At 64.5% G+C, this 54,073-nt stretch carries 52 protein-coding genes and 1 tRNA gene; 23 read left to right on the plus strand and 30 right to left on the minus strand.

From position 1 onward, the window contains the following. The 3 genes from VGG47_RS10200 to VGG47_RS10210 all read right to left on the minus strand — a co-directional run. The coding region (locus VGG47_RS10200) for a large ribosomal subunit protein bL28 (protein ID WP_331538200.1) at positions 1 to 78 on the minus strand (78 nt) is incomplete at its 3' end. A gap of 93 nt (positions 79 to 171) precedes the next feature. After that, on the minus strand, positions 172 to 429 hold the full coding sequence (locus VGG47_RS10205; RefSeq protein WP_331538103.1) for a hypothetical protein: 258 nt from the start codon (positions 427 to 429) through the stop codon (positions 172 to 174). Between the two features lie 71 nt (positions 430 to 500). Beyond that, positions 501 to 2,393, minus strand: coding sequence for an ABCB family ABC transporter ATP-binding protein/permease (locus tag VGG47_RS10210; protein WP_331538105.1), 1,893 nt, complete (start codon positions 2,391 to 2,393; stop codon positions 501 to 503). 9 nt (positions 2,394 to 2,402) lie between these two features. Between VGG47_RS10210 and VGG47_RS10215 the strand changes: the two genes are divergently transcribed. Beyond that, positions 2,403 to 3,233 (plus strand): NUDIX hydrolase, encoded by an 831-nt coding sequence (locus VGG47_RS10215; RefSeq protein WP_331538106.1) that lies wholly within the window; start codon positions 2,403 to 2,405, stop codon positions 3,231 to 3,233. A gap of 147 nt (positions 3,234 to 3,380) precedes the next feature. Here the strand turns inward: VGG47_RS10215 and rlmN are convergent, their stop codons facing one another. Then, positions 3,381 to 4,538 carry a 23S rRNA (adenine(2503)-C(2))-methyltransferase RlmN gene (gene rlmN / locus VGG47_RS10220; RefSeq protein WP_331538108.1) on the minus strand — a complete coding sequence of 386 codons (1,158 nt, stop codon included), beginning with the start codon at positions 4,536 to 4,538 and terminating at the stop codon, positions 3,381 to 3,383. Further along, the gene (locus tag VGG47_RS10225) at positions 4,529 to 5,032 is read right to left on the minus strand and encodes a hypothetical protein (protein ID WP_331538110.1); all 504 of its coding nucleotides are present in this window, start codon (positions 5,030 to 5,032) and stop codon (positions 4,529 to 4,531) included. Before VGG47_RS10225 ends, rlmN begins: the two co-directional genes overlap by 10 nt. 118 nt (positions 5,033 to 5,150) lie before the next feature. Between VGG47_RS10225 and VGG47_RS10230 the strand changes: the two genes are divergently transcribed. Beyond that, a complete protein-coding gene (locus VGG47_RS10230; RefSeq protein WP_331538112.1) occupies positions 5,151 to 6,164 on the plus strand; it encodes an aldo/keto reductase in 1,014 nt (337 codons plus the stop codon). Positions 6,165 to 6,315: 151 nt separating this feature from the next. Here the strand turns inward: VGG47_RS10230 and VGG47_RS10235 are convergent, their stop codons facing one another. Together VGG47_RS10235 and VGG47_RS10240 are read right to left on the minus strand one after the other, a co-directional pair. Further along, positions 6,316 to 7,278: a D-2-hydroxyacid dehydrogenase gene (locus tag VGG47_RS10235; RefSeq protein WP_331538114.1), complete on the minus strand. Its 963-nt coding sequence runs from the start codon at positions 7,276 to 7,278 to the stop codon at positions 6,316 to 6,318. Between the two features lie 167 nt (positions 7,279 to 7,445). Further along, on the minus strand, positions 7,446 to 8,711 hold the full coding sequence (locus VGG47_RS10240) for a DUF445 domain-containing protein (protein WP_331538116.1): 1,266 nt from the start codon (positions 8,709 to 8,711) through the stop codon (positions 7,446 to 7,448). A gap of 87 nt (positions 8,712 to 8,798) precedes the next feature. Between VGG47_RS10240 and VGG47_RS10245 the strand changes: the two genes are divergently transcribed. From VGG47_RS10245 to VGG47_RS10255, 3 genes are read left to right on the plus strand one after another with little or no spacing between them, the layout of a single operon-like run. Further along, on the plus strand, positions 8,799 to 9,089 hold the full coding sequence (locus VGG47_RS10245) for a hypothetical protein (RefSeq protein WP_331538118.1): 291 nt from the start codon (positions 8,799 to 8,801) through the stop codon (positions 9,087 to 9,089). Then, a complete protein-coding gene (locus VGG47_RS10250; protein ID WP_331538120.1) occupies positions 9,086 to 9,247 on the plus strand; it encodes a hypothetical protein in 162 nt (53 codons plus the stop codon). The genes VGG47_RS10245 and VGG47_RS10250 overlap by 4 nt, the downstream gene beginning before the upstream one ends. 45 nt (positions 9,248 to 9,292) lie before the next feature. After that, positions 9,293 to 10,234 carry an MBL fold metallo-hydrolase gene (locus VGG47_RS10255; protein ID WP_331538122.1) on the plus strand — a complete coding sequence of 314 codons (942 nt, stop codon included), beginning with the start codon at positions 9,293 to 9,295 and terminating at the stop codon, positions 10,232 to 10,234. 135 nt (positions 10,235 to 10,369) lie between these two features. Here the strand turns inward: VGG47_RS10255 and VGG47_RS10260 are convergent, their stop codons facing one another. From VGG47_RS10260 to secD, 3 genes are all read right to left on the minus strand, one after another. Then, positions 10,370 to 11,137, minus strand: coding sequence for an EAL domain-containing protein (locus VGG47_RS10260; RefSeq protein WP_331538124.1), 768 nt, complete (start codon positions 11,135 to 11,137; stop codon positions 10,370 to 10,372). Positions 11,138 to 11,248: 111 nt separating this feature from the next. Beyond that, complete coding sequence (gene secF, locus VGG47_RS10265) at positions 11,249 to 12,196, minus strand: protein translocase subunit SecF (RefSeq protein ID WP_331538126.1); 948 nt, start codon at positions 12,194 to 12,196, stop codon at positions 11,249 to 11,251. Between the two features lie 10 nt (positions 12,197 to 12,206). Further along, positions 12,207 to 13,748, minus strand: coding sequence for a protein translocase subunit SecD (secD, locus tag VGG47_RS10270; RefSeq protein WP_331538203.1), 1,542 nt, complete (start codon positions 13,746 to 13,748; stop codon positions 12,207 to 12,209). A 120-nt stretch (positions 13,749 to 13,868) separates the two neighbouring features. Between secD and VGG47_RS10275 the strand changes: the two genes are divergently transcribed. Then, positions 13,869 to 14,855 (plus strand): Gfo/Idh/MocA family protein, encoded by a 987-nt coding sequence (locus VGG47_RS10275; protein ID WP_331538205.1) that lies wholly within the window; start codon positions 13,869 to 13,871, stop codon positions 14,853 to 14,855. A gap of 145 nt (positions 14,856 to 15,000) precedes the next feature. On the opposite strand, the gene VGG47_RS10280 is transcribed toward VGG47_RS10275, so the two are convergent. Then, positions 15,001 to 15,726 (minus strand): GntR family transcriptional regulator, encoded by a 726-nt coding sequence (locus tag VGG47_RS10280; protein ID WP_331538128.1) that lies wholly within the window; start codon positions 15,724 to 15,726, stop codon positions 15,001 to 15,003. A 91-nt stretch (positions 15,727 to 15,817) separates the two neighbouring features. Then, the gene (locus VGG47_RS15655; RefSeq protein WP_408841879.1) at positions 15,818 to 15,868 is read right to left on the minus strand and encodes a prepilin-type N-terminal cleavage/methylation domain-containing protein; all 51 of its coding nucleotides are present in this window, start codon (positions 15,866 to 15,868) and stop codon (positions 15,818 to 15,820) included. Here VGG47_RS15655 and VGG47_RS10285 point away from each other — a divergent pair. Together VGG47_RS10285 and VGG47_RS10290 are read left to right on the plus strand one after the other, a co-directional pair. Next, positions 15,860 to 17,056 carry a pyridoxal-phosphate-dependent aminotransferase family protein gene (locus VGG47_RS10285; RefSeq protein ID WP_331538130.1) on the plus strand — a complete coding sequence of 399 codons (1,197 nt, stop codon included), beginning with the start codon at positions 15,860 to 15,862 and terminating at the stop codon, positions 17,054 to 17,056. The genes VGG47_RS15655 and VGG47_RS10285 overlap by 9 nt on opposite strands. Positions 17,057 to 17,319: 263 nt before the next feature. Continuing rightward, positions 17,320 to 18,612 (plus strand): MFS transporter, encoded by a 1,293-nt coding sequence (locus tag VGG47_RS10290; RefSeq protein ID WP_331538132.1) that lies wholly within the window; start codon positions 17,320 to 17,322, stop codon positions 18,610 to 18,612. A gap of 140 nt (positions 18,613 to 18,752) precedes the next feature. Here the strand turns inward: VGG47_RS10290 and gatB are convergent, their stop codons facing one another. The 3 genes from gatB to gatC are packed head-to-tail and all read right to left on the minus strand — an operon-like array spanning position 18,753 to position 21,972. Further along, positions 18,753 to 20,207: an Asp-tRNA(Asn)/Glu-tRNA(Gln) amidotransferase subunit GatB gene (gene gatB, locus VGG47_RS10295; protein WP_331538134.1), complete on the minus strand. Its 1,455-nt coding sequence runs from the start codon at positions 20,205 to 20,207 to the stop codon at positions 18,753 to 18,755. Further along, the gene (gene gatA, locus VGG47_RS10300; RefSeq protein ID WP_331538137.1) at positions 20,204 to 21,688 is read right to left on the minus strand and encodes an Asp-tRNA(Asn)/Glu-tRNA(Gln) amidotransferase subunit GatA; all 1,485 of its coding nucleotides are present in this window, start codon (positions 21,686 to 21,688) and stop codon (positions 20,204 to 20,206) included. Before gatA ends, gatB begins: the two co-directional genes overlap by 4 nt. Next, entirely contained in the window at positions 21,685 to 21,972 is a 288-nt protein-coding gene (gatC, locus tag VGG47_RS10305) for an Asp-tRNA(Asn)/Glu-tRNA(Gln) amidotransferase subunit GatC (protein WP_331538139.1), read from the minus strand. Before gatC ends, gatA begins: the two co-directional genes overlap by 4 nt. Positions 21,973 to 22,018: 46 nt before the next feature. On the opposite strand from gatC, the gene ruvX reads away from it, so the two are divergent. After that, positions 22,019 to 22,480 carry a Holliday junction resolvase RuvX gene (gene ruvX, locus VGG47_RS10310; protein WP_331538141.1) on the plus strand — a complete coding sequence of 154 codons (462 nt, stop codon included), beginning with the start codon at positions 22,019 to 22,021 and terminating at the stop codon, positions 22,478 to 22,480. A gap of 139 nt (positions 22,481 to 22,619) precedes the next feature. Here the strand turns inward: ruvX and galE are convergent, their stop codons facing one another. From galE to VGG47_RS10345, 7 genes are all read right to left on the minus strand, one after another. After that, positions 22,620 to 23,636: a UDP-glucose 4-epimerase GalE gene (galE, locus tag VGG47_RS10315; RefSeq protein ID WP_331538143.1), complete on the minus strand. Its 1,017-nt coding sequence runs from the start codon at positions 23,634 to 23,636 to the stop codon at positions 22,620 to 22,622. A gap of 167 nt (positions 23,637 to 23,803) precedes the next feature. Beyond that, positions 23,804 to 25,396, minus strand: coding sequence for a heparinase II/III family protein (locus tag VGG47_RS10320; protein ID WP_331538145.1), 1,593 nt, complete (start codon positions 25,394 to 25,396; stop codon positions 23,804 to 23,806). Beyond that, a complete protein-coding gene (gene rpe, locus VGG47_RS10325) occupies positions 25,393 to 26,100 on the minus strand; it encodes a ribulose-phosphate 3-epimerase (protein WP_331538147.1) in 708 nt (235 codons plus the stop codon). Before rpe ends, VGG47_RS10320 begins: the two co-directional genes overlap by 4 nt. Before the next feature lie 190 nt (positions 26,101 to 26,290). Then, complete coding sequence (locus VGG47_RS10330; protein ID WP_331538149.1) at positions 26,291 to 27,817, minus strand: glycosyltransferase family 39 protein; 1,527 nt, start codon at positions 27,815 to 27,817, stop codon at positions 26,291 to 26,293. Positions 27,818 to 28,146: 329 nt separating this feature from the next. After that, complete coding sequence (locus tag VGG47_RS10335) at positions 28,147 to 29,211, minus strand: SDR family oxidoreductase (RefSeq protein ID WP_331538151.1); 1,065 nt, start codon at positions 29,209 to 29,211, stop codon at positions 28,147 to 28,149. 187 nt (positions 29,212 to 29,398) lie between these two features. Continuing rightward, on the minus strand, positions 29,399 to 30,622 hold the full coding sequence (locus VGG47_RS10340) for an RsmB/NOP family class I SAM-dependent RNA methyltransferase (protein WP_331538153.1): 1,224 nt from the start codon (positions 30,620 to 30,622) through the stop codon (positions 29,399 to 29,401). Between the two features lie 23 nt (positions 30,623 to 30,645). Beyond that, positions 30,646 to 30,721 (minus strand) — tRNA-Ala (locus VGG47_RS10345). Between the two features lie 138 nt (positions 30,722 to 30,859). Between VGG47_RS10345 and VGG47_RS10350 the strand changes: the two genes are divergently transcribed. The 3 genes from VGG47_RS10350 to VGG47_RS10360 all read left to right on the plus strand — a co-directional run bounded on the left by VGG47_RS10350 (position 30,860) and on the right by VGG47_RS10360 (position 34,288). After that, entirely contained in the window at positions 30,860 to 31,168 is a 309-nt protein-coding gene (locus VGG47_RS10350) for a YggT family protein (protein WP_331538155.1), read from the plus strand. A 296-nt stretch (positions 31,169 to 31,464) separates the two neighbouring features. Further along, positions 31,465 to 34,101, plus strand: coding sequence for an MMPL family transporter (locus VGG47_RS10355; protein ID WP_331538157.1), 2,637 nt, complete (start codon positions 31,465 to 31,467; stop codon positions 34,099 to 34,101). Beyond that, positions 34,085 to 34,288 carry a ribbon-helix-helix domain-containing protein gene (locus VGG47_RS10360; RefSeq protein ID WP_331538159.1) on the plus strand — a complete coding sequence of 68 codons (204 nt, stop codon included), beginning with the start codon at positions 34,085 to 34,087 and terminating at the stop codon, positions 34,286 to 34,288. Before VGG47_RS10355 ends, VGG47_RS10360 begins: the two co-directional genes overlap by 17 nt. Before the next feature lie 157 nt (positions 34,289 to 34,445). Here the strand turns inward: VGG47_RS10360 and pheT are convergent, their stop codons facing one another. Next, positions 34,446 to 36,899: a phenylalanine--tRNA ligase subunit beta gene (gene pheT, locus VGG47_RS10365; RefSeq protein ID WP_331538161.1), complete on the minus strand. Its 2,454-nt coding sequence runs from the start codon at positions 36,897 to 36,899 to the stop codon at positions 34,446 to 34,448. A 5-nt stretch (positions 36,900 to 36,904) separates the two neighbouring features. Beyond that, complete coding sequence (gene pheS / locus VGG47_RS10370) at positions 36,905 to 37,969, minus strand: phenylalanine--tRNA ligase subunit alpha (protein ID WP_331538163.1); 1,065 nt, start codon at positions 37,967 to 37,969, stop codon at positions 36,905 to 36,907. A gap of 410 nt (positions 37,970 to 38,379) precedes the next feature. On the opposite strand from pheS, the gene VGG47_RS10375 reads away from it, so the two are divergent. From VGG47_RS10375 to ftsH, 4 genes are all read left to right on the plus strand, one after another. After that, a complete protein-coding gene (locus VGG47_RS10375) occupies positions 38,380 to 38,877 on the plus strand; it encodes an OmpA family protein (protein ID WP_331538165.1) in 498 nt (165 codons plus the stop codon). A 139-nt stretch (positions 38,878 to 39,016) separates the two neighbouring features. Then, positions 39,017 to 39,913 (plus strand): tetratricopeptide repeat protein, encoded by an 897-nt coding sequence (locus tag VGG47_RS10380; protein ID WP_331538167.1) that lies wholly within the window; start codon positions 39,017 to 39,019, stop codon positions 39,911 to 39,913. Positions 39,914 to 40,060: 147 nt separating this feature from the next. Continuing rightward, on the plus strand, positions 40,061 to 41,227 hold the full coding sequence (tilS, locus tag VGG47_RS10385) for a tRNA lysidine(34) synthetase TilS (protein WP_331538169.1): 1,167 nt from the start codon (positions 40,061 to 40,063) through the stop codon (positions 41,225 to 41,227). A gap of 112 nt (positions 41,228 to 41,339) precedes the next feature. Then, positions 41,340 to 43,253, plus strand: a complete 1,914-nt coding sequence (gene ftsH / locus VGG47_RS10390) for an ATP-dependent zinc metalloprotease FtsH (protein WP_331538171.1) — start codon at positions 41,340 to 41,342, stop codon at positions 43,251 to 43,253. A gap of 195 nt (positions 43,254 to 43,448) precedes the next feature. Here ftsH and panB read toward each other — a convergent pair whose 3' ends face one another. Genes panB through VGG47_RS10410 form a run of 4 tightly spaced genes read right to left on the minus strand, consistent with a single transcriptional unit; the run spans position 43,449 to position 46,742 of the window. Beyond that, on the minus strand, positions 43,449 to 44,228 hold the full coding sequence (gene panB, locus VGG47_RS10395) for a 3-methyl-2-oxobutanoate hydroxymethyltransferase (RefSeq protein ID WP_331538173.1): 780 nt from the start codon (positions 44,226 to 44,228) through the stop codon (positions 43,449 to 43,451). Further along, the gene (locus VGG47_RS10400) at positions 44,225 to 44,707 is read right to left on the minus strand and encodes a CinA family protein (RefSeq protein ID WP_331538175.1); all 483 of its coding nucleotides are present in this window, start codon (positions 44,705 to 44,707) and stop codon (positions 44,225 to 44,227) included. The genes panB and VGG47_RS10400 overlap by 4 nt, the downstream gene beginning before the upstream one ends. Next, positions 44,704 to 45,153 (minus strand): phosphatidylglycerophosphatase A family protein, encoded by a 450-nt coding sequence (locus VGG47_RS10405; RefSeq protein ID WP_331538178.1) that lies wholly within the window; start codon positions 45,151 to 45,153, stop codon positions 44,704 to 44,706. The genes VGG47_RS10400 and VGG47_RS10405 overlap by 4 nt, the downstream gene beginning before the upstream one ends. Then, a complete protein-coding gene (locus VGG47_RS10410; RefSeq protein ID WP_331538180.1) occupies positions 45,150 to 46,742 on the minus strand; it encodes a lytic transglycosylase domain-containing protein in 1,593 nt (530 codons plus the stop codon). Before VGG47_RS10410 ends, VGG47_RS10405 begins: the two co-directional genes overlap by 4 nt. Positions 46,743 to 46,850: 108 nt before the next feature. Between VGG47_RS10410 and dapA the strand changes: the two genes are divergently transcribed. Genes dapA through VGG47_RS10425 form a run of 3 tightly spaced genes read left to right on the plus strand, consistent with a single transcriptional unit; the run spans position 46,851 to position 48,693 of the window. After that, a complete protein-coding gene (gene dapA, locus VGG47_RS10415) occupies positions 46,851 to 47,729 on the plus strand; it encodes a 4-hydroxy-tetrahydrodipicolinate synthase (protein ID WP_331538182.1) in 879 nt (292 codons plus the stop codon). Beyond that, entirely contained in the window at positions 47,726 to 48,211 is a 486-nt protein-coding gene (gene smpB / locus VGG47_RS10420; protein ID WP_331538184.1) for an SsrA-binding protein SmpB, read from the plus strand. The genes dapA and smpB overlap by 4 nt, the downstream gene beginning before the upstream one ends. A gap of 14 nt (positions 48,212 to 48,225) precedes the next feature. Then, the gene (locus VGG47_RS10425) at positions 48,226 to 48,693 is read left to right on the plus strand and encodes a cupin domain-containing protein (protein ID WP_331538186.1); all 468 of its coding nucleotides are present in this window, start codon (positions 48,226 to 48,228) and stop codon (positions 48,691 to 48,693) included. Between the two features lie 135 nt (positions 48,694 to 48,828). Here VGG47_RS10425 and VGG47_RS10430 read toward each other — a convergent pair whose 3' ends face one another. After that, positions 48,829 to 49,506 carry a uracil-DNA glycosylase gene (locus VGG47_RS10430; protein WP_331538188.1) on the minus strand — a complete coding sequence of 226 codons (678 nt, stop codon included), beginning with the start codon at positions 49,504 to 49,506 and terminating at the stop codon, positions 48,829 to 48,831. Positions 49,507 to 49,535: 29 nt separating this feature from the next. Then, positions 49,536 to 50,108: an NYN domain-containing protein gene (locus VGG47_RS10435; RefSeq protein WP_331538190.1), complete on the minus strand. Its 573-nt coding sequence runs from the start codon at positions 50,106 to 50,108 to the stop codon at positions 49,536 to 49,538. A 124-nt stretch (positions 50,109 to 50,232) separates the two neighbouring features. Between VGG47_RS10435 and folK the strand changes: the two genes are divergently transcribed. From folK to acpS, 4 genes are all read left to right on the plus strand, one after another. Then, positions 50,233 to 50,733: a 2-amino-4-hydroxy-6-hydroxymethyldihydropteridine diphosphokinase gene (gene folK, locus VGG47_RS10440; protein ID WP_331538192.1), complete on the plus strand. Its 501-nt coding sequence runs from the start codon at positions 50,233 to 50,235 to the stop codon at positions 50,731 to 50,733. A gap of 216 nt (positions 50,734 to 50,949) precedes the next feature. Further along, positions 50,950 to 51,357, plus strand: a complete 408-nt coding sequence (rpoZ, locus tag VGG47_RS10445) for a DNA-directed RNA polymerase subunit omega (protein WP_331538194.1) — start codon at positions 50,950 to 50,952, stop codon at positions 51,355 to 51,357. An 8-nt stretch (positions 51,358 to 51,365) separates the two neighbouring features. Beyond that, the gene (locus VGG47_RS10450; RefSeq protein ID WP_331538196.1) at positions 51,366 to 53,618 is read left to right on the plus strand and encodes a RelA/SpoT family protein; all 2,253 of its coding nucleotides are present in this window, start codon (positions 51,366 to 51,368) and stop codon (positions 53,616 to 53,618) included. Further along, positions 53,615 to 54,043, plus strand: a complete 429-nt coding sequence (gene acpS / locus VGG47_RS10455) for a holo-ACP synthase (RefSeq protein ID WP_331538198.1) — start codon at positions 53,615 to 53,617, stop codon at positions 54,041 to 54,043. The genes VGG47_RS10450 and acpS overlap by 4 nt, the downstream gene beginning before the upstream one ends. Positions 54,044 to 54,073: the final 30 nt, after the last annotated feature.

The raw sequence follows: 54,073 nt of genomic DNA on the forward strand, positions 1-54,073 counted from the left end.
GCGGGTCTTGTTGTTCGCATGGCTGACATTATTGCCAGCTTGCACGGTCTTTCCGGTCAGGTCACAACGGCGGGCCATAGCTCTATCCTCAAACGACGCAATAAACGCAAAGCGGGCTGGCAGGGGCCAGCCCGAAATTTCAGGCCTTATGGGCCAGAACGCCCCGGCTGGTCAAGCCTCGCCGGCGTGATCCTTGCCGGCTTTGTCGTGCATTTCGCCTGATTCGACGCTTTCGATCGCGTTGTTCAGGATCTGCACGATCACGTCGTCCGGGAGCGTGCGGCTGAGCAGGCCCATCGCACCGCCCAGCAACGCCGAGGCGATCGCCAGCGCGCTGACATTCTGCCCCATCATATATTCAATCGCCTTGTCCACCACCGATCCGGCAAGGTTCAGGTCCCGTTCCGGCGGCGCTTGTCTGTCTTCCATAGTCGATTCCACTAAAGCCTCTTTATCTATCTATCTGGTTGTTCTTCCGGCCCTTACCACCCGTGGCAAGATTATTCCGTGACCTCGGAGACGGATTTTAGCAGCGCCACGGCATCGGCCCCGGCAATATCCGCCGCCTCGTCCAGCTCGACCTGCGCCGCCCACATGCCGGCATAGACCCCACCTGCCTCCAGCAGCGCCGCATGGCTGCCGCGCTCGGCGATCTCGCCGCCCTTCAGCACCAGGATTTCATCCGCATCGGTGACGGTGGAGAGCCGGTGCGCGATCACCAGAGTCGTACGGTCGAAAGCCACCCGGCGCAGCGCCGAGCCGATCTCCTGCTCGGTGGCGGTGTCCAGCGCGCTGGTCGCCTCGTCCAGGATCAGGATTCGCGGGTTCTTCAGGATGGTGCGGGCGATCGCCACGCGCTGCTTCTCGCCGCCTGAAAGCTTCAAGCCGCGTTCGCCCACCTTGGTCTGGTAGCCCTGCGGCAGCGAGACGATGAAATCGTGGATCTGCGCAAAGCGCGCCGCCCGCTCGATCTCTTCCACACTCGCCCCGGGGCGGCCGTAGGAAATGTTGTAAAGGATCGTGTCGTTGAACAGCACGGTATCCTGCGGCACCACGCCGATGGCGCCGCGCAGGGAATGCTGCGTGTAGTCGTGCACATCCACGCCATCCACCAGGACCTGGCCCGACACCGTGTCATAGAAACGGAACAGCAGCCGGCTGATCGTGGATTTGCCCGAGCCGGTCGGCCCGACGATCGCCACCTTATGCCCAGCCGGCACGCTGAAGCTGACCCCTTTGAGGATCTCGCGATCGGGATTGTAGCCGAAATGCACGTTCTCGAAGCGCACTTCCGACGGCGCCCCCTGTGGTGCGAGAGTTTTCGCGCCCGGCTGATCGGTGACTTCCCGGTTGACGCGCAGCAGCGAAAACATCTGCTCCATGTCGATCAGCCCTTGATTCACCTGCAGGTAGACGAAGCCCAGGAAGTTGAGCGGCACGTAGAGCTGCATGAGATAGGTATTCACCAGCACGAACTGGCCGACCGTCATGGTGTGATGCACCACCCCGCGCGCCGCCATCAGCATCATCACCGCCAGCGCGAGCGAAATGATCGTCGCCTGGCCGATGTTGAGCATGTTCAAGGACACCTGGGATTTCACCGAGGCTTTCTCAAACCGTGCCAGGCTCTCGTCATAACGCCGGGACTCGTGAGCTTCATTCCCGAAATATTTGACCGTTTCGAAATTCAGCAGGCTGTCGATCGCCTTGGTCTGCGCCTCGTTATCGGTCTCGTTCATGGTCCGGCGGAATTTCGTGCGCCAGGCGGTGAAGGTGAAGGTGAACACCATATACATGCCAACCGCGGCAAAGGTGATGATCGCGTACCAGGCGTTGAACAGATGCCAGAGCACGCCGACGGTCAGCAGGAGCTCGATGATGGTGGGCAGAATGTTGAACGTCGCCATGCGCAGCACGTTCTGGATGCCCAGCGTCCCGCGCAGGATGATGTTGGAGAGCCCGCCGGTCTGCCGGTCCAGATGGAACCGCATCGCCAAGCCATGCAGATGTTCAAAGGTCTGGCGGGCGACGACGCGCGAGGCGCGCATCTGCACCGCGGCGAAAATCGCGTCGCGCAGTTCGCCGAACCCGGCCGCGGCGATGCGCACCAGCGCGTAAGCCACGATGATCGCCGCCGGCACCATCAGCGGCCCGACTTTCGGGGTCAGATGATCGATCGAGTGGGAATACAGGATCGGCACATAGACCGTCGCCACCTTGGCCAGCAGCATGGCGAGGCTGGCCAGCACCAGCCGTGCCCGCAGCCCCGGCTCGTTTTTCGGCCATAGATAGGGGGCCAGCGACAAGATGGTGGCCCAGGAGCCGCGCGATGGTTTGGCGGCAGCGGTTTTCGGCCCCGCATGGGGGTTGGCAGAGGCGGCGGAACGGGTCATGTCTGCGACATGGCACTAGACTCGCCGCTTGCAAAGCTCCTTCACCACATCGCAGCTGTTCACAGCGCCGATCTACCCGGCGACCGGCTCGTTTTCCGCGCTGGCCCGCACCAGATCGGTTTTCTGCATCCCGAACTGGCGGCCAGACTGGCGGCGCTCGAGCCCGGCATCACCGTAACGGCGGACACGGTGACGATGCCGCTGGCGCTGCTGCCGAAACTCAACCAGCTGGCCGCCTCGCTGGGCATTCCGCCGCGTCACGAAAATTTCGACATCCGGGAGGCCGCCGACAGCGCCGTGCTCGGCCTGCTGGACCGCGGCGCCCTGCCCAGCTTCGGGGTGATCGGCGTCGGCGTGCACCTCAACGGCCTGCTCCGCCGCGCCGATGGCTGGCATGTCTGGATCGGCAAGCGCGCCGCCGACAAGAAACTCGACCCGGGCAAGCTCGACAATCTGGTAGCGGGCGGCGTGCCGGCCGGGCTCTCGCCGTTCGAGACCCTGCTCAAGGAAGGCGAAGAGGAAGCCTCCCTGCCCGAGGCCGTGACCCGCAACGCCCGGCAGGTCGCCCGCTTCTCCTATAACATGGAACGCGAGGAAGGGCTGCGGCGGGACGTGGTCTATGTCTACGACCTGGAACTGCCGGAAGATTTCCATCCGCATCCGGCCGACGGCGAGGTCGAGCATTTCGAGCTCTGGTCCCTACCCCGCGTGCTGGAAGTCCTCGCCACCACCGATGATTTCAAATTCAACGTCGCCCTGGTGCTGATCGACCTGCTGATCCGTTTCGGCGTGATCGAAGGCGAGGCCGCCGCGACGCTACGGGCCGCACTCGCCAGCTAAAAAAGAAAGTGGCCGCTTTTTAAAAAAAGCGACGCAAAAATTTTTGTTATGCTGGGCCGTGGGCGTTGTCGGGGACACCGCCCATGGCCCAGCATAACAAAGTTTTTTTGCTACTTTTTGTTCACAAAAAGTAGGCCTTCCCTTGCCTTAAGCCTGCGGCTGAACGGCGGATTTGAGCTGCCCGCAAGCCGCCAGAATATCCTGGCCGCGCGGGGTGCGCACCGGCGCGGCGTAGCCGGCGTCCATCACGATGTCGGCGAATTTGCGGATCGCCGCTGGCGTGCTCGTCTCGTAGGTGCTGCCGGGCCAGGGGTTGAACGGGATCAGGTTCACCTTCGCCGGCAGCCCGGCGATGAGCTTCACCAGCGCCCGCGCATCGGCCTCGGAATCGTTCAGGTCCTTCAGCATCACATATTCGAAGGTGATGCGCCGCGCGTTCGAGGCGGCGGGGTAGCGGCGGCAGGCGGCGATCAGCTCGGCGATCGGGTATTTGCGGTTGAGCGGCACAAGTTCGTCGCGCAGCTCGTCGCGCACGGCATGCAGCGAGACCGCGAGGTTCACGCCCAGCTCCTCACCGGCCTTGTCCATCATCGGCACCACGCCGGAGGTGGACAGAGTGATGCGCCGCCGCGACAGCGCGATGCCTTCACCGTCCATGATGATTTTCATCGCTTTCGCGACGTTTTCATAATTGTACAGCGGCTCGCCCATGCCCATCAGCACGATGGTGGAGAGCAAACGCGGGGTCTCGCCCTTGGGGCTAGGCCATTCGCTATAGGCGTCGCGCGCGGCCATGAACTGGCCGACGATCTCCGCCGCCGAGAGGTTACGCGCCAGGCGTTGCGTGCCGGTATGGCAGAAGCGGCAGGAGAGGGTGCAGCCAACCTGCGAGGAGATGCAGACGGCGCCGCGATCTTCCACCGGGTCGGGGATGTAGACGGTTTCCACTGCCTCGTGATCACGGAAGCGGAACAGGAATTTGCGGGTCTCGTCCTGCGACAGCTGGTCCGCGGCCACCTCCGGCCGGCTGATGACGAATTTTTCCGCAAGCTTTTCCTGCAGCGGCCGGGCGATGGTGCTCATCGCCGAAAATTCGCGCACGCCCTGGTGATAGATCCAATGCCAGAGCTGCTTGGCGCGGAAGGGTTTTTCGCCCGCCTTTGCCATTTCGTCCGCGAGTTCTTCGCGTGACAGCCCCACCAGGTCGCGTCGCCCGTCCGGCAGCACATTGGCCGGCGGCGCGAACAAGGCCGCCTTGGCGAGGATCCGTTCGCGTTCGGTGGCGGTGAGCTCGGTTACGAGCATGCGCTGCTGATCGCGCTATAGGCGCCCGAAAAACCGGCCAGCGAGAAATCGTCGGTCACCATATGGCCGTGCGGCGTGGAGCCTTGGGCCTGCGCGGAAGCGCCGTTGCGGAAGGCAGCGACCGCGCCGGGGCCGTCAGCGGTGAAGGCGGTGTCGCCCTGGGTGTAGAAATCCATCGCGTGGCCGTTCACGCTGATGCTTACCTTGGCATCCTTGGGATAGGGGTAGCCGGCGGTCAGCGTCACCTCGTCATGCACGCCGCGGCGCTCGGTCACGGTCAGCATTACCGCGCCGCGTTTGGCGATCGCCGGATCGGAGTGCATGGCGTTGGTGAAGGCGTAGCAGGCCTTGTCCGCGCCGCTGCCATAGGTGGCGGCCGTCCAGTCGCCGAACTTGCCGCCATTCGGCCCCAGAGCGGTCGGCCCGCCTGCGGCAAGAGCCAAGCTGGGGGCGAGGAAAAACAGCGTGGAGAGGATCGATTTCGTGCGCGTCATGGGCCATCCCATACTCCAAAGCCGAGGCCGCTCACAAGCAGCGCATGGCTGCGTTTTGCGGGTTGGAAATATCGCTGTAATGCCTAAATAACGCGAACCTTAGTTCAAGGAGAGATTAATGAGCATGAAGACGAGCCTGCCGACTGTGCCGTTCGGCAAGACCGGTATGAACATCACCCGGGTGGGCTTCGGCTCTTGGGCCATTGGCGGCGGCGATTGGGCGGTTGGCTGGGGCGACCAGGAGGATAAGGATTCCATCCAGGCGATCCAGCATGCCGTCGCACGCGGCGTGAACTGGATCGACACCGCGGCGATCTACGGCCTCGGCCGGTCGGAAGAGGTCGTGGCGGCAGCGATGCGCGACATTCCCAAATCGGAGCGCCCGTTCATTTTCACCAAATGCGGCCTGATCGGCGACAAGGCCAACCCGAACGAGCTGCCCAAGCGCATCGGCGCCCCCGCCAGCATCCGCCGGGAAGTCGAAGAGTCGCTGAAGCGCCTGGAGGTTGAGCAGATCGACCTGTACCAGATGCACTGGCCGACCAATGACGGCACCACGATCGAGGAATACTGGCAGGTGCTGCTGGACCTTAAGAAGGAAGGCAAGATCCGCGCCGCCGGCCTCTCCAATCACAATGTCGAGCAGCTCACGGCGGCCGAGAAGCTCGGCCATGTCGACACGCTGCAGCCGCCTTTCTCCGCCATCAAGCGCGAAGTCGGCGACAAGGAGCTGGCCTGGTGCCACAAGCACGACACCGGCGTGATCGTGTACAGCCCGATGCAGGCCGGCCTGCTGACCGGCGCCTTCAGCAAGGAACGCGTCGCCGCTCTGCCGAAGAACGACTGGCGCTCGCGCAATGCCGAGTTCACCGAGAATCTCGACAAGAACCTCGCCGTCGCCGTGGCGATGGCGAAGGTGGCGGCGCGCTACGACGTCTCCACCGCGTCCGTGGCCGTGGCCTGGACGCTGGCTTGGCCGGGTGTGACCGCCGCGATCGTGGGCGCGCGCAGCCCCAAGCAGGTGGATGGCTGGCTCGCCGCCGCTTCGCTGACCCTCACCACAGCCGACATGGCAGAAATCGGCGCGGTGATTTCGTCGTCCGGCGCTGGTACGGGCCCGGCTAAGCCGTAAGCGTAGGAAGTGAAGGCTACTTTTTGTGAACAAAAAGTAGCAAAAAAACTTTGCTAACCTGGGCCAGGGGCGTTGTCGGGGACAACGCCCCTGGCCCAGCATAAAAGAAGTTTTTGCGCCGCTTTTTTCAAAAAGCGGCTGCTTTCCTTTTCTAGTACCCCAACGCGCGGTCGATCGCGGTCGGCGCTTTTTCGCCCGCCGCCAGCGCGGCCAGGTTTTTCTTGAAGAGTTGCAGCGTTAGCGTGTTGTAGGTGGCGGGATCGTCCGACGACATATGCGGCGTGATGATCAGGTTTTTCGTGGTCCAGGCGCGGTGGCCCGGCGGCAGCGGCTCGGTGTGAAACACGTCGAGGATCGCCCCGCCGAGTGTTTCGGCCTCGAGCGCGTCGAGCAGCGCCTCCTCGTCCACCAGTCGCCCCCGGCCGATATTGATGACGCCCGCCCCCTTAGGCAGTTTTGTGATCCGTTCGGCGGACAGCAGGTTGCGCGTATCGGGCGTCAGCGGGCAGGCCAGGAGCAGAATATCGGTTTCGGGGAGAACCGCGTCGAGGTCCGCCGTGGTCAGGGTGCGGGCGCAATGCGGGTGCGGCGCGCCGGAGCGGCTTACGCCGGTGACCTGCATGCCAAGGCGGCTGGCCTGCATTGCCGCGGCGCCGCCCAGGCTGCCCAGGCCCACCACGGTCAGCCGGTGGTTTTTGGCGACGCCGCACAGCTCGTGGTGCCAATGCTGTTCGCGCTGTGCCTTGGCCATGCGCGGCATGGCGTTCACCAGCATCAGGATCGCCATCAGCGCGTATTCGCCGGCTTTGTCGCTATGTGCGCCGCGATTGTTCATGATCACCACTTCGGGCGGGATGCGGTCGAAGGGCTGCAGGCTGTCCATCCCGGCGGAGGTGAGCTGCAGCAGGCGCAATTTCGGCGCCGCGAACAGATCGAGCTTCTTCATCCCCCGCGTCGGCGCGATGAGCGCCTCGACGGTCTCCGCCTGGGCGAGAAAGTCCGCACCCGTGCTGCCGATGGTGACGCGGTGCCCGGAAATGCCGGCGGCGTCCCACTCGGCGTGGTCCATCGGCTTGTCGAATTTGTCCAGCTCGTTGTGGATATGAATGTGCATCTTGTCGGCGAATCCTTGGTGGTTAAAAGAGGCCGCTTTTTGAAAAAAGCGGCGCAAAAACTTTTGTTATGCTGGGTCATGGGCGTTGTCGCCGACAACGCCCATGACCCAGCATAACAAAGTTTTTTTGCTACTTTTTGTTCACAAAAAGTAGCCTTCCCTTCGCTTTAATGGCCATGCCCCGGCAGCGCCAGGAGCAAAAGACTGATCAGCGCGCCGAGCAGGAAGCCGACCAGCGTGCCGTTGACGCGGATATATTGCAGGTCTTTGCCGACGCGCAGCTCCAGTTTCTCGGTGATGGTCGCGGCGTCCCAGGCGCCGATCACCTGGCCGATGAAGTCCGCCACCTGGGTCTGCGCCGCAGGCAGCAAATTGACGACCAGCCGCTCCACCGTGCCGTTGACCCGGGCACGCGCCATCTCGTCGCGCCCCAAAACCTCGCCGAGGCTGGCCAGCGCCGATTCGATCACCGCGACGGTGCGGCCATGCGGCCTCATGGCATCCTCCTCCAGCGCGCGGCGCAGCCGGGCCCACACATCCCAGGCCCAGGCCTTGACCGTGTCATGCGCGAGAATGCCCTGGAGCGAGTGGCCGAGCTCGGTGGCGCGCGCCGGGTCGGTCTCGAGTTTTGCGATCTCCCGGCGGGCCCATTCGTCGAACGCGTCGCGCATCTCGGAACTGTCCGGGCTGACGCGGTCCAGCTCCTGGTTGACCGCGCTCAGCACGCGGGAGGCGACGTTGGCGCCGATCGCCCAGCCGACCAGACGGCCGCCCTGTTCACGCACACGCTCCTTGATCGCCTCGCGCAGGGGTTCCTCCTGCGCTGAAAGAGTGTCTTTCAACTGATTGAGAATGAATGAGAAAACCTCCTGGTGCCGGCCGCCTTCGACGAGCCCGGCCAAGACCCGTGCCACCACCACCCCGCCGGCGCGACCGCCGATCAGGCGCGGCAGCAGGCGCGCCAGCAGACGTCGGGCACGGCCATCCTCGATGGTCGCCAGCAGTTTCGGCAGCATCCCCGCCAGAGCTTCGGCGGCCGGATGCGTCGCCGCCGGATCGGCCAGGAAGCGCTGCAGGATGCCCGGCGAATCGAGGGTCGTCAGAAACTTGCGGATATCCGCCTCGGTGAACACATGGTTGGCGACGAAACGGCCGAGCGCATTGCCCAGGCGTTCCTTCTGCGCCGGCAGGATCGCGGTGTGCGGGATCGGCAGGCCGAGCGGATGGCGGAACAAAGCGGTGACCGCGAACCAGTCCGCCACGCCGCCGATGAACCCGGCTTTCGCCGCGTCGCGCAGCAGGCCGGACCAGAAGCCGTCGGGCAGCGCGTAGCCGATCGCCGTCAGCGCCGCCATCAGCACGAGCAGGCCGGAGGCGAACAGCCTGTGCCGGTTAAAGGAGGCGCGCAGGCTGGCATCCGGATCCGTCGTCATGCGGCCAAACTACAGGCTTGTGTCAGAGGCGCAAACTCGGCGCTACGGGGGGAAGCAGGAGGCGAGCGAAGGAGAAGGCTTCTTTTTGTGAACAAAAAGAAGCAAAAAAACTTTATTTATGCTGGGCCATGGGCGTTGTCGCCGACACCGCCCATGGCCCAGCATAACCAAAAGTTTTTGCGCCGCTTTTTTCAAAAAGCGGCTTCTTTCTTGTCTAAAGCGTGGTTGATCTCACTCCCCATGGTCGAGTCGCATTTTTCTTGCGCTCTCGGCGGGTTCGGGCGCATTCTTGCGGTGAAGAAACAAGGCGAAACTGCCGGAAAACCGGCGGACTTCGCAGTTTTGAAGTGCAGGTCGTTTCGAGGTGCAGGGTCATGAATACAAACGATTATCAGACCAGCCATAGGCCGATGCCCCGGGCGCCACACAAGCCGCGCCGCCGCTCCGATCGGCCGGGCCTGGCCGCCGCCGCGCTCGCCATTGTTTGCGTGGCGGGCGTGTTCGGGGTGCTGGGGCTGCTTTATTCCCTGGGGTAAACTCCGGCCGTTTACAGCTTGCGCCGCGCTCCGCATGATGCGCTCATGCCGTTCCTTACCGAAGCCGAGCCGCCGCGCGGCGTGCCCCTCGACGTGCTGCCGGGAATCCGCCGCATCGTCGCCCGCAACCCCAGTGTCATGACCTATCAGGGCACCAACACCTACCTCATCGACGCGGGGGACGGACTGACCGTGCTCGACCCCGGACCGGAAGACGCGCAGCATGTGCAGGAGATTCTCGCCGGGGCGGGGGACGTGCCGATCCGCCGTATTCTGCTCACGCACACGCATCGCGACCATTTTGGCGCGGTGGCGGCGTTGCAGGAGGCGGCCGGTGCGCCGGTCTATGCCTACAAGCACAGTGCCAAGCCCGATTTCACACCGGACATGCCGCTTGGCGACGGCGATAGCGTGGCCGGGCTGACGGCGCTTTTCACGCCCGGCCATGCCGCCGACCATCTATGCTTCGCCTATCGGCCGCATGAGGGGAGCAAAATATTGTTCAGCGGCGATCACGTGATGTCCTGGTCATCCTCGATCGTCAGCCCGCCGGATGGCGACATGCAGGCCTATTACCGTTCGCTGGAGCGGCTGCTGGACCGGGATGACGAGCTGTATTTAAGCGGCCATGGCCCGGCGCTGCCGGAACCGCGCACGCTGGTGCGGGAACTGCTGGGGCACCGGCAGCGGCGCGAGGGGACGATCTTGCGCCAGTTGGAAGAGCAGGATTGGAGCATCGCCGCACTGGCAGCCCGCCTGTACGCGAAAACCGATCCCTTCCTGAAGGTAGCGGCGCAGCGCAATGTGCTGGCGCATCTGCTGAAGCTGACCGCCGAAGGACGCGCGACGGAGCTGGAACCCGATACGCAACTGCCCCCCGATGCGCCGGCGATCCAGGCCCCGCCGGGCGAGGTGCAGCGCGAAAGCGGGGGCGCGATGACGATGATGCAGCGCGACGCGCTGCGGCGGTTTGGGCTGGTTAGATAGAAGAAAGTAGCCGCTTTTTAAAAAAAGCGGCGCAAAAATTTTTTGCGATGCTGGGCCTGGGGCGTTGTCGCTGACAACGCCCCAGGCCCAGCATAATAAAGTTTTTTTGCTACTTTTTGTTCACAAAAAGTAGGCTTACCTTCGCCAAGCGCTCTCCAGCGTCCCGTCGGAATGCTTCAGCAGGAAGGTCTGTAACTCCTCGGCCGCGAGCGGGTGCGAGAACAGGAAGCCCTGGCCATGGGTGACGCCGAGCCGGCGCATGCGCTCGCAGAGTTCCTTGGTTTCGATGCCTTCGGCGATCACCATCTGGCCGTTGGCTGTGGCCTGGGCGACGATGTCGCGGATGAAATCCTCGTCGCCGCCGGCGGTGCTGACGACCACGCTCCGGTCGAGTTTCACGGCGCGGATCGGCATTGCCATCAGCGCCGGCAGGTTCGGGGTTTCCGGCGTGATGTCGTCGAGTGCCAGCCCGTAGCGGGCGCTGCGCAGGGCGGTGATCGCCGCGCCGGCGGCCTGCAGGTCGCGCACCGGCTGCTGTTCGGTCAGCTCGAAACGGATGTTCTGCGCGGCCAGGGCGGACTGCGCCCGTACAGCCTCGATCTGGGCCATCAGCTGCGGGTGGAGCATGGCATCGAGGGGCAGGTTGAAGGCGATCGACAGGTTGGAGCGGCCGAAATGGAAGGCGTCATACTCCGCCAAGGCGTGGCGCATGATGCAGCTGGTGAGGTGCATCGAGCGTTCGGCCCCGTTCATCGCATGGATGACGGCGTCAGACCCCACCGTGCCGTCGCCGGCCTCGGCACGGGTCAGGACCTCGACGTAAGAGGGACATAGATCAGCCAGCCGGACGATCGGCTGGTAATAGACACGCAGTGAAGCGATTAGCGCCCGATCGGAAAGCATCGACTGATTTGTCTAAAAAATAGAGTATACGAGAGTAATTTTCGCATACTCTATGCATTAACAACTTTCCGAGAAGGATGCGATAAAAATATGGAAACCTATACTACTTTGTCAGGTGGATTTAACCTTTGGCAGGGCGCTAGTGCGGCGCAGTTTGCGCTCGCCCAGGAACAGCAGGATCGGTGCGGCGATGAAAATCGACGACGAAGTGCCGACGACAATGCCGAACAGCATGATCCAGGCGAAGCCAGACAAAGCCGAGCCGCCGAACAAGGCCAGCGGCAAAGCGGCCAGAAACACCGTGCCGGAGGTGCCCAGGGTCCGGTTCAGCGTCTCATTGATGGATAAATCGATCAGCTCGCGCAGCGGCATGGATTTATATTTGCGCAGGTTCTCGCGCACCCGGTCATAGACCACCACCTTGTCGTTGGTGGAATAGCCGATGATGGTGAGAATCGCGGCGATGGTCACCAGGTCGAAGGGGATGCGGGTGATGACCATGAAGCCGATCGTCTTGGTCGTATCGAGGATCAGCGTCGTCACCGCGCCGGCCGCGAACTGCCATTCGAAGCGGAACCAGATATAGGCCAGGATCATCACGAAGCTGAGGCCCAGCGCCTCCAGCCCCTGGGTGAAAAGCTGCTGGGAGACCGAGGCGCCGATCGCCTGGGTGCTGAGGATTTTCGCCCCCGGTGCGGCCGTCGACAAAGCGGTCTCGACCTCGGCGATGGCGGTTTGCGTGGCTTGTGCGTTGGCGCGGCTTTCCAGGCTGATCAGCACGCCCGTGCCGCCCTGGCCAAAACTCTGAAGTGCTGCGTCAGCCAGCCCGGCATGGGCGAGGGCGGCGCGCAGCTGCGGAAAATCCGCGGCTTGCTGGGTCTGCACCTGGAGCACCACGCCGCCGCGGAAATCCAGGCCGAGGTTGAGGCCGGGATAGAAGAACAGAAGAACCGAGGCGCTGGACAGCACCGCCGAGACGATCAGCCCGGCGAAGCGGCCGTTCATGAAGCGGATCTTCGTCCCGTCGGGAACGAAACGGAACATCGGTTTTACGAACATGATCGGTCTCTCAGACGGGGAGCGAGGAGGGGCGGCGCGCGGTATACCAGCGCGACGTGATCAACCGCACCAGCACCGTGGCGGTGAACATGGTGGTGACGATGCCGACGCAGATGGTCACGGCGAAGCCGCGCACCGGCGGCGAGCCGAAGATGAACAGGGTGATGTGAGCCAGCAGCGTCGTCACGTTACTGTCGATGATCGTGCCGTAAGCGCGCTTGTAGCCGGCTTCGAGGGCGGCGAGGGGCTTGCGGCCGGCCTTCACCTCCTCGCGCACGCGCTCGTTGATGAGCACGTTGGCGTCCACCGCCATGCCGAGCGTGAGCAGGATGCCGGCCATGCCGGGCAGGGTCAGCGTGGCGCCCATGGCGGAGAGGATCGCCAGCATGATCACGAGGTTCATCACCAGCGCGACGTTCGCGAACCAGCCGAACAGGCCGTAGAACAGGCCCATGAAGCAGAGCACCAGGATGAACCCGGCGCCGAGCGAGAGCGCGCCGTCGCGGATCGCATCGGCGCCGAGTTCCGGCCCCACGCTCTGCTCCTCGACGATGTTCAGCGGCGCGGGCAGGGCGCCGGCGCGCAGCAGCAGCGCGAGGTTGGTCGCCGACTGCGCGGTGAAATTGCCGTTGATCATGCCGCTGCCGCCGGTGATCGGCTCCTGGATGACCGGCGCCTCGATGATCTTGCCGTCGAGCACGATGGCGAACAACTTGCCGACATTGGCGGTGGTGACATCGGCGAATTCGCGGGCGCCGACCGAGTTTAGGGTGAAATTCACGACCCATTGCCCGGTCTGCGGGTCGGTGGAGGCCTGGGCGTCTTCCAGGCTGGCGCCGTCCACGGCGACGTTGGAGAACACGTCCATGGTCTGCGTCGGGTCGCTGGCCATCGGCAGCTGCTCGTCGCCGAGCGGCACGTTGGGTCCGGGTGCCGCGTTCGGGTCGACCATCTGGAAGGTCATGTGCGCGGTGGTGCCGATCAGCGTGCGGATGCGCTCAGGGTCGGAAATGCCGGGCAGCTGCACGACGATCTCGTCGGTTCCCTGCCGGGCAATGGTCGGGTTGAGCACGCCCGAGGCGTCGATGCGGCGCTGGATGATGGTGATGGATTGCTGCACCGCCTGCGATTCGCGGGCGATCAGCGCCGTTTGCGGTATGGTGAGATAGGCGGTGGTGCCGGCGGTGGTGACGTCGAGTTCGGCGAGGCCGCTATTGGGGTTGTAAGTGACGAGCTTGCCCAGCGCCGCCTGTGCCGCGGAGGCATCCCCGGCGTTCAGTAGGCTAACCTCGACGCGGTGATTGGCGGGATCGGCGTGCAGCTCAGTATAGCCGAGTCCGGCGCCGCGCATGGACTGACGCGCCTGGTCGACCAAGGAGTTCAGCTCCTGCTTCTCGACCGAAGCGAAATCGATCTGCAGGAGCAGATAGCTGCCGCCGCGCAGGTCGAGGCCGAGATGCACCTGGGTCCAGGGCAGGAAGCTGGGCAAACCTCCAGGCCGGGTCGCCAGATTCGGCAGGCTCAGCAGAATGCCGAGCGCGCAGAGCAGCATGATCCCTAAACTCTTGGCACGCGTAAAATACAGCACGTTGGCTCCGCAACTCTTGGAAACGTCTGCGGTATGGCCGCGCTCCCGGTTGCGCGCAACCCCGGCTGGCGATACCAGCATATCATGGCACAACGCTTGAACGTCGGATTGATCGGGGCGGGGCATTTCGGCCGCTACCATGCGCTGAAACTGGCGGGGGCCACGCGCGCCAAACTGGTCGGCCTGGCCGACCCGGATGCCGAGCGCGCCAAAGCCGTGGCCTGGGAGGCTGGCTGCCCGGTGCGCAGCGTCGACGAGCTGCTGGCGGCCGCGGACGCGATCATCATCGCCGCCCCGGCGGAATTCCATTTCGACCTGACCGCGCGCGCCTTGCGTGCCGGCAAGCACGTGCTGGTGGAAAAGCCGATCGCCGCGACCCTGGACCAGGCGGTGGAACTGGCCGGCATCGCGGCCGAGACAGGGCTGGTGCTGCAGGTCGGCCATCTGGAGCGGTTTTCGGCGGCGCATGGCGCGCTTACCGCGCGCATGGGCACGCCGCTTTACATCGAGGCGGTGCGCATCGCCCCGTTCAAGCCGCGCGGCACCGATGTGTCGGTGATCCTTGACCTGATGATCCACGATCTCGACCTGATCCTGGCGCTGACCGATGCGCCGATCCTGCATGTCGACGCGGTGGGCGCGCCGGTGGCCAGCGCCCATGACGACATCGCCAATGCCCGCATCCGCTTCACCAACGGCGCGGTGGCGACCATCACCGCCAGCCGCATCTCGCTGAAGACCGAGCGCAAGATGCGGATTTTTTCGCGCACCGGCTATCTCTCCGTGGATTTCGCGGCGCGCAAACTCAGCCTGGTGGGGCGCGATATCGGCATGAAGCTGCCGGGCTTCGAGGAATTCGGGATCGAGCAGGCCGGCTGGCAGGACCACGACGCGCTCGCCGCCGAACATGAGGCCTTCTTTGCCTCGGTGCTGGACGGCGCGCCGGTGGTGGTGGACGCCGAAGCTGGCCGGCGCGCGCTGGAGGCGGCCTTGGCCGTGAGCGCAGCGATCGCCGAAAGCCGGGCCATGGCCGAAGCCTCCGGCCTGGTTGGGCCGTTTATCCCTGCCTAAGCAAGGGAAGGCTACTTTTTGTGAACAAAAAGTAGCAAAAAAACTTTATTATGCTGGGCTATGGGCGTTGTCCGTGACAACGCCCATAGCCCAGCATAGCCAGAAGTTTTTGCGCCGCTTTTTTCAAAAAGCGGCTGCTTTCTTCCTACTCGCTAACGCTCTCCCGCGCGGCGATCTGCTTGTTGCGTAAGTGCTTGAACAGGATGTCGCTCAGCTCCGCGCCGGCGCGGCGGCGCAGGGCGTCGAGGATGGCTTCGTGTTCGCGCACCGCTTCGGCCCAGCGGTCGCGCTTGGCGTCGAGATTGGCGGCGTAGCGCAGCCGCCTGATTTGTCCGGCGACGGTGGCGTACATGCCGGTGAGGGCGCGGTTGCCGGCGGCGTCGACAATCTTCTGGTGGATTTCCTGGTTGGAGCGGAAATACTCGTGCAGGTCGCGGCGCAGGTAGAAGCCGTACATTTCGTGATGCAGAGCCTCGATTTCGGCGTATTGCGCCTGGCTCATCGATTCGCAGGCGAGCCGCCCGGCGAGTGCTTCGAGCCCGCCCATCACGTCGAAGAGTTCCTTATAGTCCTCGGCCCGGAGCGCCCGCACCCGCGCGCCGCGGTTGGGCAGCAGGTCGACCAGCCCTTCCGAGGCCAGAACTTTCAGTGCCTCGCGCAACGGCGTGCGGGAGACGCCAAATTGCGTGCAAAGCTCCCGCTCGGGGATCCGTGCGCCATCGCTCAGATTGCCCTCGACGATATAGTCGCGCAGCCGCGCCAGAACCTCGTCGTGCAGCGAGGCTTTGGACGGTTCGGCGCGCGTTGCCGCCGGTGGGGCGGTGATTTCTGCGAGCGAATCGTTCAGCGGCAGAATTTTTGTGTCGGACATGGCGTTTTATAACTGGATTCTTGCTTTGCGTCGATCAGAACCATTTATAATTGAATGCAAAATTAGCTTTCTTTTTTGACGATTAAATGCATTATGTGGCGAGCGCCACCACCAACTCCGCAAGGGAGAAACCATGAGCCATTCACAGGGCCAACATTTTCTGCAAATTCCGGGTCCGAGCCCGGTGCCTGAGCGCGTCATGCGCGCCATGGACCGGCAGGTCATCGACCATCGCGGTCCGACCTTCCAGAAGCTCGGCCAGGACGTGCTGGCGGGCTGCCAGCTTGTGTTCAAGACGAAACAGCCCGTCATCATTTTCCCCTCCTCGGGCACCGGCGCCTGGGAGGCGGCGATCGTCAACACGCTCTCGCCCGGCGACAAGGTGCTGATGTGCGAGACCGGGCATTTCGCCACGCTGTGGCAGCAGATGGCCAAGCGCTTTGGGCTCGAGGTCGAGTTTCTGCCCGGTGACTGGCGCCGCGGCGCCGATGCGGCGGCGATCGAGGCGAAGCTCGCCGAGGACAAGACGCACAGCTTCAAGGCCGTGATGGTCGTGCATAACGAGACCTCCACCGGGGCCACCAGCCGCATCGGCGCGATTCGCAAGGCGATCGACAATGCCAAACACCCGGCGCTGTTCCTGGTGGACACCATCTCCTCGCTCGGCTCGGTGGATTTCCGCCATGACGAATGGGGCGTGGATGTCACCGTCAGCTGCTCGCAAAAAGGCCTGATGCTGCCGCCGGGCCTCGGCTTCAACGCCATCTCCGAGAAGGCGCGCGCGGCCGCCAAAACCAACAAGATGCCGCGTTCCTATTGGGACTGGGAAGAAATGCTGAAGCCCAACGCCAGCGGCTTCTTCCCCTACACCCCCGCGACCACGCTGCTCTACGGCCTGCAGGAAGCCCTCGCCATGCTCCAGGAGGAAGGGCTGGACCAGGTGTTCCGCCGCCACCACCGCCTGGCCGCCGCCACCCGCGCCGCCGTGCGCGCCTGGGGGCTCGAAGTGCTCTGCGTCGAGCCGTCCGAATACTCGCCGGTGCTGACCGCGGCGCTGATGCCCGAAGGCCACGACGCCGACCGCTTCCGCAAGATCACGCTGGAAACGTGCAACCTCTCGCTCGGCACCGGTCTGGCCAAGCTGGCCGGCAAAGTGTTCCGCATCGGCCATCTCGGCGATTGCAACGAGGTGGTGCTGCTCGGCGCACTGGCGGGAATCGAGCGCGGCCTGTCCGCCGCCGGCGTGCCACACAAGCCGGGCGGCGTAACGGCGGCAATCGCCGATCTCGCCGGCCGCAACGATGTCGAGGCAACGCTCGCCGCCGAATAGAGAGGAAGGGAAGGCTACTTTTTGTGAACAAAAAGTAGCAAAAAAACTTTGTTAATTTGGGCCATGGGCGTTGTCGGTGACAACGCCCATGGCCCAGTGGAGCAAAAATTTTTGCGCCGCTTTTTTTAAAAGCGGCTGCTTGCCTGGAGTTTTCGTCTATCTGAGAAGCTGCCACGAATAACGGGCCTCGCCACGGCGGGTCTCCAGATTGAACGACCACGCGACCGGTAAAATCCGGCGGTAAAAAACGGGAAGAAGTGACCATGAAACCGAGATTCAAAGCGACGAATGTCGTGCTCGCGCTGCTCTGTGCGATGTATTTCATCACCTATATCGACCGTGTGAATGTCGGCACGGCGGCGAGCGGCATCCAGCACGACCTGCATCTCTCCAACACCGAGCTCGGCCTGGTATTCTCGGCCTTCGCCTATCCGTACCTGCTGTTCCAGATCAGCGGCGGCTGGATCGCCGATCGCTTCGGCGCGCGGCGGACCTTGTTCTGGGGCGGTCTGATCTGGGCGGCGGCGACGATCGCCACCGGCTTTGTCGGCGGCCTCGGCTCACTGTTCCTGGCCCGCCTGCTGCTCGGGGTGGGTGAGGGCGCGACCTTCCCGACCGCGACGCGGGCGATGCAGAACTGGGTGCCGAAACAGAAGCGCGGCTACGCGCAGGGCCTGACCCATGCCTTCGCCCGGCTCGGCAACGCGGTCACGCCGCCGGTCATCGCCATGCTGATGGTGGCCTTCACCTGGCGCGTCTCGTTTGTCGTCGTCGGCGCCGTCAGCTTCGCTTGGGTGCTGGTCTGGTTCTGGTATTTCCGCGATGATCCGAAGCAGCATCCTTCGATCACCGCCGAAGAACTGCACACCCTGCCGCCGCGCCCGGCCGTGGTGCAGGCCGAAAAACCGAAAGTACCCTGGGGCGGCCTGATCCGCCGCATGTGGCCGGTCACGCTGACTTATTTCTGCTACGGCTGGGGGCTGTGGCTGTATCTCAACTGGATCCCGCTGTTCTTCAAGAACAACTACCATCTGAACATCCAGCATTCGGCGCTGTTCGCCTCCGGCGTGTTTTTCGCCGGCGTGATCGGCGACACGTTGGGCGGGATGATTTCGGACGGATTGCTGCGCGCCACCGGCAATGTGCGCCTGGCCCGGACCGGGGTCATCGTCATCGGCTTTCTCGGGGCGCTCGCCTCGCTGCTGCCGATCTTCTATTTCCACAGCATCAACACGGTGGCGCTCTGCCTCTCCGGCGCATTCTTCTTCGGTGAGCTGGTGATCGGGCCGATCTGGTCTGTGCCGATGGATATCGCGCCCAAATATTCCGGCACGGCGGCGGGGCTGATGAATTTCGGCTCGGCGCTGGCGGCGATTCTCTCGCCTTTGATCGCCGGTTACGTCATCGATCTCACCGGCAACTGGTATCTGCCCTTCCTGATGACCATCGCCGTGCTGCTGGTCGGCGCAGCTTGCGCCTTCCTGATGCGTCCGGAACTGCCGTTCGACGATCCGCTAACGGCCATGGCAACGGTGAAACCCGCCGCGGCGGAGTAGAGGGCTGCGCGCGGCGCAAAAGGAAAGAGGCTGCTGGGCCATGGGCGTTGTCCCCGACAACGCCCATGGCCCAAATTAACAAAGTTTTTTTGCTACTTTTTGTTCACAAAAAGTAGTCCTTCCTTTTGCTTGGCTTTCTTCTAACCAAGCTGCTTCTTGACGGCTTCGTTCACCAGCGCCGGATTGCCCTTGCCGGCCATCGCCTTCATCACCTGGCCGACGAAGAAGCCGAACAATTTATCCTTGCCGGATTTGTATTCGGCCACCTTGTCCTGGTTGGCGGCAAGCACGGCGGTGACGGCGGCGTCGATCGCGCCGGTATCGGTCACCTGGCGCAGCCCCTTGGCCTCGACGATGGCGGAAGGCATGGCGCCGGTCTCGACCATCTCCTCGAACACGTCCTTGGCGATGCGGCCATTGATCGTCTGGTCGGAGATGAGGTCGAGCAGCTGGCCAAGCGCCAAGGCGGAGACCGGTGAGGTCTCGATGGTCTTGCCGGTGCGGTTCAGCGCCGCGAAGAAGTCGCCGGAGATCCAGTTGGCGGCGAGCTTGGCGTCGCGTCCCTTGGCCACGGTCTCATAGAAATCGGCCGTGATCTGGTCGGCGGTGAGCACGCCGGCATCGTAGAAGGTGATGCCGTATTGCTCGCAGAAGCGACGGCGCTTGTCGTCCGGCAGTTCGGGCAACCCCGCGGCCAGGCTGTCGACCCAGTCCTGCTCCAGCACCAGCGGCAGCAGGTCGGGTTCGGGGAAGTAGCGGTAGTCATGCGCGTCCTCCTTGGAGCGCATCGAGCGGGTCTCGCCCTTGGCCGGGTCGTAGAGGCGGGTTTCCTGCTCGACCACGCCGCCTGATTCCCACACCGCGATCTGCCGCTGCGCCTCGGCCTCCACCGCGTGCATCACGAAGCGGACCGAATTAACGTTCTTGATCTCGCAACGCGTGCGGAACTCTTCTCCCGCCTTGCGCACGGAGACGTTGACGTCCGCGCGCATGGAACCTTCTTCCATGTTGCCGTCGCAGGTGCCGAGATAGCGCACGATCTGGCGGATTTTGCGCAGATAAGCGCCGGCTTCTTCCGGCGAGCGGATATCCGGCTCGGAGACGATCTCCATCAGCCCGACGCCGGCGCGGTTCAGGTCGATGACCGACTTGCTGGCGTGCTGGTCATGCATCGACTTGCCGGCATCCTGCTCCAGATGCAGCCGCGTGATGCCGATCTGCTTGATCGTGCCGTCCTGGAGCTCGATCTCCACCACGCCGGTGCCCACGACCGGATGCGTGAACTGGCTGATCTGGTAGCCGTTCGGCAGGTCGGCGTAGAAATAGTTCTTCCGGTCGAAGCGCGAGACCAGGTTGATCTGCGCCCGCAGGCCGAGCCCGGTGCGCACTGCCTGCGCCACGCATTCGCGGTTGATCACCGGCAGCATGCCGGGGAAGCCGGCATCGACAAAGCTGACATGGGCGTTGGGCGCGCCGCCATAGGTTGCGGAAGCGCCGGAGAAAAGCTTGGCCTCGGAGATCACCTGGGCGTGGACTTCCAGGCCGACGACGATCTCCCAGGTCCCGGTATTGCCCTGCAGAAGGTAGCTGCTCATGCCGAAGCTCCCGCGCGGATAGTGGGCAAGGCCGAGAAGCCGGCGGCGCGTTCCAGCGCGGCGGAGACGGAGAGTACCGTTTCCTCGTCGAAATGCTTGCCGATCACCTGCAGGCCCAGCGGCAGGCCTTCGGCGCTGAGGCCGGCCGGCACGCTCATCGCCGGCACGCCGGCCAGGGAGGCCGGCACGGTGAACACGTCGTTCAGATACATCGTCACGGGGTCGTCCATCTTTTCGCCCAGGCCGAAAGCGGCGGAAGGCGCCGTCGGTGTCAGGATCGCATCGACATCGGCAAAGGCGGTTTCGAAATCGCGCAGGATCAGCGCGCGGATTTTCTGCGCCCGCAGGTAATAGGCGTCGTAATAGCCGGCGGAGAGCACGTAGGTACCGATCATGATGCGGCGCTTCACCTCGGCGCCGAATCCGGCGGCGCGGGTGCGCTCGTACATGTCGATCAGATCCTCGCCATCGACGCGGGCGCCGAAGCGCACGCCGTCATAGCGGGCGAGGTTGGAGGAAGCTTCCGCGGGCGCCACGATGTAATAGACCGGCAGGCCGTATTTCGTGTGCGGCAGAGAAATTTCCCGCACCTCGGCGCCTTCGGCCTTCAGCCAGGCGATGCCCTGTTCCCAGAGGGCCAGGATTTCCGGGCTCATGCCGTCCATGCGGTATTCCGCCGGAATGCCGATCTTCTTGCCCCTCACGCCGCCTTTCGTGGCGGCGCGGAAATCCGGCAAAGCGCGCTCGGCGCTGGTGGAATCCTTCGGATCGAACCCGGCCATCGCCTGGAGCAGAATGGCGCAATCCTCCACCGTGCGGGCCATCGGTCCGGCCTGGTCGAGCGAGGAGGAGAAGGCGATGATGCCGTAGCGCGAGCAGCGGCCATAGGTCGGCTTGATGCCGGCAAGGCCGGTGAAGGCGGCGGGCTGGCGGATCGAGCCGCCGGTATCGGTGCCGGTGGCCCCCATGGCCAGCCGCGCCGCAACCGCGGCGGCGGACCCGCCGGAGGAGCCGCCGGGCACCAGCTTGGCGTCCGAGCCGTTGCGCTTCCAGGGGTTTTCCACCGTGCCGTAGGCCGAGGTGATGTTCGCCGAGCCCATGGCGAATTCGTCGAGATTGACCTTGCCGAGAAATACCGTGCCGGCGTCCAGCAGCTGCTGGGTGACCGTGCTCTCATAGGGTGGCACGAAGGGGCTTAAGATTTTGCTGCCGGCGGTGGTGCGGATGCCGGCGGTGCAGAACAGATCCTTGATCGCCAGCGGAATGCCGGTGAGCGGCCCGGCGCTGCCGGCTTTGAGGCGCGCGTCGGCGGCCTTGGCCTGGCTCAGTGCCAGCTCCGGCGTGGTGGTGATGAAGGCGTTCAAACGCGGGTTCAGCGCCGCGATGGCGTCGTTATGCGCCGCGGTCAGTTCGACGGCGGAAATCTTGCTTGTCGCCAGGGCCGCACCGGCCTCGGCGATCGTCATATTTGTCAGGCTCATTCCACGACTTTCGGTACGGCAAAAAAGTGATCGACCCGGTCCGGGGCGTTGGCGAGGATTTTTTCGGCGATCTCGCCATCGGTGCGGACATCCTCACGCAGGCGCATCGCCATTTGCGCGCCCCCGGTGAGCGGCGCCACGCCGTCCACATTCACCTCGTTCAGCTGTTCCACATAGCCCAGAATTGCATTCAATTCGGTCTGCAACGTCGCGACTTCGGCATCGTCGACGCGGATTCGGGCCAGTTTCGCAATACGGCGTACCGTTGCGGTATCGAGCGACATCAATAATCCCTTGGGTTCAAAGCCAGGGCGGACCATAACCGCGCACATGACGCTCTTCAACCTCGCCGAATTTTCGCTCCACCTTGCCCCCAATGCCCGCCTGCTGGGCCTCGACCCCGGCTCCAAACGCATCGGCGTGGCGCTCTCCGATGTCGGGCGGCGCATCGCCAGCCCCTATACGGTGCTGACCCGCGCCAAGCTGAAACAGAACGCGGCCGAGATCGCCGTGATCATCGCCAAGGAAGGGGTCGGCGGCCTGATCATCGGCCTGCCTTTGGATGAGGACCAGAAAATCGGGCCGCGCGCGCAGGCAACACGAGATTGGGCGCATGCCATGGCCGCCGCGACCGGCCTGCCGGTGGCGATGCAGGATGAAAGCCTGACCACCGCGGACGCACATGAGCGCATGATCGAAGCCGGGATCAGCCGGGAACGCCGGGCCGAACTGGTCGACAAACTCGCCGCCGCGGGGATACTCCAAGCGGCGTTGGACGCGATGCAGAAGTAAGGAAGGCTACTTTTTGTGAACAAAAAGTAGCAAAAAAACTTTGCTACGCTGGGTTATGGGCGTTGTCAGCGACCAAGCCCATGACCCAGCATAGCAAAAATTTTTGCGCCGCTTTTTTAAAAGCGGCTGCTTGCTTTCTTCAAACGTCGTTGATCCCGGCGCGTGCCGCCTGCCAGCGCCAGGCGTCGCGGCACATATCGTCCACGTCGCGTTGTACCTTCCAGCCGAAGATGCGCGCCGCGGCTTCCGGGTTGGCGTAATTGCTCGCCACATCGCCGGGGCGGCGGGGCGACATCTTGAGCGGGATTTTCCGCCCCGTCGCGCGCTCGAAGGCATGGACCAGATCCAGGACCGAAATGCCGATGCCGGTGCCGAGATTGACCGTGACCGACACCTCGTGGGCGCAGATATGCTCGAGGGCCAGCGCATGCGCCTCGGCCAGGTCCATGACGTGGAGGTAGTCGCGCACCCCGGTGCCGTCCGGCGTATCGTAATCGTCGCCGAACACGCTCAGATGCGGCCGCTCGCCGGTCGCCACCTGGGTCATATAGGGCATCAGATTGTTCGGCACGCCGCGCGGCGTCTCGCCGATCATCGCCGAGGGATGCGCGCCGACCGGGTTGAAATAGCGCAGATTCGCCGCCGCCAGAAGCTTGCCCGTGCGCGCCAGGTCGCGGATCAGATCCTCCATCACCAGCTTGGTGCGGCCATAGATGTTCTGCACCCGGGTCGGCGCATCCTCTTGGATCGGCGAGGCGTCCGGCTGGCCGTACACGGTGGCCGAGGAGGAGAACACGATGCGCCGCACGCCGCTTTCCTGCATCGCCTGCAGCAGCCGGATCGTGCCGATGATGTTCATGTCGTAATAGAGCAGCGGATCGGCCTCGCTCTCGCCCACCGCCTTCAGCGCCGCGAAATGGATCACCGCGTCGACCGGATGTGCGCTGAGCGCTGCCGTCACCGTCGGCACGTCGCGGATGTCCGCCTCGATCAGCGGAAACGCCTTGCCGGTGAGGCGGCGCAGCCGCTCCGGCACGTCGCGCTCGGAATTGCTGAAATTATCCAGCAGCACGACCTCATGCCCGCGCTCGGACAGCGCCACGGCGGTGTGCGAGGCGATGTAACCGGTTCCACCCGTCAGCAATACGCGCGTCATTATGTCCCCTAGAGTAGAAAGTAGCCGCTTTTTGAAAAAAGCGGCGCAAAAACTTTTACGATGCTGGGCCCGAGGCGTTGTCGGCGACAACGCCCATGCCCCAGATTAATAAAGTTTTTTTGCTACTTTTTGTTCACAAAAAGTAGTCTTCCTTTCGCTTGCCGTCCTCAGACGCGGGTGATGGACCATTTCACATGCTGCGGCCCGTCCTGGTGCCCGCTCAGAACCACCTGCTCGGCGCGGCGGGGTTCGTTCTGGCCGAAATAGACGCTTTCCTCGATGGAAATCGGCGCCCCCATGGCGCGCAGCCGAAACCCCAAACCGCCCGGCGTGCGCAGCAGCACCGTCTCGTTATCCTGCTGCAGGCTGGCCGTGACGTTGGGGTGCAGGTGAAAGCGGATGGTGAAAGGTTGGGGCTGCGCGGCCTCGATGAGGTCCTCGCCTTGGAGCTCGTCCCCGGAATCGAACAGGCCGATCCGGCGGTGATGGACGGCGCCGAACAGCTTCCCCCAGCCGTCATGGTTGGCCTCTATCCACTGCGCCCCACCGGCCTCCAGCCGCTCGGCGCGCACCTGGGCCGGGCGGCGGCCGAGCCCGGAGTCGCGCGGTTCCGAGGAGGACACGTCGGCGATCGTCAGTGTCGAATGCGCGGCGCTGCTGCGCAGCGCGTCGCGCCACTCGCCGGCACTGGCCGGGGCCGCGCCGCAATTGACGATCAGCCGCTCCTTGCCGATGGAAAACTCGAAAGACAGGGTCCCGGCATGGGCAAAACGATCCTGCCGCGATGGTGGCGGCGCGCCCGCATCCATGAACAGCAAGGCTTTGCCGGTGCCAAGCCGGTACAGGCCGCTCTCGCCCAGATAGGCGATGGTGCCGCGCGAGCGCCCGGCCTGGGCCAGCACCAGGTCGATCAGGCTGCCCAGATCCTCCTTGGTGCTGTTGAACAGCGCGAGCCCGCCATCGCCATGGCGCAGCGCCCGCATGGCGCAGGCGGCGGTCTCGATCGCGCCGACCAGTGCGGCCGGCGGTTCCGTGTTGCCGGCCTGCAGCAGCGCGCGGATCTCCGTGAGGTCCTGCAGCGCCGCCAGATGCGCCGCCGGGCTGCGCTCGACATGGCAGCCGTCGGCCAGGATCTGCCGGTTCAGCTCGGGAACCAGGAATTTCAGCACCCGCGGCAGTTGGCCGACATGCTCGGGCATCGCCACGCTCGCCGCCGTGAGCCCTTTCAGCGCCGTCAGCGCTCGTCCGTCCAGCACTTCGGCGGGCAGGGACGCGGCGAGGTTGCGCGCATCCATCACCAGCCGGCTCATCAGCCGCTGGCGAAAATCGTCATCCGCCGAGGCCGCGAAAAAATCGTAATGGCCGAGCCAGGCAGCCAGTCGCGCGCCGCAGACATCCGGCGCCGTGGCGACGGCATCCGGCATTTCGGTGTCCATGAACGCGGACACATAGGCGCGGGCACGGGAGCGCGCCGCATCGGTGCCCAGGGCCCGCAGGTCGCGCAGCCAGGTGAAGCCGTGCGCATGGGCGCGCATCAGCGGCGTGGCGCTGGCCGACTGGAACACCGTGCGGCCGAGGCTCAAAACCGCGCCGCAATATTCCAGCTCCGCCTTGACCAGCCTGGCGCCGCGGCTGGGATCGCCCGGCCAGGGGTCGCGCACGGCGATGGCGGGCGCGTCCGGGGCGTTGCGGGTGCGCAGGTTTTGCAGCCGCGCCAGGAAGCCGCGGGCGCTGCGGCCGAAATTTTCCTTCTGGGTCATCCCGCCGGACCATCCGCCATATCCGGGCCGCGTCTGCGCCGCGTGGCGCGTAAAGCGGCGATCGCCTTGGCATAGTCCGGAGCGCCGTAGACGGCGGTGCCGGCGATCAGGCAGTCCGCGCCCATGTCCAGCACCGCGGGGGCCGTGGCCGGGGTGATCCCGCCATCGATCTGCAGCACGATGTCCCGGCCGGTCTGGTCGATCAGCCGTCGCAAGGCCGCGATCTTGGTCAGTTGCGAGGCGATGAAGGCCTGGCCGCCGAACCCGGGATTCACGGTCATCACCATGATGATGTCCACGAGATCGAGCACATTCACGATCGTCTCGATCGGGGTGGCCGGGTTCAGCACCACGCCGGCCTTTTTGCCGAGCGAGCGGATCAGTTGCAGCGTGCGGTGCAGATGCGGCCCGGCTTCCGGATGCACGCTGATATGGTCGGCCCCGGCCTCGGCGAAGGCGGCGATATACGGGTCGGCCGGCGCGATCATCAGATGCACGTCGAGCGGCATGGTGGTGTGCCGGCGCAGTGCTTTGACCACCAGCGGGCCGAAGGTGATGTTGGGCACGAAATGCCCGTCCATGACGTCGAGATGCAACCAGTCGGCGCCCGCCTGCTGGACCGCGACGGTTTCCTCGCCGAGTCGGGCAAAATCTGCGGCCAGGAGGCTGGGGGCGATCAGGAGTCGAGTCGGGAGTGCGTTCATGGCACGAATTGTACCCAGGCCGTCACGGTTTCCACAAGCGCCGAGCGCAGAGGGAAAGGAAGGCTTCTTTTTGTGAACAAAAAGAAGTTTTCTGCTCCTTTGGGCCCGTGCTATTTCAGCGCCTCAGGCCCAGCATAAAAGAAGTTTTTGCGCCGCTTTTTTCAAAAAGCGGCTGCTTTCTTCTGGTGGCTCAGTTCGCGGCTTCGGTTGTCAGGCCGTCAAAGCGCAGCAGCACGATGTCGAGGCCGACCTGCTGCGCGGCGCTGGGGGGGCCGAGCGGGGCGATGCTGGCCAGAAACTGCGTCCGGTTCTCATGATCCACCTGGCCGACCTGGCCCTGGATCGCCCAGACGCGGTGCCCGGCGGCGCGGGCGTCGGCGGCCTTCTGGACGCTCTTGGTCCAGGCCGTTTTCGGCAGATGCGTGCCCTGGCGGTGCAGATACAGGTTCATCATGTGCACTGCCCCCGGATCATCCACCAGCAGCAGGTCGCCCGGCTGCATGTCGGCATGCACATCCGCCGCGGCGAGGTCCCAACGCGGCTTGGTCTCGTCATGGTAATAGGGCCTTAGGTTGGCAGCGGCGAGCAGGCCGATCACCGCCACCATGGGCGCCTGCAGCCGGCGCGGCGCCAAGGTGATGCCGAGCCCGGCGCAAATGAAGAACGGCGCCGCACTCCACAGCGTATAGCGCGGCATCCAGACCGGGCTGATGGTGGAAATCGCCAGCAGGCTGAGCGGCAACACGAAAATCGCTGCGCAGATCACCACCAGCGCCGCGCGCTGCCGGCGCAACGCATAGGCCCCGCCCGCGGCCAGCAGCAGCACCAGCCAGCCCAGCCCGGGAATGCCGGCGGCGAACACGCGCACCGCGATCAGGCTGGTCGCTTGCATGAAATAAGTTCCGGCAAGCGTCCACCAGATGCGCGCGGCGCTCAGCGGCGGTACCCAGTCCAGCCCGCCCATCGCCCCGCGTTGGCCGAAAATTTTCAGTGCCAGGAACCAGGGCAGGCAGCATAGCAAGATGACCGACTGGGCCAGCAGCCAGTTGCGCCAGAAATCGCGCGCCCGGCCGACACGCCGCCAGGCGATCGCAACCGCCGCGAGGTTGGCGGCGACGAACCAGAACATCGAATCGCCGAGCACGTTGAGCGCGGCGATGGTGCCGAACACATAGGCCGCCCAGGCGCCGGGACGACTACCCGCGGCGCGCAGACGTCGCGCCGCACCCTCCGGGTCCTGGGCCAGCAGCACCAGCCCCCAGAGCGCGATGAGGATGGTGCTGATCAGCAGCGTATAGGAGCGGGCCTCCTGGCCGTATTGCACCTGGGCGGGGGAGAACACCATCAGCAGCCCGGCGGTCAGGCCCGCCAGCGTGCCGCCGAGCGCCCGCGCCACGCCAAAGGCCAGCGCACAGGACAGCGCCCCGAACAGGATCGCCGGCATGCGGACCCAGAGCTCGTCATGGCCGAAATGCAGGGCCCAGGAGGTGAGAATGAAATAAGACGGAAACTGATGGAAAAACACCGAATTCTGGGTCATCTGCCAGAGCGGCAGGCGGGCGCGGTGGATCGTCGTGACCTCGTCCATCCAGAACGGCTTGGCCGCCACGTCATGAATGCGCGCGGCGAACCCGAGCAGGAACAACCCAATAAAGCACAGCGCGCTTACGCGTGCGGAATGATGCTTGCTGGAGCATGATTGTGGTTGATCGGTCATGCTCTAGATTATCTGCGAGAAAAGTGGCCGCTTTTTGAAGAAAGCAGGGCAAAAACTTTTGCTATGCCGGGCCTGAGGCGTTGTTGGCGACGGTGCCCATGGTCCAGTATAAATGAAGTTTTTTTGCTTCTTTTTGTTTACAAAAAGAAGGTCTTCCTTCGCTTGCCCTTGCAGGTCCCATCTCGTCAAGTTTTCAGTCCTTGCGCAGCACGTCTGTCTAGCAGACCGTCTGTTAAGCTGACTTAAGTCGCGGGGCGGGGAAATCAAGCGCCACTTCCCCTTCCTGACGTGAGAGTGATCGGCGTTAAAGTAACGAAAGAAGTCTTGCTTTAGAAAATCACCCGCTCGTGCCGCAGCCGTTCGAACAGATCGAAAAAGCTTTCATCGGAGGCCTGATAGTCAAGGAAGCCGAGGCGCCGGCTCTTCGACATGTCGGTCACCACCTCGATCGGCCGGCCGAGATCGGCGTCGGTGTGCCAGGCGGAGGTGAGGCTGAACAGATCGGGCTGGGTCAGGTTGTGCTTGGCCGCGAGTTCCGCCCAGAGCGGCCCGGCATCCTTCATCTGCACCGCCAGCGGCAGCGCTTCCCCCGAGAACGGCACCGGTTGGACGCCGAACCAGCCGGCGATGCGCCCCCACATCCAGCTCCAACGGAACACGTCGCCGTTGACGATGTTGAATGCCTCGTTGCGCGCCGCTTCGGTGGTCGCGGCCCATTCCAGTTGGCGCGCCAGCAGCCGCGCGTCGGTGACGTCGGTAAGTCCGTTCCACTGTGCCGCCGAGCCCGGAAACTGGAATTTCCGGCCGGTTTCGCGGCAGATCGTCGCGAAAGCGGCCAGAGTGACGCCCATGTTCATGGCATTGCCGATGGCATAGCCGATGATGGTGTGCGGGCGGTGCACGCTCCAGGTGAAGCCGTCGCGCGAAGCCGCGGCGTACAGCTCATCCTCCTGGGCGTAGTAGAAATTCTCTACGTCGAGGCGCGGCTGGCTCTCGCGGAATGGCGAGGCGGGCAGGGTACCTTTGCCGTAAGCTTCGAACGGCCCCAGATAGTGTTTCAGCCCGGTCACCAGCGCCACGTGCTGCACGGATTGTTGCGGGCGCAGCGCGTCCAGCAGGTTGCGCACCATGGCGCTGTTGACCTTGATGTTCTCCGCCTCGGTCGCCTGGCGCATCCAGGTGCAGATGAAAACGTGGCTCGGCCGCAGGTCGGCCAAAGCGACGCGCAGCCCTTCGGCGTCGGTGAGATCGGCGGCAACCGGCTTCACCCCGGCGATATCGGCCGGGGGCCGGCGCGCCAGGCCGTGAACCTCCCAGCCTTTCGCGAGCAGGTGGCGGGCAAGATTATTGCCGACGATGCCGCTGGCACCGACGACGAGAGCGGTTTTGGTCATGCGACGTCCTCTTAAATGGTCATGGCAAAGATAGAGACAGACTTAGGAAAAGCGGCCGCTTTTTAAAAAAAGCGGCGCAAAAACTTTTGCTCCGCTGGGCCATGGGCGTTGCACCTGACAACGCCCATGGCCCAGCATAATAAAGTTTTTTTGCTACTTTTTGTTCACAAAAAGTAGCCTTCCTTTTTCAGGCCCACACGAGCCGGGCGACAAAGAAACCGTCAATGCCGCCGCGCTCCGGCCACAGGCCCGGATGCGTGCGGACATCGCCCTGCGCCGTCACCGCCTCCGGCAGTTCCGGCAGGCAGAGCGGGTCGCGCTTGAGGCCGAGCCGGGCGCAGGCGGCGTCGATCCGCGCGGCCCCTTCCTCGGGCTGCAGCGAGCACACGGCATAGATCAGCCGGCCGCCCGGGGCGAGCATTTCGGCGGCGGCGTCGAGCAGGGCGTCCTGTGCTTTCGTCAGCGTCTGCACGTCGCGGGCTTTACGCAGATGCAGCAGGTCCGGGTGACGGCGGATCGTGCCGGTGGCGCTGCAGGGCGCGTCGAGCAGGATCGCCGGGAATTTTGTCGCCGGACGCCAGGTCGCGGCATCGGTGAGAACCGTCTCGGCGTTCAGGCCAAGGCGGGCCAGATTGCCCTTGAGCGTGCCCATGCGGGCCTGGTCGCGCTCCACCGCGGTGACGATGCCGCCGGCGGCGGCCAACTGTGCGGTCTTGCCGCCGGGGGCGGCGCAGAGATCGAGCACGCGCTCGCCTTGCTGCACCGCGAGCAGCCGCGCGGGCAGGGCGGCCGCCGCGTCCTGCACCCAAATGTCGCCGCTGCTGAACCCTGGCAGTTCGGTCACCGCCGTGCCGGCGGGGAAGCGCACGGAGCCGGTCGGCAGCATCTCGCCCGAGACCACAAAGCCCGGCTTGGCCGAAATATCGAGCGGCGCCTCGTGCGCGTGCGCCGTGGCGATGGCCCGCGATTGTGCCCCCCAGCTCGCCCAGGCCCAGCCCGGCGTGTCGAGGCGCGGCATGTCCAGCCCGTCCAGCACCGCCGGCCCGCTTGCTGCCACCTTGCGCAGCACCGCGTTGATCAGCCCGGCGAAGGGGTTAAGTTTCTGCGTCCGCGCCAGGTCGACGGCGGTGCCCACCGCGGCATGCGGGGGCGCCTCCAGAAAGAGGGAGGCCGCGGCGCCCAGCCAAAGAATGTGCCGCACCGGCAGCGGCGGCTCGCGGCGCAGATGCGCCTCCAGCACCTCGTCCAGCGTGCCGGTATGGCGCAGCACCGAAGCCGCCAGCCGGTGCGCGGCCGCCTTGTCGCGCGGCGCCATGGAAGGCAGCGCGTCGAGGGCCACGTCCAGCGATGTATTTCGGGTTAGAACCGCCTGCAGTAACGCATAGGCGGCTTCTCGCGTAGGATCTCGCATGAAATTTTGATCTCGGAGGGTCATGGTGGAGCTGAGGGGAATCGAACCCCTGACCTCGTCATTGCGAACGACGCGCTCTACCAACTGAGCTACAGCCCCGGAACCCATGAAGAGGACAGGGTCCATCGTGGTCGGCGGAATCGCGCATTTGCCGATGGAAGTCAACAGTCGCTGTGAGAACATTGCCACGCACGCAACCCATGGTTACTCATGCGCCTATAAAACACGAGGCAATTTATGCTTTTCGCAATCTTCTGGCTGCTCGGTGAACTGATCCATCTGATGATCCTGGCCATCATCGCCGCCGCGGTGCTGAGCATCCTGCTCGGATTCGGCGTGGTGAACGCCCGTAGCCGCTTCGTCTACTCCCTGATGGATTTTCTGACCCGGGTGACCAACCCGGTGCTCAACCCGATTCGCAACTTCGTGCCGCTGTTCGGCAACGTGGATATCTCGCCGCTCATCGCGATTCTCGTCCTGCAGGCGCTGCAATTCGTGCTGTCGGATGTTTACGGCCGCCTGGTCATGGCCGGGCTGGGCTTCTGATAGCAAAAATAAGGGGAAGACTACTTTTTGTGAACAAAAAGTAGCAAAAAAACTTTATGAATGTTGGGCTACGGGCGTTGTCGCCGACACCGCCCATGGCCCAGCATAAAACAAATTTTTGCGCCGCTTTTTTTAAAAAGCGGCCGCTTTCTTCGATCCGAGAAGCCGTCCTAAAGTATGATTGAGGTCAAGGAGTTCTGCTTAGCAATAAGATCGCGCGCGCAAGCAAGGCGAGAGCATGATTGATGTAAAGCGATCATACTCTATGTGTGGGGCGCGTTTGGAAAGGGTGGAGTTTGCGTCTTTTCGTTATGACCCTCAGCCAGATGATCGTCCTGATCGTCGGCACGGCCCGCAGGTTCGCCTGGCCAACCGTCGTCGCCCTCCTGGCGCTGGCGGTCCTGGGCCTAGTCTACACCAAGCATCATCTGCGGATGGATTCCAATACCGACGATCTGTTTGCCCAATCACTGCCCTGGCGGCAGGCGCAGATCCGCGAAAGCCGTGATTTTCCGCAGTTCGACAATCTGATCGTCGCCGTGGTGCGCGCCCAGACACCGGAAGAGGGGCGCGAGACCGCGGCGGCGCTGAACGCGGCGTTGAACCAGGACAAGGCGAATTTTGTCGACTCGCAATATCCCGCGGGGGCGAGTTTCTACACGCATGAAGGGCTGTTGCTGCTGCCCACCGACCAGTTGGCCAAACTGCTGACCTCGATCGTCGCGGCGCAGCCTTTCCTCGGCCAGCTGGCAGCCGACCCGTCGGCACGCGGCCTGTTCACCGGCCTGGGTCTGATCGCGCAGGGCGTCTCCACAGGTGCGAATCTGACGCCCTATGCGGGCGCGCTGGAGGGCGTGCAAAAAAATCTTGGCGCCGCAGCATCCGGCCATCCGGTGCCGCTCTCCTGGCAGAGTTTGATCACTGGCAGCCTGGGCGCGCAGGACGCCGAATTCGTGCTGGCGCATCCGAAGCTTGATCGCGGCACCTTGCAGCCGGGCGGGGCTGCCACCGCGGCGCTGGTACGGATCGCGAAAACCCTGCCGAACGTGCAGGCCGGCCGCGCCACGGTCAATTATACCGGTCAAATCCCGTTATCCGACGAGGAATTCGCCTCGCTCACCCAGGGGCTCGTGGTGGGCGGCATCATCAGCGTGCTGCTGATCGCGCTGTGGCTGTTCCTGGCGCTGCGCTCCTGGCGGCTGATCCTGCCGATCCTGGCGACCCTGGTTCTCGGCCTGGCGCTGACGATCAGCTTCGCCGCCGTGTTCATCGGCGTCATCAACCTGATCTCGGTCGCCTTCGCGATCCTGTTCATCGGCTTGGCGGTGGATTTCGCCATCCAGTTCTGCGTGCGCCTGCGCGACGTGCGGCATGGCCTGACCGATCTGGCACGGGCGATCCCGGAGACCGGGCGCCAGGCCGGCGGGCAGATCGCGCTCGCCGCCACCGCCACCGCCTGCGGCTTTTTCGCCTTCGCGCCGACGCCCTTCGTCGGTGTCGCCGAACTCGGTATCATCGCCGGGGCGGGCATGTTCATCGCCTTTTTCTGTACCATCACCTTTTTGCCGGCGCTGCTTTGGCTGTTCCGCCCCGGCAGCGAGGCGCTGCCGGTGGGCCTGCCGTTCGGCGCGCAGATGGACCGCACGCTGTACCGCCTGCGCCGCCCGGTTCTGCTGGTTTTTGGGGTGCTGGCGGTGGCCGGGGCCATCAGTGCGGCGACCATCGGTTTCGATGCCAACCCGCTCGACACCAAGGATCCGAACAGCGAGAGCATGCGCACGCTGAACCAGCTGCTCGCCAATCCCGCGACCAACCCGTTCTATGCCGATGCGCTGACGCCCAACCTGGAAGCGGCCAGGGCGTTGCAGGCCAGGCTGGCGGCGCTGCCGGAAGTGGCCGGGACGATGTCGGGCGCGACCTTCGTGCCGGAACAGCAGACACAGAAACTGGCGATGCTGGCGCAGGTGCGCACGATCCTGGCGCCGACCCTCCTGGCCGCGGATTCCCCAGCCTCGACGGTCACGGCGGCGTCGATCCGCGCCGCGATGGCCACAGCGCATGCCGCGATCCTGCAGGTGGCGGGGCAGTTGCCGAAAGACTCGCCGCTGCTCGGCATCGCCGCCGCGCTGGCGCAGCTGCAGACTGCCAGTGACGCCCAGGTGATGGCGATGAACGCCGCCATCACCCGCTTCCTGCCGGCGGAATTGCAGCGGCTGAACAGCAGCCTGTCGCCGCAGCCGATCACGGCGGCGAGCCTGCCACAGGACGTCGCCGCCAACTGGTTCCTGCCGGATGGGCAGGTGCGGGTGGAGGCCTTCCCAACGTCGGCCGCGCAAAACACCGCCGGACTGAACCGCTTCGCCCAGGCGGTGCTGGCGGTGGCGCCGGATGCCGGCGGCCCGGCGATCTCCACCATCGCCACGGCGGAGACGATCCTGCACTCCTTCCGCGAGGCGGCGCTGCTGGCGTTCATCGCGATCTCGGTGATCCTGCTGGCGGTGTTCCGCAACCTGCGTGACACGCTGCTGGTGCTGATGACACTGGCGCTCTCGGCACTGCTCACCGCCTTGTTCGCGCAGCTCTGGGGCCTGTCGATCAACTACGCGAACATCATCGCCCTGCCGCTGCTGCTCGGCGTCGGCGTCTCGTTCAACGTGTATTTCGTCATGAATTTCCGCGCCGGCATGCGCAAATTCCTGTCCTCCGCCACGGCTCAGGCGGTGCTGTTCTCGGCGCTGACCACCGGCACCGCGTTCGGCTCGCTCGCCGCCTCGCATGACCGGGGCACCGCGAGCATGGGGCTTTTGCTCCTGCTCAGCCTGGTGGCGGTGCTGATCGCGACGTTCATTTTCCTCCCGGCTATGCTTTATGCGCTGAGTGCCGAGGCCAATCGCCGCGCCGCCGTGCCGGAGCAGAATGCTCGAAAAGCGTAGCCTCAGCCTCTCCGGTCACCGCACCAGCATCGCGCTCGAACCGGAATTCTGGGCGGCGCTGTTGGCTCTGGCGGAAGGCGAGGGGGGCACGCTCGTGGCGCTGGTGACGCGCATCGATGCCGCCCGCGCGCCGGAGCAAAAACTGGCCTCGGCGCTCAGGGTGTTCGCTCTACGCGCTAGAACATAAAGAAAGCAGCCGCTTTTTAAAAAAAGCGGCGCAAAAACTTCTTTTATGCTGGGCCATGGGCGTTGTCATCGACATCGCCCATGGCTCCAGCGGAGCAAAGTTTTTTTGCTACTTTTTGTTCACAAAAAGTAGTGCTTTTTCTGTTCTTTCCTTGTCCTTACCCGCGCAGCACGCCGCCGGTTTTCTTGGCGACCTCGGCGACGATCTTCGTCGAGATCGCCTCCAGCTCGGCCTCGGAAAAGCTCTTTTCCGTCGGCTGCAGCGTGACGGCTATGGCCAAAGACACCTGGCCCTCTGGCACGCCCTTGCCCTGGTAGCGGTCGAACAGCGCCACGTTGGTGATGACATTGCGGTCAGCCCCCTTGGCGGCGCGGAGCAGGGCCTCCACCGGGCTTTCCGCGGGGAGCAGGAAAGCGAAATCCCGGCGCAGCGGCTGGAAGGCCGGCAGCACGGGGGTGGCCTTGCGGCGGCGCTTCGGCTCGGCGATGGCATCCAGGAACACTTCGAACGCGACGCTGCCGAGCGGCAGGTCGAGCTTCTGGCAGATGCCGGGATGCAACGTGCCGAACGAGGCCAGCACGGTCTTCGGCCCCTGGCGCAGGGTGCCGCTCTGGCCCGGATGATAGAAGACCGCACCGCCCGGGTTCGTCGTCACCGCATCCAGCGGAACGCCCAGTGAGGCCAGCACGGCCAGGGCGTCAGCCTTGGCGTCCATCGCGTCGTACGGGCGGGCGGGGCTGAGGGCCGAGAGCGGCGTCAAGCCGACCCGCACGCCGGCCGCGACCAGCGTCTGCGATGCATCGGCGGCATAGGCCGGGCCGATCTCGAACAGGCCGAGATCGCCAAAACCGCGCGCCACGTTGCGGGCGGCGGCCAGCGCCAGCGGCGCCACCGGGGTGTTGCGCATCTGGTCCAGATCGGCGGCGATCGGGTTGGCCAGGCGCAGCGTCTCCGGCGTGTCGCCGAACAGGGCGGCAGTCTCATGGTCGAGGAAGCTGAAGGTCACGCATTCCAGCAGGCCGCGCGCCGCCAGAACCCGGCGGGCGAGCGTCGTACGCGCCTGTTTGGGCGTCAGCACCGGGGCGGGAATGACGGCGTCCACCGGCAACGAGACCGGCACGATCGCATCCATCCCGTTAAGCCGCAGCACTTCTTCGAGCAGATCCACCTCGGGCTCGATTTGTGCGGCGCCCGCGGCGGCCGTGGCGGCGTTGGCCACGTTCGCCTGGTCCAGCCCCGGAGGCTGGGCGATGTCGTTGCGCCAGCTCGGCACGCTGACTCGCACTTGCCTAGCATCGCGCGCCAGCACGCCGAACCCGAGACGCTGCAGCGCTGCCACGGCCTCGTCGGCGCCGATCTCCGAGCCGCCAAACTCCTTGATCCGGGCGAAGCGCAGGCTGGCCTCGCGCGTCCAGTCCGGCCGGGCGCCGGCTGAAGAAACTTCGCTAGCCGTGCCGCCGCAGAGCGACAGCACCATCAAGGTGGCGGCGTCCAGCGCCGCGGGCAGAAGCTGGGAATCGATGCCGCGCTCGAAACGCTGCCTGGCGTCGGAGAAGATGCCGTGGCGCTGGCCGCTCTGGGCGATGCGCACGCGGTCGAACAGGGCGCATTCGATGAACACGTTGGTGGTGCCGGCGTCGCAGCCCGTCGCCTCGCCGCCGACGATGCCGGCCAAAGACTGCACGCCGTTGGCGTCGGCGATGACGCAATCTTCTTCAGCCACGCTGACCGGCTTGCCATGCAGCCCCGCGAATTCTTCTGTGCCGCTGCCCCGGCGCAGGGTCAGCGCGCCGCCAGTAACCTTGTCCGCGTCGAACACATGCAGGGGCCGGCCGAGATCGATGGTGAAGAAGTTGGTGATGTCGGCGAGCACGTTGATTGGCCGCAGCCCGATGGAGGTGAGGCGGGCTTTCAGCCAGTCCGGGCTCTCGCCGTTGGTGACGCCGCGCACGGTGCGGCCCAGTACCCACGGGCAGGCCTCGGGGAACTCGTTACGCCAAGTGATGGCGCTGGCGCCGATGCAGCTAACATTGCCGGGCGCGAACTCGACCAGCGTGCCGAGGCCTGCGGCGGCGAGGTCGCGGGCCACGCCGCGCACCGACAGCGCATCGCCGCGATTGGGGGTGACGCTGATTTCGATCACCGGATCGTCCAGCCCGGCCCAGCCGGCATAGGCGGTGCCGACCGGCGCATCTTCCGGCAGTTCGATGATGCCGTCGTGGTCCTCGCCGAGCCCAAGCTCGCGCGTGGAGACCAGCATGCCCTCGGATTTGACGCCGCGGATTTCGCCCACTTTCAAGGTGATGCCGGAGCCCGGCACATAGGCGCCGGGCGGCGCGAACACCACTTTCAGGCCGGTGCGTGCGTTAGGCGCGCCGCACACCACGGAAAGCTCGGCGCCGCCGGCATTCACGCGGCAGGCGCGCAGGCGGTCGGCGTTGGGGTGGGGCACCGCCTCGACGATCTCGGCGATAATGAACGGGGCCAGAGACGCGGCGCGGTTCTCGACGCCTTCCACCTCCAGCCCGATGGCCGAGAGGGTGGTGACGATCTCATCGAGCGTGGCCTCGGTCTGCAGCCAGGTTTTCAGCCAGGAAAGAGTGAACTTCATCGGAGTTAGAAACCTTCGTGCAGCATGGCGGGGGCGAGGGCGGAGAAGCCGTAATGGCGCAGCCAGCGCACATCGCTCTCATAGAACAGGCGCAGATCGGCGATACCGTGCTTCAGCATGGTGATGCGCTCGATGCCGACGCCGAAGGCAAAGCCCTGATATTCGCGCGGGTCGATGCCGCAATTGGCCAGCACGTTCGGGTGCACCATGCCGGAGCCGAGAATCTCCAGCCAGTCGCCGCCTTTGCCGATCTCGCCGGTCTTGCGGTTCCAGCCGATATCTACCTCCATCGAGGGTTCGGTGAATGGGAAATAGCTGGCGCGAAACCGCACCGGCAGATCCGGGGCATCGAAGAAGGCGCGCAGAAAATCGATCAGGCAGCCCTTGAGATGGCCGAGCGTGATGTTCTTGCCGATCACCAGCCCCTCGGTCTGATGGAACATCGGCGAATGTGTGGCGTCGTGGTCGGCCCGGAAGGTGCGGCCCGGCACGATGATGCGGATCGGCGGTTCCTGGGCGAGCATGGTGCGGACCTGCACCGGCGAGGTGTGAGTGCGCAGCACCGGGCGGCTGCCGGCGCCGGCGTTAAGATAGAAGGTATCCATCATCGCCCGCGCGGGATGATGCGCGGGGATGTTCAGGGCGGAGAAGTTGTTCCAGTCATTTTCGATGTCCGGGCCTTCCTTGATCTCGAAGCCCATGGCGCCGAAAATCGCGGCGAGTTCCTCCATCGTGCGGCTGATCGGATGGATCGCGCCGGCGATGTCGGGGCGGGTCGGTTGGGTGACATCGATTCGTTCCGCCGCCAGCCTGGCATTCAGCGCCGCCTCGTCCAGTAGCGCTTTACGTGCGGTCAGAGCCTCGGTGATCATCGCCTTGATCTGATTGACCTCGGCGCCGGCTTCTTTGCGCGCGTCCGGCGCCATGCCGCCCAGCGATTTCAACACAGCTGTGATGCTGCCATTTTTGCCCAGCAGGGCGACGCGCAGCGCCTCCAGCTCCGGCGCATCCGCCTGGCCGATCCGGTCCAGATCTTTCAGAAGCGAAACTTTTATGTCCTCGGTCAGCATGGCATCACCTAAATTTCGGTCTCCGGAGCACGGCTGGGCCCGTGCAGCCCGGAGGTAGAATTCCAACAAAATCAGACCGTTAATGAACGATCCTTAAAGCCGCACGCCGGCCGTTCCCGGCTGGCGGCGGAACACGTCCGAGGAGGGCAGACATTTTCAGCGACGAAATGTCAAGCCGGCAGGGCGCTTGATAACACGGTGATAGTCAGACCTGGAGAAGTGTTACAAAATCTCAACAGTTCCACATAAAATGAATACAGATAGTGAAATACGTCCGCGCATTGCTACAATACGTTATATGCGATGCTTGACCCCTCAGGGCCGGGCAGCTATGGCCGGCGGGGAAGCGTAATCATAGGGGTTTCGCAACCATGTTGACCTCACCATCACGGACAGGGATCGGTTTTACTATGAAATTCAAAGCATTGGGCGCTTTTGCCGGCCTTGCCCTGCTGGCAGCCTGCTCTTCTACCCCGACCACAAGCAGCACCGCCACGGGCGCCGGCATGGCAAGCACCGGCGCGGCGCCGGGCAGCGAGCAGGATCTGGTGGCGAATGTCGGCGATCGCGTCTTCTACGCGTTCAACGAATCCACCCTGAGCAGCGAGGCAGACGCCACCCTCGGCCGTCAGTCGGCCTGGCTTCAGAAGTACCCGAACGTGAACGTTCTGGTCGCCGGCAATGCCGACGAGCGCGGCACCGAGACCTACAACTTGGCGCTCGGCCAGCGCCGCGCCAACCATGCGCGTGATTACCTGGTCGCCCAGGGCGTTGCCGCCACGCGCATCCAGACGATTTCCTATGGCAAGGATTGCCCGGTTGCCGCTGGCAACGACGAGGCTGCCTACCAGCAGAACCGTAACGCGATCACCTCGGTGCAGGGCTTCAACCCGCAGAACTGCCACTAACACTCTTCACACGCCGGCTTCGGTCGGCGTGTCGCGTGTCGGACCGGCGGCGCTTCTTGAACGAAGCGCCGCCGGTTTTGTTTTTGCACGTCAAGCGGTTATAACCGCTCTGGTTTCGTTCAAGCACCTGGATCCTTGCATGCGCCCTTATTTCTTCGCCGTCGCCGTTTTTGCCGCTTTGTTGCCGTTGGCCGCCCAGGCTCAGCCTGTCGTGCAGAGCCAGGAGGGCATCGCGTTGGAAAACCAGATTCTGCAACTGCAGCAGCAGGTGCAGCAGTTGCAGAGCAACGGCGGCGGTAATGGCGGTTCAGCCCTGGGGGGCGGGCAGGCGCTGCCGCCGCCTTCTTCCGGCGTGGGTGGGGCGCCCGATGGCGGCATGGTCGCGTCGTTGCTCAACCAGGTGAGCCAGCTGCAGACGCAGGTGGAGAAGCTGCGCGGCGATGTCGATACGCTGCAGAACCAGGTCAGCACGCAGAATGCCCAGACCCAACAGGAAATCGGCGATCTGAAATTCCAGATGTCGAATGGCCAGGGCGCGCAGGCGCAACCTGGCCAGGGCCCCGCACCGGGCCCGGAATCGGCGCCGCCCGGGCCGCCTCCGGCACAGGCGACTCGGCCGAACCCCCCGCCGCCGAACGCCGCCGCATCATCCTCGCCGCGGGTTTTGCTGCACACCGCGCAGCATGCTTTTGCCCAGCGTGACTTTGCCGGCGCCGAAGCCGCGTCCCGCGCCATCCTGGCCCATGCAGGCTCCAGCCCGGAAGCCTATCCCGCGCAGTTCCTGCTGGCGCAATCGCTGGCGGCGGAAGGCCGGCCGCAGGATGCCGCAATCGCCTATGACAATACCTACAACCTCAACCGTGCGGGGGCGGAGGCGCCAGCCTCCCTGCTGGGCCTCGCCAGATCCCTGGCGGCGATCCATCAGAACCAGGCGGCCTGCGAGACGCTGTCGTCGCTGAACAGCCAGTTCCCCTCGCTTCCCGATGGCATGGCGCAGCGGGTCGAGGCCGTGCGCCACCTGGCGCGGTGCTCGTAGCCACGAGAGCGGAAGTCTTCTTTTTGTGAACAAAAAGAAGCAAAAAAACTTTATTAATTTGGGCCATGGGCGTTGTCGCCGACACAGCCCATGGCCCAGCGGAACAAAAGTTTTTGCGCCGCTTTTTTCAAAAAGCGGCTGCTTTCCTTGACGACCCTGCCGGAGGCTTTCGCCGCGGCGATGGCCCGGCTTGGCCCGTTCACTGCTGTGCCGCGCCTGTCTGTGGCGGTGTCCGGCGGGGCCGACAGTTCCGCGCTGGCGCTGCTGGCCCAGGGCTGGGCGGCTGAGCGCGGTGGCGACGTTCTGGCCCTGATCGTCGATCACGGATTGCGGCAGGATTCGGCGGCGGAGGCGGCGTTGACCGCTTCACGGCTGCAGGGAAGCGGCATCGCCAGCCGGGTCTTGACCCTTGCCGATCTGCACGGGGCGGGGCTGCAGGAGCGGGCCCGGGCCGCGCGTTATGAAATTCTGGCTGCCGCCGCGCGCGATGCCGGACGGCCGCATCTGCTGCTCGGGCACCATGAAGCCGACCAGGCTGAGACGGTGGCGATGCGCGCCGCACGGGGCGCCGGCGGCGCCGAGGGCATGCCCGCCTGGTCCGCCCGCAGAGATGTTGTTCTGGTCCGCCCGTTGCTGCGCGTCGAACCAGGGGAGTTGCGCGTCTACTTGCGCGCGCGTGGGATCGGATGGGTCGAGGACCCGTCCAATCTCCTGCGCCGTTTCGAGCGCGTCCGCTGGCGTCAGGCTGGAGTCGCGCCGGCCGCCACGGAAGCCGCCGCCATGGCGCGACGAGTGGTGGAAATGGAAGCGGCAGCGTTTCTCGCCCGGGTTGCGACGTTCCATGGGGAAGGATTCGTTCGGCTCGACGCACCTTCCGCCCCAGCCTCAGCACTTGCGGCGCTGCTGCGCAGCGTCGGCGGCGCCGACTACAAGCCGCGCCAGGGGGCGGTGGCGGCGCTGGCGCAAAAGCTGCGCCCGGCCACGCTGGGGGGCGTGCGCGTCGTGCCGGCGGGCCGGCTCGGCTCGGGCTGGCTGCTATGCCGCGAGCCGGCAGCCTGCGCGCCACCGATCGAGGCTCGCGCAAGTGTGATTTGGGACCAGCGCTTCCGGCTGGACGCAGAGCCTCCGCCCGGCAGCCATTTCGGTGCGCTGGGCGCCGATGCCGCGCAGTTTCGGAAATTCAACGGATTGCCAACTTTGGTCCTGCGGACCATGCCCTGCTTGCGCGGGCCTGGCGACGGCGCGCCCCTGTTTCCGGTTCAGGCGCGCTTTTCGCCGCCTGCTCCCGTTACATCCCTCCCATTCTTTAGCTGAAGGCAATTAAATTGTACTGTCCTGTGAAATCAGTGCAGAGTGCCTACATCATGATGAATTCCAAGCCGCGAAGCCGTGGTGGCGCCTGTATGAAAGAATTGGATAAGGCTAGATGAATAATCTTGGTCGTAATATTGCGCTGTGGGTTGTGGTGGCGCTGTTCCTGGTCGTGCTGTTCAACGTCTTCCAGCCGTCGACCACGACGACAAATGCGACGCCGGTGGCCTATTCCAGCTTCCTGGACGAGGTGAAGAGCGGCCAGGTGCAGGACGTCACGATCTCGGGTCATGACGTCACCGGCACCACCAAGGACGGCAAGACCTTCGAGACCTACACGCCGGACGATCCGTCGCTGGTCAGTCGGCTGATCTCCGCGAATGTGCATGTCGAGGCCAAGCCGGAAGGAGATCCTATGAATCCCTTCCTGAAAGTGCTGATTTCCTGGGCGCCGATGCTGCTGCTGATCGGCGTGTGGATTTTCTTCATGCGGCAGATGCAGTCCGGCGGCGGCCGTGCCATGGGCTTTGGCAAGTCCCGCGCCCGCCTGCTGACCGAGAAGCAAGGCCGCATCACCTTCGAGGATGTCGCCGGCATCGACGAGGCCAAGAGCGAGCTGCAGGAGATCGTGGAATTCCTGCGCGACCCGCAGAAGTTCCAGCGTCTCGGCGGCAAGATCCCGAAAGGGTGCTTGCTGGTCGGCCCGCCCGGCACCGGTAAGACGCTGCTCGCCCGCGCCATCGCGGGTGAGGCGAACGTCCCGTTCTTCACCATCTCCGGCTCGGACTTCGTGGAAATGTTCGTCGGCGTCGGCGCCTCGCGCGTGCGCGACATGTTCGAGCAGGGCAAAAAGAACGCGCCGTGCATCATCTTCATCGATGAGATCGACGCGGTCGGCCGTCATCGCGGCGCCGGTCTCGGCGGCGGCAATGACGAGCGCGAGCAGACCCTGAACCAGATGCTGGTCGAGATGGACGGGTTCGAGAGCAATGAGGGCGTGATCCTCATCGCCGCCACCAACCGTCCGGACGTGCTGGACCCGGCCTTGCTGCGTCCCGGCCGCTTCGACCGCCAGGTCGTGGTGCCGAACCCGGACGTGATGGGCCGCGAGAAGATCCTCAAAGTGCATATGCGCAAGGTGCCTTTGGCTTCCGACGTGGACCCGAAGACCATCGCTCGCGGCACGCCTGGTTTCTCCGGCGCGGACCTCGCCAACCTAGTCAACGAGGCGGCGCTGTATGCGGCCCGCATCGGCAAGCGCGTCGTTGCCATGGCCGAGTTCGAGCACGCCAAGGACAAAGTGATGATGGGCGCGGAACGCCGCTCCCTGGTGATGTCCGACGACGAGAAGCGCATGACCGCCTATCACGAGGGCGGCCACGCGATCTGCTCGATCACCCTGCCGGAATGCGATCCCGTGCACAAAGCCACCATCATCCCGCGCGGCCGCGCGCTCGGCATGGTGATGTCGCTGCCCGAGGGGGATCGCTACTCCACCAGCAAGGCCAAGCTGCTGCAGCAGCTGATCATGGCGATGGGTGGCCGCGCCGCGGAAGAAATCGTGTTCGGTCCGGACAAGGTCTCCAACGGCGCGTCCGGCGACATCAAGATGGCGACGGACACCACCCGCCGGATGATCACCGAATGGGGCATGTCGGAAAAACTCGGCATGATCTCTTATGGCGATAACGGCCAGGAAGTATTCTTGGGTCACTCCGTGACGCAGAACAAGAACGTGTCCGAAGCCACCGCCCGCGAGATCGACACCGAGATCAAGGCCGTGATCGACCACGCTTATGCCGAGGCCAAGCGTATCCTGACCGAACGCCGGGAAGATCTGGAAGCCCTCGCGAAAGGGCTGCTGGAATACGAGACGCTCTCCGGCGATGAGATCCAGCAGGTGCTGCGCGGCGAAAAGATCATCCGCAAGGTGGTCGACGAGCCCGCCTCGGACCGCAGCCGCGCCTCCGTGCCGACCTCCGCGCCGCGCCCGGACGTGCCGGGCGGCCTCGGGCCGGTGCCGGCTTAAGGAAGATAATAGGCAAGGGGCTCCGCCCCTTGACCCCGCCGGGGCCGAAAGGCCCCGGACCCCACAAATAAAAACGGCGCCTCACGGCGCCGTTTTTATTTGTGGGCCATGGGCGTCGTCGCCGACAACGCCCATGGCCCAGCATAACAAAGTTTTTTTGCTACTTTTTGTTCACAAAAAGTAGTGCTTCGCTTCTTAGCTTGTCGGGAACTTCACGCTGCGGACGTCGTCGGCGTAATCCGCCATGGCCTGCTGGATCAGTTTCGCGCCGTCCAGATAGGCTTTGGCGAAGGCTGGGACATGGTCCTGGTTCAGCCCCAGCACGTCGTGCAGCACCAGCACCTGGCCGTCCGTGCCTGGCCCGGCGCCGATGCCGATGGTCGGCGCCGCGATGCGCTGGGTGATTTCGGTGGCGAGCGGCGAGGGGATCGCCTCCATCAGCACGATGCGCGCGCCGGCTTCGGCGAAAGCGATCGCGTCCTGCAGCAGCCGCGCTGCCCCCTCCGGCGTCTTGCCTTGGCGCTTGAAGCCGCCGAACTGGCGCACATACTGCGGCGTCAGCCCGATATGCGCGCACACAGGCACCGCCCGCGCCGACAGATAGGCCACGGTCTCGACCATCGCCTCGCCGCCTTCCAGCTTCACGATATCCGCGCCGGCCTTGATCAGCCGTGTGGCGCTGGCCAGTGCCTGGGCTGGGCTCTGCTCGTAGCTGCCGAACGGCAGGTCGGACATCAGCAGCGCCTTCTGCACGCCCTTGGCGACGATGCGTGTGTGATATTCTATCTGTTCCAGGCTGACGCGCAGCGTGTCGGCATCGCCGGCCACCACCATGCCGAGCGAGTCGCCGACCAGAATCGCATCGATCCCCGCCGCATCCGCCATCCGCGCGAACGGATAGTCATAGGCGGTGATCATGCTCATCTTGCGGCCATCGCGCTTGGCTTTGTCCCAGGCGCCGAGATTCTTACTCATGAATTTGCTCCATCCCATAATAGCTGCAGGGCGAATAGCGTGCTGGCCGTGCGGATTGCCTGGCGGTCGCCGGGAAACAGCCGGTGGTGGGTAAAAACCTGGCCGTCCGCGGTGGCGAGCCCGAACCAGACGGTGCCGACCGGCTTTTCCGGGCTGCCGCCATCCGGCCCGGCGACGCCGGTGACCGACACCGCCAGATCCACCCCGGCGCGTTGTTTGGCACCCTGCGCCATGAGCCGCGCCACCGCCTCCGACACTGCCCCGACCGAGTCGATCAGCGCCGCCGGTACGCCCACCAGCTCGGTTTTCGCGGCGTTGGAATAGGTGACGAAGCCGCGATCGAGCACCGCGGATGAGCCGGGCACCGAGGTGATGGAAGCGGCGACCATACCGCCGGTGCAGCTTTCCGCCGTCGCGACCGTCAGATTCTTGGTCCGGCAGAGACGCACTAGTTTTTCTGAGAGGGCATCGGTGTTCATAACGGAAAGACCATACGGATGAGGAGCAGAACAATCGCGGCGGCGATGCCGGCCAGCCAGTCATCGCCCATGACGCCCCAGGCATCGTGGCGGGCATCCGCCCAGGCGATCGGGCCGAGCTTGGTGATGTCGAAAAAGCGGAAGGCGATGAAGGCCAGCACCAGCCCGGCGAACGTGACATGCGGAAGGACCAGCAGCGGAATCATCTGCCCGGCGATCTCATCGATCACGATCCAGCCCGGATCGGCGCGTCCCTCGCCGAGCGCGCTGATCGACCACACGCCGAGCAGGCTGAACACGAGGATGCCCACGACCAGCGCCACGTGACCCAAAGCGAGGACCAGAACAGCGCCGATGAGCAGCCCGACCAGGGACCCCGCCGTACCGGGTGCTGCCGGTGCGTAGCCGGCGCCGAAACCGCTCGCGAGCAGGCGCGAAAACGTCACTTTGGCATCCACGGCGTGAGCGGATCGTCGGTCGTGCCGTGCAGCAGCGCCTGGTAGACGACGATGCTCTCGGTTACGCGCTGCACGTAATTGCGGGTCTCGTTGAAGGGGATTTCTTCCACCCAGTCGATGATATCGGCGCCGCCGGCTTGAGAGCCCAGTTCCGGGTCGCCGTTGCTCGCCAGCCAGTGCGCGACATTGGTCGGGCCGGCATTGTAGGCGGCGATGGCGAGCGGCAGGCAATTGCCGAAATCCTTGATCAGCCCCGAGAAATAGGCGCTGCCGATCTGCATGTTCTCCTGCGGATCGAACAGGTTGTCGCTGTAGGGGATGCCGTCCTGGAGGGCGGTGTGTCGCGCCGTGGCCGGCATCAGCTGCATCAGCCCGATCGCGCCGGCACCGGAGACCACGGTCGGATCGAAACTGCTTTCCTGCCGCATGATGCCGTAGGCGATGGCGGCGGGCAGATCGTCGTCGGGCGGGTCGACGGGCATCGGCCAGCCTTCGCGCACCAGCATCTGTCCGGAGATGCCGGCGGTGCGCGCCACCGACACCGCGCTCGAGGGCAGGCCAAGCCCCAGCGCCAGCCGTGCCGCCAGCTCGCGGGTCCGGTCATCGGCGGCGACCACGCCGATTCGGTCGAGGAAGATTTGCGCGTCGCGCGGGTCGTCCATCTGCATCAGCAGCACCGCCGCGCGCGGCAGTTCCATCAGCGCGAAGTCCAGAGCTTCCCCGGCCGAGAAAGCCGGTTCGCCGGCGCGCAAAATCCGGGCGGCGAGCTGTTGCGGCGTGTCGCCGAGCGCCAGTGCTGCGAGCTGGCCGTAATAGGTGTCAGGATATTGCGCGGCCCGGGCGTAATCGGCCTGGGCCGCCGCGCCACTGTCGCTCCGGCCCAGCCAATACCAGGCGCGGGCCTGGGTGATGGCGGCGGTGGACGAGGTTGCAAGGTCGTTGAACCAGGTCGCCGCTTCCGCAGGCTCGTTCAGGAAGCGCAGGAGCAGGAACCCGGCGAGGAAGTCGCGGTCGCCGATCTGGCCGCGCGCGGTCTCGCCGGCGATGGGCGGGTTCACGGCGGTCACCACGGAATAGGCATCCTTAGCGTCGCCGGAAGCGAGCAAGGCGCGGGCCAGCTCATTCTGCGCCGGCCAGAACATCAGGCGCTGCTCGGCATCGGCCGCGTCGGCCGCCGCCTTGCCCTGGGATGTCCAAAGTGCTGCGGCGGCGCTGTCCTGCCCGGCGTCGTGCAGGGCCTCGACCTGTTGCAGGAAGGCCGGCCTGACTTCCGGAATTTCCTCCGGGATAATCCCTGCAGCCTCCTGTTCGCGCAAAGCGAGCAGCCCTTGTTCCGGCCAGTCCGGATTCTGCGCGATGAAGGTCCGGATCTCGTCGGCCGTGCCGCCGCCGGGATCGAGCAGGCGAAAAAAGGTCACCAGTTTCTGCGTCAGCGGATCGCCGGTGGCCGCCGCCAAGGCGGTGGCGGCGCTGAAATTTCCGGCGTTGACGTCGGTCATGATCTGCGGGGAGGCAGGACCCTGCGCCCAGGCGAGGGCGGGTAGCGCAGCGAACAGCAGGACGCCAAAAACTCTCATACGCGCCGTTCTAGCAGGCCCTGGGTTGCAGGCCATCCCCCACGGGATTACGTGATCCTTTACGCGCGTCGTGGCCGGCAGGGCCTGCGCCTGTGATGGGGAAAAACAATGTTTCACGGTTCACTAACCGCTCTGGTGACGCCGATGCTTAGCGATGGCCGCATCGACGATGACGCCTTGGTGCGACTGATCGACTGGCAGATCGCCGAAGGCACGCAGGGGCTGGTGCCGGTGGGCACCACCGGCGAATCGCCGACCTTGTCGCATGAGGAGCATAAACGTGTGGTGGAGCTGACCATCGCCAAGGCGAAGGGCAGGGTGCCGGTGATCGCCGGTGCCGGTTCCAACTCCACCGCCGAGGCGATCAGCCTGGCGACGCACGCGAAACAGGCCGGCGCCGACGCCGTGCTGGTCGTCACCCCGTATTATAACAAGCCGACCCAGGAAGGCCTGTACCGCCACTACAAGGCGATCATCGATGCCGCCGATATTCCGGTGATCATCTACAACATCCCCGGCCGCTCGGTGATCGACATGTCGGTGGAGACCATGGCGCGCTTGGCGCAGGAGAAGAACATCGTCGGCGTGAAGGACGCGACCGCGAACCTGACCCGCCCGCTGCACACCACCCGCGCCTGCGGCGCCGGGTTCACCCAGCTCTCGGGTGAGGACCATACGGCGCTCAGCTTCCTCGCCTCCGGCGGGCATGGCTGCATCTCGGTGACCGCCAACATCGCGCCCCGACTCTGCGCCGAGATGCATGCGGCCTGGGCCAAGGGCGACCTCGCCCAGGCGATGGCGATCCAGCAGCGCCTGGTGCCGCTGCATGATGCGATGTTCACCGAGAGCAATCCCGGCCCGGTGAAATACGCGGCGTCCCTGCTCGGCTTCGGCACCAATACCTGCCGCCTGCCGCTCGCCCCGGTCAGTGCCGCCACCGAAGAGAAGATGCGCGCCGCGATGGTGGAAGTGGGGCTGCTGACTTGACCGAACGCGAGAAGAGCAAGTCGGGCTATATCTCGCACGGCATCGCCTCGCAGAACCGCAAGGCGCGCTTCGACTATAAGATTCTCTCCACCGTCGAGGCCGGCATCGTGCTCAAGGGCGTGGAGGTGAAATCGCTGCGCCTCGGCCGCGCCACGCTGACCGAGGCGTGGGCCGGCGAGCGCGATGGCGAGCTTTATCTCTTCAACGCCTATATTCCGGAATACCAGGGCGGGGTGCTGTCGCGCTTCGAGGTGCGCGGCCCGCGCAAGCTGCTGGTGAAAAAAAAGGAACGCGGGCAGCTTTTCGGGGCCATCTCCCGCGACGGTGCGACGGTGGTGCCGCTGGACATCCATTTCAATCCGCGCGGCCTGGCGAAAGTCACGCTCGGCATCGCCGAAGGCAAGCAGAAGCACGACAAGCGCCACGCGGTCGCGGCACGGGACTGGCAGCGCGACAAGGCCAGGCTGCTGCGCAATCGGTAAGGGGGGGGGACAGCATGGACGCTGAGTATTGGCGCGAGCATGGCGTGCAGGTGATCAAGGCCGGCACGCTCGATGCAAATACCGCGCAGACACCGGGCATGCATCGCGAGGCTGCGATCAATGCCGCCCGCGTTGGGGCGCAGAAAATCTGGGCCGGGACGGTGAAGATCGACGCCAACGCCAAAACCGGCGCGCATCACCACGGCGCGCTGGAAAGCGTGATCTACGTGATCCGTGGCCAGGCGCGGATGCGCTGGGGTGAAAAACTCGAATATGTCGCCGAGGCCGGGCCGGGCGATTTCATTTTCGTGCCGCCTTACGTGCCGCATCAGGAAATCAACGCCTCCACCGACGAGCCGCTGGAATGCGTGCTGGTGCGTTCGGATAACGAGGCGGTCGTGGTTAATCTCGATATCGAGCCGGTGGAAAAACCTGAAGAGGTGGCCTGGATCGATTCGATTCATCGCAAGGAAGTTAAGTAGCCGCTTTTTAAAAAAAGCGGCGCAAAAATTTTTGTTGTGCTGGGCCATGGGCGTTGGCGCCGACAACGCCCATGGCCCAAAGTAGCAAAGTTTTTTGCTACTTTTTGTTCACAAAAAGTAGTCTTCTTATTTCTTCTAGTGATCTAGCTTAATAAACTCCCTGATCTCCGCGACGACGTTTTCAAACATCTGAGGCGTCAGGCGGCGCGTGCTCGTGTTGTAGCGGGAGACGTGATAGCTGTTGAACAGCAGCACAGAACCCGCCTCATGCTGGGCGCCGTGGGTGAATTTATGCGCAGCGGCGCGGGCGCCCAGCGCGCGCAGGCTCATCAGATGTGCGACGGTGCCTAAGGTGAGGATCGCGCGCAGGCGCGGCATGGCGGCGATTTCCGCCACGAGAAAAGGGTTGCAGGCTTTATCTTCCGCCGGTGTCGGCCGGTTCTGTGGTGGCACGCAGCGCACCGCGTTGGTGACGCGGCAGTTGCGCAAAGTAAGCCCGTCATCCGGGCGCTCCAGATAAGAGCCGGTGGCGAAACCGAATTTGATCAACGTGTGATAGAGCAGCACGCCGGCATAGTCGCCGGTGAACGGCCGGCCGGTGCGGTTGGCGCCGCGCACGCCGGGGGCCAGACCCACGATCAAGAGTTCCGCGTCCAGCGCGCCGAAACTCGGCACCGGCGCATTATGCCAGTCCGGTTCCTTGCCCCGGTTCTCGATGCGATAGGTGACCAGGCGCGGACATAAGGGGCAGTCCCGGCCGGGATCGATCTGATCCGCGGCCGCGGTGGCGTGCCGTGTCGTGTGGTTTGGCATTCAAAAATTCCGCTGGAATGCTGAAAAAATCAGTCGTCGGCTTCGCCGCGGCCGGCGCGGGTGCGCGGCTCGTTGGCGCGCCGGCTGAATTCCGGCGCGATATCGGCAAGGTCGAGAAATTGGTCAGCCTGGCGCCGCAACTCATCGGCGATCATTGGCGGGCTGGTCTTGATCGTGGAGACGACGGACACGCGCACACCTTTACGTTGCACAGCCTCAACCAAACGGCGGAAATCGGAATCGCCGGAGAACAGGATCACATGGTCGAGTCTCGGCGCCAGCTCGAGCATGTCGATCGCCAGCTCGATATCCATATTTCCCTTGATCCGCCTGCGACCCTGCGCATCGGTGAACTCCTTGGCCGGCTTGGTCACCAGGCTATAGCCATTATAGGCCAGCCAGTCGGTCAACGGTTTGAGGGGGGAATATTCCTCGGTTTCCAGGAGGGCCGAATAATAATAAGCGCGGATCAGGTTCAGTTCGGCGCCAAAATAGTCGAGCAGCTTGCGATAATCGATGTCAAAGCCCAGGCTTCTCGTCGCCGCATAGAGATTTGCCCCGTCGATGAACAACGCGGTCCGTTCTTGCGCGGCGAATCTCATGCGATGGCTCTCTTCGGTAAAAAGTTCTGTGAATTTCATATACACATATCTGGAAAATGTTAGATGAGTAGCACTTACATATTTTAACAAAATTGCGTGGGGTTGGCGTGCGGGGGCTTGTTCGATGATTCTTGTGGCCGTGGGCGCCAATCTGCCCCTGGATGGTGGGTTGCCGATCGCGACATGTCGCGCCGCCGCCGCCGCCATTCGCCAGATTCCCGGTTTGAGTTTTATTGCGGAATCCGCGTGGTATCGCTCGCCGTCAATGCCGCGCGCGGATCAGCCGGATTATTGCAATGGCATCCTGCGGTTGCAGGGCGAGGTCGATCCGGCCTGGCTGCTGGCGCAACTGCAGGCGATTGAAAACCGCTATGGAAGGCAGAGATCGGTCCCGAACGCGGCCCGTACGCTCGATCTCGATATCATCGACATCAACGGTCTCGTGCGCGCCACACCCGATCCAATCCTGCCGCATCCGCGCGCGCATCAACGGGCTTTCGTGCTGCGGCCGATCCTGGATGTGGCCCCGGCCTGGCGCCACCCGGCGTTGCAGAGCAGCGTCGTCACGCTGCTCGCCGAGTTGCCGCCGCAGGAGATCAGCCTTTGGGAGGAAAACAGGAAGTGAAGGCTACTTTTTGTGAACAAAAAGTAGCAAAAAAACTTTATTAACCTGGGCCATGGGCGTTGTCTCAGACACAGCCCGTAGCCCAGCATAAAAGAAGTTTTTGCGCCGCTTTTTTCAAAAAGCGGCTACTTTCCTTTCTCTGTCACCCTCCAGGCTTGCATCGCGGCGGCGCGCTTGGTAGATCACGCGTTCAATTCCCTGCCTGGAGCGTATCGGATGGCCCGCGTCACCGTTGAAGACTGCGTTTTGAAAGTGCCGAACCGGTTTGAACTGGTTCTACTGGCGGCGCAGCGTGCCCGCAACATCAGCCGTGGCGAGCAGCTCACCATCGACCGCGACAACGACAAGAACCCCGTCGTCGCCCTGCGCGAAATCGCGGACGAAACGCTGACGCTGTCCGAGCTGGAGCAGGATCTGGTGAAATCCCTGTCCCGCGTGCCCGAGCCGGAGCCGGTGGACGAGGAAGTGCTCGACCTGATCCCGACCGACCAGAACATTTTCGGCCTGCAGGATGTCTCCGCCGAGGAAGAGGCCGCCGCCATGGCTGCCGAGGGCGAGGAAATGTCGCCCGAGGATATCCAGGCAGCGATCGAGGCTGAGCTCGGCGGCAAGACCCGCCGCTGAGTTGCGCCATGGCAGGCTATCGAAGCCCTAGCCTGCTATTCGCGCCCGAGGGGCTGGCCGGTGCCAGCCCGCATCCCGAACTGAGCGGCCTGCTCTCGCGCATCGCCACCTATGATAGCAAGGTCGATCCTGTTGTCATCGATGACGCGTACGGCGTCGCCTTCGATGCGCATGCGGCGCAGAAGCGCGATAATGGTGAGCCCTACATAACCCATCCCTTGGCGGTGGCGACGATCCTGGCCGGCTACCGGCTGGACTCGTCCTCCATCGTCACGGCCTTGCTGCATGACGTGATCGAGGACACGCCCGTCACGCTCGCGGCCGTGCAAAAACGCTTCGGCGCCGAGGTGGCGGGGCTGGTCGACGGCGTCACCAAGCTCACCCGGCTGGAATTGCAGTCGGACCGCACCAAGCAGGCGGAGAATTTCCGCAAGCTGGTCCTGGCGATGAGCAAGGACATCCGCGTGCTCATCGTCAAGCTCGCGGACCGGCTGCACAACATGCGCACCATGAACGCTGTGCGTGCGCCGGAGCGGCGCCAGCGCATCGCCCGCGAGACGATGGAAATCTATGCGCCGCTGGCCGAGCGCATCGGCATGGAAGCGGTGAAGACCGAGCTGCAGACGCGCTCCTTCGCCGAGCTCGACCCCGAGGCCTATGACACGATCCAGGCCCGCCTGAATTTTCTGCGCGGCCAGGGTGCGGATGTCATCGAGGAGGTGCGCCAGGAACTGCTGCGCGTCTGCCGCGAGGCCGACATCGAGGTTTTGGAGATCGCCGGGCGTGAAAAATCGCCTTATTCCATCTGGGAGAAGATGCAGCGGCGCAATGTCGCCTTCGAGCAGCTCTCCGACATCATGGCCTTTCGCATCATCGTGCCGACGCGCGAGGCCTGCTACGTGGCGCTGGGTGCCATCCATGCCGCCTATCCGGTCATCGCCGGGCGTTTCAAGGACTATATTTCGACGCCCAAGGCCAACGGCTACCAGTCGCTGCACACCGGCGTGACGCTGCGCCACCCGCGCAACCAAAAGATCGAACTCCAGATTCGCACCGCGGAAATGCAGGTGATCGCGGAAAACGGTGTCGCCGCGCATTGGCTGTACAAGCAGGCCGACGCCTCGCAGGCGGACCTGAAACAGTTCCGCTGGGTGCAGGACCTGCTGGAAATTCTTGAAAACTCCGCCGCCCCTGACGAGTTTCTCGAAAACACCAAGCTCGAGCTCTACCAGGACCAGGTGTTCTGCTTCACGCCAAAGGGGCAGCTGATCCAGCTGCCGCGGGGCGCCACCTCGGTTGATTTCGCCTATGCCGTGCACAGCCAGATCGGCGATAGCTGCGTCGGCGCGCGCATCAACGGCCGTTTGATGCCGCTGCGCTACGAGCTGCAAAACGGCGATCAGGTGGAGATTCTCACCGCGCGCGGCGGCACGCCGTCGCCGGCCTGGGAGCGGTTCGTCGTCACCGGCAAAGCGCGCGCCAGAATCCGCCGCTTCCTGGCGCAGCAGATGCGCGAGCAGCATCGCGACGCCGGCAAGTCGGCGCTGGCCAAGGCGTTCCGCCAGGAAGGCCTGGACGGTTCGGAAAAAGTGCTGGAAACCACGGTCAAGACGCTCAAGCAGGCGTCGCTCGACGATCTCTACGTCGCGGTCGATACCGGCATCATCGGCGCCAAGGAGGTGGTCCACACCGCCTACCCGGAACTGCGCGAGCAACGCGCGCCGCGCATGCTGCCGGGCTTCATGGGTCAGGGGCTCACCGCACGCTCGCCGCGTCATACCGGTGTGGCCGATACCGGCATGCCGATTACCGGCCTCGTCGCCGGTATGGACGTGCATTACGCCGGTTGCTGCCACCCGTTGCCCGGCGACAAGATTGTCGGCATCGTCGCCACCGGCAAGGGCGTGACGGTGCACACCAAGGATTGCGCGACGCTGGAAACATTCGCCGCCACGCCGGAACGGTTCATCGACGTGGATTGGGACGCGGACGTGATCGCCCGCAGCGACCGCAAATCCGGCCGCTTCGTCGGCCGCGTCAGTGTCATCGCGAGCAACAGTTCCGGCGCGCTCGCGGCGCTGACCAACGCCGTCGCGAAGCAGGAAGGCGCCATTTCCAATCTCAAGGTTGTGCACCGGCAGCAGGATTTCTTCGAGGCGCTGGTCGATGTGGAGGTGCGCGACGTGCGGCACCTCTCCCAGGTCATCGCCGGGCTGCGCGGCGCCCCCGGCATTGCACAGGTGGAGCGCGCGAAGACATGATCATCGGCCTCGGTTCCGACATCTGCGACATCCGCCGCATCGAGGCGAGCCTGGCGCGCTTTGGCGAGCGCTTCACCTTACGAATCTTCTCCGAGGTCGAGCGCGCGCGGTCGGAGCGGCGGGTGCATGCCAGGGCGGCCAGCTACGCCAAGCGCTTCGCCGCGAAGGAAGCCTGCGCCAAGGCGCTCGGCACCGGTTTCCGGCGCGGCGTGTTCTTTTCGGATCTGCGGGTGACGAACCTGGACAGCGGCCAGCCGACCATGTCCCTGCATGGCGGCGCGCTGGCGCGGCTCGCGGTGTTGATCCCGCCGGGCCATGCGCCGCACATCGCCGTCTCGCTGACGGATGAATATCCGTATGCGTACGCTCAGGTGATCATTTCCGCGGAGCCGTTGGTGGAAGCGAGACAAGCAGCCGCTTTTTGAAAAAAGCGGCGCAAAAATTTTTTTTATGCT

It is taken from the genome of Acidocella sp. (assembly GCF_036489515.1).
Lineage (GTDB): Bacteria > Pseudomonadota > Alphaproteobacteria > Acetobacterales > Acetobacteraceae > Acidocella.

Coding starts and splice junctions, on each gene's coding strand:
- acpS (WP_331538198.1), top strand. CDS start 53,615: ATGATCATCGGCCTCGGTTCCGACATCTGCGACATCCGCCGCATCGAG.
- VGG47_RS10255 (WP_331538122.1), top strand. CDS start 9,293: ATGCCGTTCCTTACCGAAGCCGAGCCGCCGCGCGGCGTGCCCCTCGAC.
- VGG47_RS10215 (WP_331538106.1), top strand. CDS start 2,403: ATGGCACTAGACTCGCCGCTTGCAAAGCTCCTTCACCACATCGCAGCT.
- VGG47_RS10330 (WP_331538149.1), bottom strand. CDS start 27,817: ATGACCGATCAACCACAATCATGCTCCAGCAAGCATCATTCCGCACGC.
- rpe (WP_331538147.1), bottom strand. CDS start 26,100: ATGAACGCACTCCCGACTCGACTCCTGATCGCCCCCAGCCTCCTGGCC.
- folK (WP_331538192.1), top strand. CDS start 50,233: ATGATTCTTGTGGCCGTGGGCGCCAATCTGCCCCTGGATGGTGGGTTG.
- secD (WP_331538203.1), bottom strand. CDS start 13,748: ATGCTGCTCTGCGCGCTCGGCATTCTGCTGAGCCTGCCGAATCTGGCG.
- VGG47_RS10375 (WP_331538165.1), top strand. CDS start 38,380: ATGAAATTCAAAGCATTGGGCGCTTTTGCCGGCCTTGCCCTGCTGGCA.
- VGG47_RS10335 (WP_331538151.1), bottom strand. CDS start 29,211: ATGACCAAAACCGCTCTCGTCGTCGGTGCCAGCGGCATCGTCGGCAAT.
- VGG47_RS10225 (WP_331538110.1), bottom strand. CDS start 5,032: ATGACGCGCACGAAATCGATCCTCTCCACGCTGTTTTTCCTCGCCCCC.
- gatB (WP_331538134.1), bottom strand. CDS start 20,207: ATGAGCAGCTACCTTCTGCAGGGCAATACCGGGACCTGGGAGATCGTC.
- VGG47_RS10320 (WP_331538145.1), bottom strand. CDS start 25,396: ATGACCCAGAAGGAAAATTTCGGCCGCAGCGCCCGCGGCTTCCTGGCG.
- VGG47_RS10400 (WP_331538175.1), bottom strand. CDS start 44,707: ATGAACACCGATGCCCTCTCAGAAAAACTAGTGCGTCTCTGCCGGACC.
- VGG47_RS10450 (WP_331538196.1), top strand. CDS start 51,366: ATGGCAGGCTATCGAAGCCCTAGCCTGCTATTCGCGCCCGAGGGGCTG.
- gatC (WP_331538139.1), bottom strand. CDS start 21,972: ATGTCGCTCGATACCGCAACGGTACGCCGTATTGCGAAACTGGCCCGA.
- VGG47_RS10285 (WP_331538130.1), top strand. CDS start 15,860: ATGAGCCATTCACAGGGCCAACATTTTCTGCAAATTCCGGGTCCGAGC.
- VGG47_RS10435 (WP_331538190.1), bottom strand. CDS start 50,108: ATGAGATTCGCCGCGCAAGAACGGACCGCGTTGTTCATCGACGGGGCA.
- VGG47_RS10235 (WP_331538114.1), bottom strand. CDS start 7,278: ATGCACATTCATATCCACAACGAGCTGGACAAATTCGACAAGCCGATG.
- panB (WP_331538173.1), bottom strand. CDS start 44,228: ATGAGTAAGAATCTCGGCGCCTGGGACAAAGCCAAGCGCGATGGCCGC.
- VGG47_RS10250 (WP_331538120.1), top strand. CDS start 9,086: ATGAATACAAACGATTATCAGACCAGCCATAGGCCGATGCCCCGGGCG.
- pheT (WP_331538161.1), bottom strand. CDS start 36,899: ATGAAGTTCACTCTTTCCTGGCTGAAAACCTGGCTGCAGACCGAGGCC.
- ruvX (WP_331538141.1), top strand. CDS start 22,019: ATGACGCTCTTCAACCTCGCCGAATTTTCGCTCCACCTTGCCCCCAAT.
- VGG47_RS10430 (WP_331538188.1), bottom strand. CDS start 49,506: ATGCCAAACCACACGACACGGCACGCCACCGCGGCCGCGGATCAGATC.
- VGG47_RS10240 (WP_331538116.1), bottom strand. CDS start 8,711: ATGACGACGGATCCGGATGCCAGCCTGCGCGCCTCCTTTAACCGGCAC.
- VGG47_RS10410 (WP_331538180.1), bottom strand. CDS start 46,742: ATGAGAGTTTTTGGCGTCCTGCTGTTCGCTGCGCTACCCGCCCTCGCC.
- VGG47_RS10205 (WP_331538103.1), bottom strand. CDS start 429: ATGGAAGACAGACAAGCGCCGCCGGAACGGGACCTGAACCTTGCCGGA.
- VGG47_RS10275 (WP_331538205.1), top strand. CDS start 13,869: ATGGCACAACGCTTGAACGTCGGATTGATCGGGGCGGGGCATTTCGGC.
- VGG47_RS10340 (WP_331538153.1), bottom strand. CDS start 30,622: ATGCGAGATCCTACGCGAGAAGCCGCCTATGCGTTACTGCAGGCGGTT.
- gatA (WP_331538137.1), bottom strand. CDS start 21,688: ATGAGCCTGACAAATATGACGATCGCCGAGGCCGGTGCGGCCCTGGCG.
- VGG47_RS10210 (WP_331538105.1), bottom strand. CDS start 2,393: ATGACCCGTTCCGCCGCCTCTGCCAACCCCCATGCGGGGCCGAAAACC.
- VGG47_RS10380 (WP_331538167.1), top strand. CDS start 39,017: ATGCGCCCTTATTTCTTCGCCGTCGCCGTTTTTGCCGCTTTGTTGCCG.
- ftsH (WP_331538171.1), top strand. CDS start 41,340: ATGAATAATCTTGGTCGTAATATTGCGCTGTGGGTTGTGGTGGCGCTG.
- dapA (WP_331538182.1), top strand. CDS start 46,851: ATGTTTCACGGTTCACTAACCGCTCTGGTGACGCCGATGCTTAGCGAT.
- secF (WP_331538126.1), bottom strand. CDS start 12,196: ATGTTCGTAAAACCGATGTTCCGTTTCGTTCCCGACGGGACGAAGATC.
- pheS (WP_331538163.1), bottom strand. CDS start 37,969: ATGCTGACCGAGGACATAAAAGTTTCGCTTCTGAAAGATCTGGACCGG.
- VGG47_RS10230 (WP_331538112.1), top strand. CDS start 5,151: ATGAGCATGAAGACGAGCCTGCCGACTGTGCCGTTCGGCAAGACCGGT.
- rlmN (WP_331538108.1), bottom strand. CDS start 4,538: ATGCTCGTAACCGAGCTCACCGCCACCGAACGCGAACGGATCCTCGCC.
- VGG47_RS10425 (WP_331538186.1), top strand. CDS start 48,226: ATGGACGCTGAGTATTGGCGCGAGCATGGCGTGCAGGTGATCAAGGCC.
- VGG47_RS10260 (WP_331538124.1), bottom strand. CDS start 11,137: ATGCTTTCCGATCGGGCGCTAATCGCTTCACTGCGTGTCTATTACCAG.
- VGG47_RS10280 (WP_331538128.1), bottom strand. CDS start 15,726: ATGTCCGACACAAAAATTCTGCCGCTGAACGATTCGCTCGCAGAAATC.
- VGG47_RS10360 (WP_331538159.1), top strand. CDS start 34,085: ATGCTCGAAAAGCGTAGCCTCAGCCTCTCCGGTCACCGCACCAGCATC.
- VGG47_RS10350 (WP_331538155.1), top strand. CDS start 30,860: ATGCTTTTCGCAATCTTCTGGCTGCTCGGTGAACTGATCCATCTGATG.
- galE (WP_331538143.1), bottom strand. CDS start 23,636: ATGACGCGCGTATTGCTGACGGGTGGAACCGGTTACATCGCCTCGCAC.
- rpoZ (WP_331538194.1), top strand. CDS start 50,950: ATGGCCCGCGTCACCGTTGAAGACTGCGTTTTGAAAGTGCCGAACCGG.
- VGG47_RS10290 (WP_331538132.1), top strand. CDS start 17,320: ATGAAACCGAGATTCAAAGCGACGAATGTCGTGCTCGCGCTGCTCTGT.